Below are 52,780 nucleotides of genomic sequence, written 5' to 3'. Positions count from 1 at the left end.
GCGCGGCGACGCCTCGTCGGGGCTCCAGCCATAGACCACCGTCACTGGCGCGGTGATGTCCGGCAGTCGGTGGCGCAGGTCCACGGTCATGACTTCGTACAGCGCCTGGGCCAGCACCCGCCGGTCGCCGCCCTGCCAACCCATCGAGCCGAACACCGCGTCGGCCGCGCCGCCCAGCTCCAGCCCGAGGGCCTGGCCGCGTGCGCGCAAGCCCTCGTCGCCGAGAATCTGGATGGCCTGATAGGCGACCTGGGCGATCGGCTCGACGTCGCCGACGGTCGCGCCGGGGCTGATCAGGGCGGGAAAGAAGGGCGAGGCGTCGACCGTCATCAGCCGGCCGATCCGGTCCGGTGCGTCGGCCGCTACGCGGAGGGCGATCTGACCGCCCATGGAATGACCGATGACCGCCGGCGCCGCCAGCCCGGCCTCGTCGATGTAGCGGCGCACCTCGTTGGCGACCGCGCCCATGATCGCCCCGTCGCCGTTCGCTCCGGGCGGCAGGTCGCCGAACCCCCGCACCGACACCAGATGCAGGCGACGACCGGGAAGGCGAGACGTGGTGCGGCTCCACACCGCCGACGTCGAGGCGAGACCGGGGATCAGGATCAGCTCGGGCCCGGCGCCCCGGGTCTCGACCACAATCCGCCTTGACTGGAACGGGGCCCGCGCCCGGGCCGGCGTCCCCAGGCCGGACCAGGCGGCGGCGGCCAGCAGGCCCTTGAGGATGTTTCGTCTTTGTTCCATGTCGCCGTCGGTCTAGTCTGGCCCCCTAAACACGAGGGAGGCCCAGATGATCCAGCCGTCCAATGACGAAATCGTCTTCTACACCAACCCCATGTCGCGCGGCCGGATCGCGCGCTGGATGCTGGAGGAGGTCGGCCGCCCCTATCGCACCGTGGTGCTGGATTTTGGCACGACTATGAAGGCGCCCGAGTATCTGGCCATCAATCCCATGGGCAAGGTGCCGGCGATCACCTGGCGCGGCGTCACCGTCACCGAATGCGCGGCGATCTGCGCCTGGCTCGCCGACGCCTGTCCCGAGGCGGGGCTGGCGCCGGCATTGGACGATCCGGCCCGCGGAACCTGGCTGCGCTGGCTGTTCTTCACCGCCGGCCCGCTCGAGGCGGTCGTGACCGCCAAGGCGCTGGACCTGCTGGCGCCCGCAGAGAAGGCCGGCATGGCCGGCTACGGCAGTTTCGAGCAGGTCGTGGATGCGCTGGAGAGCGCGGTGTCCGGCGGATCGTGGATCCTCGGCGACCGGTTCTCGGCGGCGGACGTCTACGTCGGCAGCCAAATCATGTGGGGTCTGCAGTTCAAGAGCCTGCCCGACCGCGACGCCTTCACGGCGTATGCGGAACGGCTGTCACGTCGCGAGGCGGCCGGACGGGCGCGCGACCTCGACGACGCCCTGATCGCGGCGTCGGCCAACAACTGAGGTCGGGACTCAGGACTGGGCGGGACGCAGGCCGTCGGCGCTGGCGCGCTGGACCTGCGGGCGACGCTCGCCCCCCGCGGCGATGATGCGGTCGATGCGGGCCTTCTCGGCGCGGAAGGCGACCAGATCGGCGCCCGACAGGACGACACCCTCCGTGGTGCGTACGCCGGCCGGATTGATCCGCCGTCCGCCGCGCCAGATTTCGTAATGCAGGTGCGGGCCGGTCGAGGCGCCGGTCGAGCCGACATAGGCCACGATCTGGCCCTGGCGGACCCGTTGCCCGGCGCGCATGCCCGAGGCGTAGCGCGACAGGTGGCCATAGCCGGTCTCAAGACCGTTCGAATGGCGGATGCGCAGCCAGTTGCCGTAGCCGCCCCAGCGCCGCGCCTCGACGACGACGCCGTCGGCGGGGGCCACGACCGGGGTGCCGGTGCCGGCCGCGAAGTCGATGCCCTGGTGCATCCGGCGATAGCCGGCGATCGGGTGCCGACGGAAGCCGAACGACGACGAGACGCGGAAGCCGCGCTCGAGCGGCGTGCGCATGAAGGCCGAGCGGGTGTTCTTGCCGGTGGCGTCGAAATACTGCGGCTCCTTCGCCCCGGCGGGCTGGAACCGGTAGAAGGCCACGCCCTTCAGCTTGGCGTACAGCAGGCCGTCGTCGCCGATGGTGCGGCCGTTCTCGGTGACCGTCCGCCCGTAGACATAGGTGAAGTCGTCCGAGGCCCGGATGTCCCGATCCATGTCGAACTTGTGCGAAAACAGCTGGCCGGCCTTGCGGCGCACCGCGGAAGGCACGCCCTCACGCCGCGCCGAGGCGGACAGGGAGCCTTCGACCTTGCCGTTCAGGACGACGATCTCGTGGGTGACCTTCTCTTCGAGTTCGCGCAGGCGCAGGGCGCCGTCGAAGGTGCGCGACACGGTGACCTGGCTGGCCGGGCCGGTACGCATGGTCAGGCCGATCAGGCGGGGATCGCCTCGGCCGCCGCGGGGCTTGGCGATGGCGGTTTCGAAACGGAGACCGACACGGATCGCGCTCATGTCCATGGCGTTGGCCAGGGTGGCGGCGATGGCGGAGGCTTCCTCGGCGGCGATGCCGGTGCGGCGCACGGCGTCCTCGAAGGTTTCGCCGCGGCGAATCTGGACGGGAATGGCTTCGGGAGCGGTCAGGCCGGCCGGCGTGCCGGCGGCGGCGAACGCCCTGGCTTCGATGACCGCCATCTGGGCGGGAGTCAGGGCGGGAACTTCTTCAGCCTTGGCGGGCTGGTACACACGTCCGGCAAGGAGGGCCACCGAGAGCGCAGCAACCGCCGTGAGGGCGTGAGGCGCGAGACGCATCGGTTGGCGACGTGGATCGAACTGAGCCATCGGTCCCCGAAAATTGGCGACGCCGACCGGCGCCCAAGCTACTGACAAAGCAAGGATCGCGCCTGAAGAGGCCCCCGACGCGAGACAGGCCCTATAGCCCGTCCGTCCCATCATGGGAAGGCAGTTCGTTACAGACCGTTAACCGGGGCCGTTGCCAGCGGTAAAGCCTTTGTGAGCATCCAGCATATCGTGGGGAGCGAACAGTGTATTGGCGACGTTCTGGCGAGGTATTCGGAATCAACCCGCCACGCCGCCTTGATATCGTCACCACTGCATTCAAGGTGGCTGATGCGCCACTGTACTGTGTTTCGATAGTCACGCCCGCTGTGCTGTTCCAGGAGTCCCGTTTGTTGATCGCAGAGCCCCGGGCATGACCGACGCCGTCGCCCCCGCGCCGCGGCCGACCCGGCGAAGGAGCGCCGGCCGGAGCCTGCTGCTCGCCGCCGGCGTACTGGCCTGCGTCCTTCTGGTGCTGGTCGCGCTGCTCTACCTCAACCGTCGCGCCGCCACGCGACAGGTGCTGGTCGGCTGGCTGGAGCGGCAAGGCGTCCCGGCCGACATGGACATCGAGCGGGTCGAACTCGACGGCCTCGTGGCCAGCATCCGCATCGGCGACCCACGCAATCCCGACGCGGTGGTCGAACGGGTCGAGGTCGACTACGCCATCGGCGCGCCGTGGTCGAAGGCGGGCCTCGGGCTCACGCCCAGCCGCATCCGTCTCGTCCGCCCGGTGCTGCGGGCGTCGTTCCGGGACGGGGAGCTCTCGGTCGGTTCGCTCGATCCGCTGGTCGAGCGGTTCACCGGCCGGCCGCCGCGGCCGGATATGCGAGGACCGCTGGTCCTGATCGAACAGGGTCGTGTCCGGCTGGACACCGAATACGGTCCGGTCGGCATCCTCGGCGACGCCCGCGTCGATGACGGCAAGCTGATCCAGCTGAGCGCACGCATGCCCGCCGCCAACCTCAAGAGCGGCGGGATCGAGGCGCGCGCCCTGGCCGCCACGGTGAGCGTCAACACCAGTGGAGACCGGATGGCCGTGCGCGCCACGGCCTCGGCCGATCAGGCGGCGTTGCCCGGTTTCTCGAGCGTCGCGCCCCGGCTGACGCTGACCGGAAACCTGCCCTACCCCGACCTGGAGCAGCGGCGCGGCGACGGCCGCGCCCGTCTCGACGCCGGCCTTGTCGCCCAGCGCCTCTCGGCTGGAGACATGGTCGCCCGCGACGCCGTCGCCCGCCTGATCTTCGACGGCCAGACGACCGGATGGCTGGAGACCTTCCGCATCGAGGGCGCGGCCGACGCCGACCTCCGCGCCGCGCGGCTGGCCGGGCCGGACCTCGCCGCCACCGCCGCCACGGTTCGCTGGAACGACGGCCGCGCGCTTCTGACCCGCGATGACAAAGGCTTCGGCTGGCGCATCGACGGCCCGGCCCGGATCTCGGCCGGGCGAGCCTCCGGCGCCGGGCTGGACGGGTCCGGCGTGTCGCTGGCCTCCAGCGAGCTGACCGCCGGCGGGCGCGGCGCCGCGTGGGAGGTGAGCGGGCCGCTCGCCCTGACCGCCGACCGCCTCGCCTGGGGCGACCTGTCCCTGGCCGGCGCCCGCGGCTCGGCCGACCTCGAGCTCGTCGCCGACGCCGGCCTGCGGCTGAACCTGGCCGGCGGCTTGCGTGCGGCGCGTGGCGCCTGGCCTCTGTTCGGGCCCGCGGCGCGCGACGACAGCGCCGATCTGGCCGAGATGAAGGGGGCGTTGGCCAATTTCGCAGTCGACATCCCCCGCTTCACCCTGGCGACCGCGGGCGGCGGGACGCGCGTGGTGCTCGACCGGCCCGCGACGCTGCGTCCGGCCAACGGCGGCGTCCTGACGCTCGGTCCGGCCGCCGGCCCCATCTTCGCCGCCGCTCCCGGCCAGTCCGGCGGCGGAGCCCTCGTCCTGACCGCCACGCGGGGCCGGGGCCTGCCCGAGGCCGCCTTCTCCGTTCCGGCCTGGCGGCTGACGTCCGATGGCTTCACCGCCGACCTCGACGGCCGCGCCGCCCTCGATTTCGACCTCGCCCGCGGGATCGCGCTGGAGACCCGCGGCCGGCTGGCCTCTTCCGGCGGACGCGTCACCTATGTCGCGTCCGGGTGTACGCCGCTCACGGTCGAACGACTGGAGCTGGGCGAGAATGATGTCCTCGACCTGTCCGGCCGCGCCTGCCCGGTCGACCGGCCGCTGGTCAGCATCGCCGGCGGACGCTGGCGGGCCGACGCCGCCCTCGCCGGTGTTGACGCCTCCGTTCCTTTCCTCGCCCTGAATTTCAGCGACGCTGCGGGCCGTCTCGTGGCGACGGGCGGCCCGGAGGGCCTCGGCCTCGACGCCCGCGTCGAGCGCGCCACGGTCCGGGACGCCACCACGCCTCTGCGCTTCAATCCGCTCGGTGCGTCCGGATCAGCCCGGCTGGCGAACGAGGACTGGACCGGCGCCTTCGACCTGTCACGTGGCGGGACCGTTCTCGGCCACCTCGATCTGGCGCATGACGGCCCGTCCGGGTCCGGCGGCCTGACCATCGACGCCCCCTCCATCGTCTTCTCCGAAGAGGGCCTGCAACCGGCCGATCTCAGCCCGCTGGCCGGCGACTTCGCCGGATCGCCCGCCAGCGGCTCCGTCGCCTTCCAAGGCCGGGTCGACTGGCTGGCCGAGGCCGAGGGCTCCAGCTCGGGCCGGCTGACCATCCCCAATCTCGACTTCGTCAGCCCGGCGGGGCCGGTGAAGGGGCTAAGGGGAACCGTCGACTTCATCAGCCTCGCCCCCCTGGCCACCGCTCCGGGACAGCGACTGACCGCCGACCGGCTGGAGTCGGTCACGCCCCTGACCGACATCGACGTGGCGTTCAGCCTCGACAAGGCGGCGATCTCCATCGAGGGCGGCGAGCTGGCCGTCGGCAGCGGCGTGATCCGGGTGGAGCCCTTCACCCTGCCGCTCGATCGGAGCCAGCCGTTCAGCGGCGTCATCGTGCTGGAGAACGTCCAGTTGGGCGAGGTGATCGCCGGCTCCGGCTTCGCCGACACGGTGATGCTGGACGCTGTCGTGTCCGGCCGCCTGCCCTTCACCTCCGATCCGGTGTCCGGAATCCGCGTCACCGGCGGAACCCTGGCCGCCGTCCAGCCGGGCCGCCTGTCGATCCAGCGTGAGGCGCTGAGCGGCCTGGAGGCCGGCGGCGGCGGCGAGGGCGTTCCGCCCAACACGGTGCAGGACCTGGCCTACCAGGCGATGGAGAATCTGTCGTTCGACATCCTCTCGGCCGAGGTCAACAGCCTCGACGAGGGGCGTATCGGCGTGCTGTTCCACATCCGGGGCCGCCACGATCCGCCGGAGCATCAGGAACTGCGCATCAGCATCGCCGAGTTCGTCAGCCGCGAGTTCCTCAATCGCGAACTGCCCCTGCCGTCCGGCACCGGCATCGACCTGACTCTCGACACCACGCTCAACCTGAACCAGCTGATCGGCGACCTGCTGGAGTTGAACAGGGCCCGGGCCGGCCTGCCCCCGAACGGTGCGAACGGTTCGCCCGAACCCGCGCCGGTCCCCGTGCCTTGACCGCGCCGCCCTGGCCGTTCAGGACCCATTCACCCCGCGCGGCGTTAGGTCGTTGCAGATCAATACCGGAGACCCCCGCCATGAACCGGACGCGCGCCCGCCTCGTCCTGATCGGCCTCATCGCCGCCCTCGGCGCGGGCGCCTGCACGCCCACGGTCCGGCTGCAGGTCGATCCGATCCAGATCTACGCCAAGCTGGACGCCGACGTCCGCGTCCGTCTCGACAAGGAGCTTCAGGACCTCCTCGTCGAGAACCCGAACCTGTTCTGATGCGAAAGCTGTTTCCGATGTCCTTCCGCAAGCTCTTCGTCATCACCGCCGCCGTCGCCGCGCTGGGCATCGCCGCCGGCGCCGCCTTCGCGCAGACCTCGCAGCAGAAGGCGATGATCGACGCCGCCAAGGCGCAGGGGACCGTGGGCGAACAGTCCGACGGCTATCTCGGCTTCCGCCAGGCCTCGACCGATCCGGCCCTGACGCAGGCGGTCACGGTGACGAACAACGCCCGGCGCGAGGCCTACGCCCGCAGCGGCCAGGCCGCCGGCACCACGGTGGACGTCGCCGCCGCCCGCGCCTTCGTGACCATCGTCCTGCCCCGGATCAGTTCGGGCGAATGGTACCGCAACGCCCAGGGCCAGTGGGTCCAACGTTAGGTCGCGGGCTTTGGCGGACCTTTGCGGGTCCCCGGGGTTTCCGTCCGATGCGAACCGCCTCGGGATGCCGCACCATCGCGACCCCGATGGGGCGCTCGCCGATGGTGACGCTCCGCCCTGCATCCGGTCGGAATGGCGCCCATGGCGGCGGCATGGCGCCAGGTCGCCCGCGAAGCTGAGTGGCAGGGCCGCTACGCTTTCGCCATAGCTTCGGCCTGAATCCCCGTCGTCCGCATGGGCGGGCGGTTTTTCACCTTCCCCGCCTTAAACAGGGTAGAGCCGGCCCCACAAGCCGCCGCGCTCATGCGTCCGCGTTCGACCCCAGCTCGCCATGAACCAGCCGATTCCCGGGATCGAGGATGCACAGACGCTCGCCCAGGCGATCGTCAACACCATCCATGAGCCGCTGCTGGTCCTGGACGCGGGGTTGCGCGTGCTGGCCGCCAGCCGGGCCTTTTATGAAATCTTCCGGGTCGATCCGGAGCACACCATGGGCTGCCTGCTCTATGATCTGGGCGACGGCCAGTGGAACATCGCAGCCCTGCGCCTGCTGCTCGAGACCATCATTCCCGAGAAGACGGCCATGGACCGGTTCGAGGTCGACCACGACTTCCCGGGGGTCGGCCGCCGCACCATGCTGCTCAACGCGCGCAAGGTGATCTACGAGACCAGCCCGAACACCACCATCCTGCTGGCCTTCACCGACATCACCGCCCGGCGCGCCATCGAACGGGAGAAGGCCGACCTTCTCGAGAACACCGAGGAGCTGTTGCGCCAGAAGCAGATGCTGCTGGAGGAAATGCAGCACCGCGTCGCCAACAGCCTGCAGATCATCGCCAGCATCCTGCTGATCAAGGCGCGGACGGTCACATCGGAGGAGACCCGTCGTCATCTCAAGGACGCCCACCAACGGGTGCTGTCCGTGGCCGAGGTTCAGTCCCAGCTCCACGCCTCAGGCGGCGTCGACCGGATCGAGGTGGGGCCCTACTTGTCCAAGCTCTGCGCCAGCCTCGCCGCCTCGATGATCGGCGACAGCCATCCGATCGCTCTCGAGGTGGCCGCGGATCAGGGCCGCATCGGCTCGGACAAGGCCGTCAGCATGGGTCTGATCGTCACCGAACTGGTGATCAACGCCATCAAATACGCCTTTCCCGAACCACAGGCGGACGCTCGGGTGCTGGTCCGGTTCGACAGCGCCGGGACCGGTTGGGTTCTGACGGTCAGCGACAACGGCGTCGGCGCCTCCAGAATCCCCGCGGCCCCCGCCCAAGGCGGCCTCGGCACGGCTATCGTCGAGGCGCTGGTCAAACAGTTGAACGCCGGGATGACGGTTCAATCCGCGCCAGGCATGGCCGTATCCATCCGCCACGCCGGAGTCTGACCCCATGCGGGGTTGATTGGCCGGCCTTGATGACGCAAAAGCCGCGTCCTCAAGGACTCGGCTGGACCGGGTGGCTACCCCTGGGCGCCGATCCCCCGGGAAACCCGAGCGGAAGCGGCATTGCGCCGACCGCATGAGCGTCAGTCTGTTTCCATGTCCCTACTTGCCTCAGCGCGCCAGCAGTGGCTCGCCAATCCCCGCCGCGATCTGCTGGCGGGTACGGTGGTGGCTCTCGCCCTGATCCCGGAGGCCATCGCCTTTTCGATCATCGCCGGGGTCGATCCCGCCGTCGGCCTCTACGCCAGCTTCGTCATCGCCGTAACCATCGCCTTCACCGGCGGCCGCCCGGCCATGATCAGCGCCGCGACCGGGGCCATGGCGCTGGTGATGGTCACCCTCGTGCGCGACCACGGCCTGGAATACCTGTTCGCCGCCTCCCTGCTGTGCGGGGTGATCCAGATCGGCGTCGGCCTGCTGAAGCTGGGCCGCTACATCAAATTCGTCTCGCGCAGCGTCATGACCGGTTTCGTCAACTCGCTCGCCATCCTGATCTTCCTCGCCCAGATGCCCGAGCTGATCGGGGCGAACTGGCAGACCTTCGCCCTCGTCGGCGCGGCGCTCGTCATCATCTACGGCTTCCGGCGCATCACCCGGGCTGTGCCTTCGCCGCTGGTCGCCATCGTCCTGATCAGCGCCTTCGTGATCTGGAGCGGCGTCGACGTGCGCACCGTCGGCGACATGGGCGAGATGCCGTCCACCCTGCCGTTCTTCCAGATCCCCAAGGTGCCCCTGACCTGGGAGACCCTGACCATAATCGGCCCGGTGGCCGCGACCCTGGCCTTCGTGGGCCTGCTTGAGAGCCTGCTCACCGCCAACCTGCTCGACGACATCACCGACACCCCTTCGGACAAGGACCGGGAGACGCGCGGCCAGGGCATCGCCAACATCCTGTCCCCTCTGTTCGGCGGCATGGCCGGCTGCGCCATGATCGGCCAGTCGATCATCAATGTGACCTCGGGCGCGCGGGGGCGGCTGTCGACCCTGTGGGCCGGTCTGTTCCTGCTGTTCCTGATCCTCGTGCTGCAGGACTGGGTCGCGCGCATCCCGATGGCGGCGCTGGTGGCGGTGATGATCATGGTCTCGATCGGGACGTTCGACTGGAAGTCGGTGATCCACCTGCGTTCGACCCCGCTGCAGTCGTCGATCGTCATGGTCGTCACCACCGTGACCGTGGTCGCCACCCACGACCTGTCGAAAGGTGTCGTGCTGGGCGTCGTGCTCTCCGCCATCTTCTTCATGCGCAAGGTCGGCAAGACCATCGTCGTCGAGGCCGTCGAGACGCCAGAGGACGGCGTCCTCCGCTACCGGGTCACCGGCAACCTGTTCTTCGCCTCGGCCGATGTCTTCGCCGCCGCCTTCGAGCACCACGGCCATCCGGACCGGGTCGAGATCGACATGACCGGCGCCCACCTGTGGGACCTGACCGGCGTCGCCGCCGTCGACAAGGTGGTGTTCCGCTACCGCCGGCAGGGCGCCGAGGTCGACCTCGTCGGCATGAACGAGGCGGCGCGGACCCTCGTCGACCTCGTCGGCAAGCACGACAAGAGCCACCTGCCCGGCGCCGCGGCGGCCCACTGACCGGGCGGCGGCGGCCCTCGCCTGCGGCCGTCCATGGGGGTATCGTGGCTCCATGGCCAACCCACCGTTCCGCCTCGTCGGCAGCCTCCTCGTCGCGGGCGGGATCGCCGCCGGCGCCACCGTCGCCATCAGCGTCGCCTGGGCCGCGATCGGCGGCGGCGACCTTCCGCTGCACGGCTGGATCGCGCTGTTGCTGGGCATCTTCGGGACGGTGGGTCTCGCCTGGGGCCTGATGGCGCTGGCCTTCAAGTCGGACCGCGAGGGCTGGGACGATCGCGTCGACAACCGTCTCGATCCGGGCGGCGACCGCGACGGGGATCACGACGACAAGCCTTGAGCGCCGCCGCCCGCCGCGCGATAGGTCGCCGATGACCGAACCATCCGAACCGCGCCCCTCCGGAATCACCTACGCCGGCTACCTCGCCCTCGACGACCTGCTGGCGGCCCAGCATCCGCTGTCGGACGAACACGACGAGATGCTGTTCGTCATCATCCACCAGACCAAGGAGCTGTGGCTCAAGCAGATCCTGCACGAGGTCGCCCAGGCCCAGGGCCAGGTCCGCGCCGGCGATCTGGTCCCGGCCTACAAGGGCCTGGCGCGGGTCAGCCGCATCCAGGCGGTGATGACCATGAGCTGGGACATCCTGGCCACCATGACGCCGGCCGAGTACCTGCGTTTCCGCGGCGTGCTGGGCTCGTCCTCGGGCTTTCAGAGTGATCAGTTCCGCCGCTTCGAATACATGCTGGGCCTCAAGGACGAGCGCTTCCTGCGCTTCCACGAGGAGCGGCCCGCCGCCCACGCGGCATTGAAGGCGGCCCTCGGCGCGCCCAGCCTCTACGACGACGCCCTGGCCCAGCTGGCCGCCGCCGGCCTGCCGGTGCCGGCCGAGGTCCTGAACCGCGACGTCAGCCAGGCCTATACGCCGTCCGAGGGGGTCGAGGCCGCCTGGCTCGAGGTCTACCGCGACACCGCCCGCTGGTGGCCTCTCTACCAACTGGCCGAAAAGCTGGTCGATCTCGACGACGCCCTGCTGACCTGGCGGCACAAGCACGTGGTCACGGTCGAGCGCATCATCGGCCGTCGCCGCGGCACCGGCGGCACCGAGGGCGTGGCCTACCTGACAGAGACCCTCCAGCGGCGCTGCTTCCCCGAGCTGTGGTCGCTGCGCACCAAACTCTGAGAGGAGCCGGAGACGCGAACTTGCAAGCGGCGCAACCCGAGGGGCTGACGACGTTCGCCGAACGCCGCTGCGGCCTCCGGGGCGGCTGAAAAGGCAACCAAGACGGCCACGGTGGGGTTTAACCGGTACAGAACAAGCGGGAATCCCGTCATGTCCAACGCCAATCGCCACGACATCCATGTCCTCAACAACCTGATCCAGACCTCGATCGACAGCGCCGACGGCTATCGCGAGGCCTCCACCGAGGCCGACAACCCCCGGCGTCGCGACCTGTTCGGGCGGCGCAGCTTCGAACGCCGACAGGTCGCCGAGGAACTGCAGTCGACCGTCCGCGCACTGGGCGGAGACCCCACGGCCGACGGCTCCATCCTCGCCAAGGCCCAGCGCGCCTTCGCCGACGTCAAACATGCCCTGATGCGCGACGACGCCGGCATGATCGGGGCCGTCGAAACCGCCGAGGAGACGCTGCGGGCCCGCTTCGAGAAGGCGCTGGAGGACAGCCAGATCTCCGCCACTACGCGCGAGACCATCCGCCGCGCCTGGACCCGGGTCGAGTCGGGCGGCGACGAGCTGCACGGGCTCCGCCACAGCCCCGAGGGCCGGCGCGACGCCGACAGCCGGCTGTATCCGCACTGACGCGGCCATGAAAAAGGCCCCGGCGTTTCCGCCGGGGCCCCGTCATTTCAGCGCCGTGAGGCGGCTTATGCTTCGGTGTCGGCCGGGCCTTCGGCCTTGCCGGTTTCCGGCACCACCACGCCCTTGGGCGCGCGGACGGTCTGCTTCTCGGCGATCCGGGCCGACTTGCCGCGACGATCACGCAGGTAATAGAGCTTGGCGCGCCGCACGACGCCGCGGCGCTTGACCTCGATGGCGTCGATGTTCGGCGACATCAGCGGGAAGACGCGCTCGACGCCCTCGCCGAAGCTGATCTTGCGCACGGTGAAGTTCTCGTTGATCCCGCCGCCGGCGCGGGCGATGCACACGCCCTCGAAGGCCTGGATGCGTTCGCGCTCGCCTTCCTTGATCTTGACCATGACCCGCAGCGTGTCGCCGGGCTGGAAGTCGGGGATGGCGCGTTTCTCGATCAGGCGGGCTTTTTCTTCGGCCGCCAGGGTCTGCAGGATATTCATTCTATTCTCCTCGAGCTTTGCCGCTCTTTACCTGTGATTTGGCGGAGTCAGGCTCCGCATGGGTCTTCGCCAGATGCGCCGCCCAGAGGTCTGGCCGTCGTTCCCGGGTCGTCAGTTCCCGCTGCTCTTCGCGCCATTGTGCGACCTTCTTGTGGTCGCCCGACAGAAGCACCTCGGGTATCTCCAGCCCCTCGAACGTCCGCGGTCGCGTGTACTGCGGATGCTCCAGAAGGCCGTCCTCGAAACTCTCGCTACTGAGGCTGTCCGCCTGGCCGAGGACGCCGGGCAGCAACCTTACGCACGCCTCGATCACCACCATCGCCGCCGCCTCGCCGCCGGCGAGCACCGCGTCTCCGACGGAGACCTCCTCGAACCCGCGCGCGTCGAGCACGCGCTGGTCCACCCCCTCGAACCGGCCGCACAGGACGGTGATCCCGTCCGCCTTGGCCCATTCCTTGACGCGCGCCTGGGTCAGGGGCCGACCCCGGGCGCTCATGTACAAAAGCGGCCGTCGCGGCCCGGATACGCTGTCCAGCGCCCTCGCCACCACGTCCGCTTTAAGCACGGCTCCCGGGCCGCCACCCGCGGGGGTGTCGTCCAGGAAGCCGCGCCTATCGTCGGAGAAGGCCCGAATGTCAAGCGTTTCAAGGCTCCAGAGCCCGCGCTCGCGCCACGCCGAGCCGATCAGCGACACGCCGAGCGGCCCCGGAAAGGCCTCGGGAAACATGGTCAGGACGGTGGCGGTGAAGGACATGGCGGGGCGCTCATACAGCAAACCCACGCCAAATGCGCCTCAGAGCGAAATCGGTTCTGATGGATGTAGTCCATCAGGGCTCAGATTTCGCTCCGCTTTGAAACTGGACCATTTTTTGGATTCAGGTCGATTCGACCTGAAGCAAAAATGGTCTAGGGGATCACCATCTGCATCCCCACCCCGCCCGGCGCCGTCAGCGTGAAGCCGTACTGGGCGTACAGCCGGTGCGCCTCGCCGTCGGCGATCAGGGCGACATGGGCCCGCGACGGCGCCGCCTCGCGCAGGCGTTCGACCAGGGCGGCCATGATGGCCTTGCCCAGGCCTCGGCCCTGATGCGCCGGCTCGACGGCGATATCGACGACCATGAAGAACAAACCGCCGTCGCCGATCACCCGACCCATGCCGACCGCCTGGCCGTCGCGGCGTACGACCACCGCATGCCAAGTGTTCGCCAGCCCGATCGCGGCGCCCTCCGGACTCTTGCGGCTGAGGCCGGCCGCCACCCGCAGGCGCAGATACTCTTCGTCCGAGGGCGTCTCGGCTTTCAGCAGATAACCGTCCGGGATCATGCCGCCGGGGCTCCGCCGCCCGCCGCGATCCACGCGTCCACCTGGTCCTCCAGCACGTCCAGTGGTACGGAGCCCGAGCCCAGCACCACCGCGTGGAAGTCCCTGAGGTCGAACCGCTCGCCCAGCGCCGCCTCGGCCCGCCGGCGCAGCTCCACGATCTTCAGTTCGCCGATCTTGTAGCTGGTCGCCTGCCCCGGGCTGGTGATGTAGCGCTCCACTTCCTTGACGATGTCGCGCTCGCTCAGCAGCGAGTTCTGGCGGAAATATTCGATCGCCTGTTCGCGGCTCCAACGCTTCGAATGCAGGCCCGTGTCCGTGACCAGCCGCACCGCCCGCCACAGCTCGGTCGAGAGCCGGCCGAAGTCGGAATACGGGTCCTGGTAGAAGCCCATCTCCTTGCCCAGCCGCTCGGCGTACAGCCCCCAGCCCTCGGCGTAGGCGCCGTAGCCGCCGAAGCGCCGGAACGACGGCAGCCCCTGCATCTCCTGGGCGTATGCGATCTGGAAATGGTGGCCCGGCGCGCCCTCGTGATAGCTGATGCCCTCGATCTGGGGCTTCAGCACCTGGGTCATGTCCGACAGGTTGACGTAGTAGATGCCCGGCCGCGATCCGTCCGGGGCGGGGGCGTTGTAGAAGGCGATCGAGGCCGTCGCCTCGCGCCACGCCTCCACCGCCCGCACCTCCAGCGCCGCCTCCGGCAGGTCGCTGAACCATTGCGGCGCCGCCGCCATGACCTGGGCGATGAAGGCCCGGCTGTCGGTCAGATACCGCTCCTTGCCCTCCGGCGTGTTCGGATACTGGAAGCGGGGATCGGTCTTCAGGTGTGCGAACATCTCCTGCAGCGAGCCCTCGAACCCGACCTGGTCCATGATCGCCTGCATCTCGCCGTGCAGCCGTTCGACCTCGTTCAGGCCGATCTGGTGAATCTCGTCGGCGGTCAGGTCGGTGGTGGTCGAGAGCCGCAGGCGGGCGTTGTAATAGGCCTCGCCGTCGGGCAGCCGCCACACGCCGGCGTCGCGGTCGGGCATGGCCGCCGCCTGCTGCTGAACCTCGGCCAGCGCCGCCAGCACATGCTCATAGCCGCGCTTCCATTCGCCGGTCAGGGCCGCCCGGCCCTCGATCAGCAGGCGGTCCCTGGTGGCCTGATCCGTATCCAGCGCCGCCACCTTCTTCTGCAGGTCGGCCCAGACCGGGTTGTCGGCTCCGTCGTCGAACGGCGCGCCGGTGATGATGTTGCGGGTGTTGGCGATCGACGGCTCGAATACGAAATTCGGCGAGATCACCCCCTTCGACGCCCGGTCGCGCAACTCGGCGGCGATCTCGCCCATGACCCGCTCCGAGTCCTTGAGGCGCGAGACATAGGCCTCGGCGTCGCCCACGCTGTCGACGCGGTGGTTGTTGATCATGAACACCGGCAGGCCGGTGGTCGGATTGCCGTTGGCCGCGAATTGGTAGCCCCAGTCGCGCCAGCGGTTCGACAGCCGCGCCTGCTCGACGCCGTATTCGAACAGTCGCCACGACATCCGGCTGTCGTCGCTGAGCGTCTGCGGATTGAACTGGTCGTTCAGCTGCGCCAGCTGCCGCTCCATCAACGCCAGCCCGCGCTCGGCCGCGGCGTCGGTGACCTCGTCCAGCCTGTCGTAGTCGCGCTTGATGCCCAGCGCCGTCATCGTCTGCGGCGACAGGGCGATCCGCTCCTGGAAGGCCTGTTCGAAGAAGGCCGCCAGCCGCGCGTCCTCGCTCTGGGCCGGGGCCGCGGCGGCCGGTGCGTCCTGGGCGAGGACCGCGGCCGGCGCGCCGGCCAGCACGGCGACGGCGGCGACGGTGGAGACGAGCAGACGACGCATGGAGACCCTCCCGAGAACTGAGGGCGGGACCTTCACCGCTCGGGAGGCGAGGCGCAAGTTACGGCGCCGTCAGGATTTCCGTTTGGCCGCGATCTTCGCGCTTTCGGCCTTCAGCGGCTTCGACACCGGACAGACCTCCTGAGCATAGGCGTTCAGCGTATTGGCCAGATGGTCGGGCACCAGGCTGTAGTGCACGTACTGGCCCTTCTTCTCGCTGGTCACGAGGCCCGCGTTCTCCAGCACGGTCAGATGCTGAGACACCGCCGGCTTGGAGATTTCGAACCGCGCCGCGATCTCGCCCGCCGTCATGTCGGCATGGGCGAGGTAGGCGAGGATCCTGCGCCGGACGGTGGAGGACAGGGCTTCGAAGACGCGTTGCATGCCGCGACATTTAAGCGATTTGCGAACCACTTGCCAGCCCATCATTTCAGTGATTAAGTTATGGCTTAAATACTGAAGAGGTTTGCGATGTGCGAAGTTGCCGGCCCGAACCCGCCGCAGAATCGAGAGATAGGCCGGCGGGGCCCGCGGCCCCTCGATAATGCCCCGATGGTTCTTCTCGCGGCGGCGGCCACCGGCGCGACGGGCTGCTCACTCCAGTTCATGCTGACGACGGGCGGTCTGACCGGGGCCGGCGCCTCACTTGGAACAGTGCTCTGGTTCGGAGCCGTGGTGTTCGTGATCACCTGGCTGGTCGCGGCTATCGGCTTCTTCATCGGCCTGCTCTTCATCGGGCTTCCGGCCTGGGCGGGGCTCGACAAACTTGGCTGGATGTCGCCGGGTGTGGCCGTCGCGTCGGGGGCGGCTCTGGCGGCGTTCGTCGCCGGCCTGTTCGGCGGTCTGCCGTCGGCGGCCTTCCTGCTGCTTCCGGGCGCGGCCGCCGGATGGACGCTCCACCGGGTTGCTTACGGCCGCAAAGCCGCCGCCTAGAACTCCCGCCAGCTGTCGCCCGGGTCGCGCTGGCCGGGTTCGATGCTCTGCTGGCCCCAGGCCACGATCATCAGCAGCTTGTGGCTGCGGAGGCGGTACTCGCCGGTCATCGGCATGACGGCGCCCAGCGGTGCCCCGGTCTTCGGCTCGTAGAGGAAGCCCGAGAACTCGGCCACGCCGATCCGGTCGCGGCGGCTGTAGACCGACAGCTCGGGCATGGAGACGACGTTGAAGCTGTCGTTGATCGGGATGCGCATCTCGGGAATGCCGAACACCCGGCGCATCTGCTCCAGCGACAGGGCCCCGGCGCGCAGTTCCAGCACGGCGTCGGCCTCCTGTTTCGACGAGGCCAGGGCGTAGCCCGCCTCGGACAGGGCTCCGCGGATGGCGCTGACGGCGTAGGGGGCGTTCTCGGCGCGGAAATAGGCGTCGTCGACATAGACCCGCGTTCCCCTCGGAACCGGCAGGATCAGGCCCTCGACGGCGCGGTCGGCGGCGCGCGCCACCAGCAGCTGTTCGGTGGCGGTGCGCGAGGGATGGGTTTCGGTGGTCGAGGCGCAGGCGCCCAGAACCAGAAGGCTCAGGAGCGCCGGCGTCGCGAGGGTCAGGGTTCTCAGCTTACCAGCTCCCGGTGTTGGGCATGGACGCCCAGGGTTCGGCGGGCGGCAGCGGCGCGCCCTCCTGCAACAGTTCGATCGAAATGCCGTCCGGCGACCGGACGAAGGCCATGTTGCCGTCCCGCGGTGGCCGGTTGATGACCACGCCGCCGTCCATCAACCGGCGGCAGGCGGCGTAGATGTCATCGACCCTGTAGGCCAGATGGCCGAAATTCCGGCCGCCGTCGTAGGCCTCCGGATCCCAGTTGAAAGTCAGTTCGACCTCGGGCGAGCGCTCTCGCTCCGAGCGGGCCCGGTCGGCCGGGGCGGCCAGGAAGACCAGGGTGTAGCGCCCGGTCTCGTTGTCCATGCGCCGCATCTCCTCGAGACCCAGCAGGCCGCAATAGAAACGCAGCGAGGCGTCGAGGTCCGTCACGCGGACCATGGTGTGCAGATAGCGCATGGTCGATCAGTTTGGAGGCGGGAGGCCGCCTCTATAGCGGCCGATGGCCGCGACGGCGACTCACGGCCTGTTTCGGCAGGTGCGCGGCGGTTCGCCGCCTGCTAGAGCGCAGCATCGCGCCGCCGCCGGGGATCGCATGTTTCGCAAGCTTTACGACTGGGTCTTCTCGCTGGCCCGCAGCCGGCACGCCACGCCGGCGCTCGCCGTCATCTCCTTCGCCGAGAGCTCCTTCTTCCCGATCCCGCCGGACGTGATGCTGGCGCCGATGATCCTGGCGCGGCCCGAGAAGGCCTATTTCTACGCCGGCGTCTGCACCGCCGCCTCCGTGCTGGGCGGCATCCTCGGTTACGCCATCGGCTACTATCTGACCGACCTCGGGCTGTGGCTGATGAACCTGCTCGGCCATTCCGACGGACTGGCCGAATTCCAGCACTGGTTCGACCAGTGGGGCCTGGCGGTGATCCTGATCAAGGGCCTGACCCCCGTGCCGTACAAGCTGGTGACCATCGCTTCCGGCCTGGCGGCCTTCAGCTTCCCGGTCTTCGTCGCCGCCTCGGTGGTCACGCGCGGGGCGCGCTTCTTCGCCGAGGCCTGGGTGCTGCGGCGCTGGGGACCGGCCATGCTGGCGCAGGTTGAGAAACGGCTGGCGATGTGGAGCATCATCGGCATCGTGGTGCTGGTCGGCGCGATCGTGGCGGTTAAGCTTCTCTGACGGGGCGAGCCGCATCGACGGCGCGCTCGCGTCCGGCTATGAACGGCGTCCGATGAGAGGCCTGTACCGACTCCTGACGCGGTGGTGGACCGCCTTCGCCCTGGCCGCCTCGCTGGCGTTGCTCGGAGCGGCGCATGCATTCGAGCGTTTCGGCGGCCTCGCGCCCTGCAACCTCTGCCTCAAGCAGCGCGAGGTCTACTGGGGCGCCGTGGTCATCGCCCTGACCGCCACCCTCTGGCATCTGGTCAGCCGCGGCAGTCGCGGCACGCCGCGCATCGCCGCCTTCCTGCTGGCCGTGGTGTTCACCACGGGCGCGGTCACGGCCCTGTTCCACATGGGTGGGGAGAACGGCTGGTGGGAGCTTCCGGCCGCCTGTGCCGGTGGCGGAGACGTCAGTCTGGAGAGCCTCGCGGCCCTGGCTTTGGGCACCGCTCCGGTCCAGGCCCCGGTCTTCTGCGACGCGGTGACGTGGCGCTTCCTCGGCCTGTCCATGGCAGGATGGAACGTGCTGATCTCGGCCGCGCTTGCGGTGTTCAGCCTGTTCGCCGCCAAGAGGCCCAAGGATGCCCGTGCCCCCCGCCCCTGAGTCCGCCGCCCGGCCCACGCCCCTGCCGCGTCCGGGCCGGGGCGCGAGCCGCCGCCGCCGGGCCGAGATCCTGCGTGTCGATCACGCCGGGGAGTATGCGGCGGTCCACATCTACCGGGCCCAGAAGGCCGTCTTCGAGGGCCGCGCCGGCAAGGAGGCCATCGCCTCGGACATGGGTGAAATGCGGGAGCAGGAGGCGGTGCACCTCGCCCGCTTCGACGCCCTTCTGAATGCTGAGCGCGTGCGGCCCACGGTCATGACCCCGGTGTGGCGACTGGCCGCCCTCGGCCTCGGGGCCGGCACCGCCCTGCTCGGCGAGAAGGCCGCCCACGCCTGCACCGAGGCGGTTGAGAGCGTGATCGAGGAACACTACGCCGACCAGATCGCCGAACTGCAGGACCGCGACCCGGCCCTTGCCGCCGAACTGACCAAATTCCGCGACGAGGAGCTGGCCCATCACGACCACGCCGTCGAGCGTGGCAGCCGCGACGCCCCCGGCTACGGCCTGCTGAGCGCGGTGATCAAGGCCGGCTGCCGCGCCGCCATCAAGATCAGCGAGCGGGTGTGACGTCGAACGCCAGCAGCAGGGTGCGCTGGTGTGGATTGTTGTTGTCGTCCGACAGGATGTAGAGCCGCACCCCGTCGCCACGTCCCACGGCCGCGATCCCCTCGAAATTATCGACCGTCGAGGGCAGGCTCAGTTCGACCAGCACCGGGCCCAGCGACCCGTCCGCCGCCATCCGCCGGATACGCCCCCGCACGTCGACCGGCGGGCGGAAGCGCCGCTCGACCACCCAGAAGCCGTCGCCGCCCGGATCGCGGTCCATGCCGGTGATGCGGTAGTCGCTGTCGGGGGTCGGCTCGGTCGGCGGCGCCGTCACGACCCGGCAGCCGCGCGCCGCGCAGTCCCAGACTCCGCCGGACTCGCCCGCGACCCGCCAGCCGCCGGGCGCGGCGGAGACGCCCTCCATCCCGTCGTTCAGCGGGAAGGCGATGTCCGGCGACGCCAGCGGCGTCGGACGGGTTGGCGCCTCCAGCGGTCCGTAGGCCCACAGGCGATGGCGGCGCTCGAAGGCCACCGCGAGACCGTCCGGCCCCAGAAACAGACCCTCGGCGTCGCCGTCCGCCTTGTCGGCGATGGGCGATCCGTCCGGCAGGGTCAGCCGCCGCCAGCGTAGCGAGTCCACGCCCGCGAGCCGGCCGGCGGCGTCGAGGCGCAATCTTCCGCGCACCAGATCGCCGGCGTCGCTCACAGAGACGAAGTCGCCGTCGTCGACCAGTTTCAGGTCAGACAGGCTGTGCAGCGGCGAACCCGGATCCAGCACCAGTTCGACCCCGCCCGCGAACCGCACCCCATTGGCCAGGGCCGCGCCGCCCGGAATGCCCAGGCCGATCGGCCGCACCTCGGCTTCGGCGGCCGTCCATCCTGCATGGCCGCCGGTCCAGACGGGCGCCGGAACGGATGTGGCGCAGGCGGACAGCGCCAACGCCGCCGCGACCGCCGCCAGAGCCGAAAATCTCACGCCGCTCTCCGCCGCCGCTTCGGCGCCGCCTTGGGCTCGCTGTCGAACAGTTCCGCCAGCTTTTCGATCATCACCCCGCCCAGCTGCTCGACGTCGACGATGGTCACCGCCCGGCGGTACCAGCGGGTCACGTCGTGGCCGATGCCGATGGCGATCAGCTCGACCGGCGAGCGGGTCTCGATTTCGGCGATGACCTGCCGCAGGTGCTTGTCCAGATACAGGGCGGCGTTGGCCGACTGGGTCGAGTCGTCGACCGGCGAGCCGTCCGAGATGACCATCAGGATCTGCCGCGCCTCGGGCCGGGCCAGCAGGCGCTCGTGGGCCCAGGTCAGGGCCTCGCCGTCGATGTTCTCCTTCAGCAGCCCCTCGCGCATCATCAGGCCGAGGTTCTTCTTGGCCCGCCGCCACGGCGCGTCGGCCGACTTGTAGATGATGTGCCTGAGGTCGTTCAGCCGCCCGGGGTTGCCCGGCTTGCCGGCGCTGATCCACGCCTCACGCGCCTGTCCGCCCTTCCACGCCCGGGTGGTGAAGCCGAGGATCTCGACCTTGACCCCGCATCGCTCCAGCGTCCGCGCCAGGATGTCGGCGCACACCGCCGCGACCATGATCGGCCGGCCGCGCATCGAGCCGGAATTGTCCAGCAGCAGGGTCACCACGGTGTCGCGGAACGGGCTGTCGCTTTCAGCCTTGAAGCTCAGCGGCGAGGTCGGGTCGGTGATGATCCGGGTCAGCCGGGCGGTGTCCAGCACCCCCTCCTCGAGGTCGAAGGCCCAGCTGCGGTTCTGCTGCGCCATCAGCCGCCGCTGCAGCTTGTTGGCCAGCCGCGCCACCACCGACGACAGCGCCGTCAGCTGCTGGTCCAGCAACGACCTCAGCCGCTCCAGCTCGTTCGGGTCACACAGGTCGACGGCGTCGATGATCTCGTCGTGGGCCGTGGTAAAGACGCGGTAGGCGTCGATGGCCCGGCCGTCGTCGCCGATCTCCTGCCGATTGGGCAGGGCGCCTTCGTTGATCTCCGGACCCTCGTCCGAGGCGTCGCCGTCCGCGTCGGCGGGCGCGCCATCGGGACGGGCGTCGCGCTCGTCGCCCGACGTCTGGTCGTCGGTCGAGCCGTCCATCGACTGGCCCTCGCCGCCGGCGGCGTCCTCCTCCTCGTCCTGATCGTCGGCGGCCTCGGACTCCTGTGGCTCCGGCTGGTCATCCCCCTGGTCGTCGGAGGCGTCGTCGCCGCGGCCATCGCCCGGGTCGAGGTCCAGCGCCCGCAGCACCTCCTTGAGCCGCACCGCGAAAGCGTTCTGGTCATCGGCCACTTCGATGAGAGCGTCGATTTTCGCTCCGGCCTTAGACTCCAGGTCGTTCCGGACCAGATCGAGCAGGGTCCCGGCGCCGTCCGGCGCGCGCTGCCCTGTCAGCCGCTCGCGCACCAGCAGGGCGACCGCCTCGGCCGCCGGGACCCGGTCCGCCTCGGTGACCCGAAGCGCGCCGGTCTTCTCCAGCCGGGTCAGCAGGGCCGCGTTCATATTGGCCCGCACCCCGGCCAGCGACTGCGATCCGACCGCCTCGACCCGCGCCTGCTCGACGGCCTCGAACACATCGGCGGCTTGCGTATCCACCGGCCGCAGCCGGGCGTGAAGGGTCTCGTCGTGATTGGCCAGCCGCAGGGCCAGCCGGTCGGCCTGCCCGCGCAGGGTGGCGCTCTCGGGCCCGGCCGGATCGCGCGGCGGATGCGGCAGGGTCAGGACGCCGTCGGTCAGCCGGGGTCCGTCCGAGCCGAACAGCACCTCCAGCTCCGATTGTTCCGCCAAAGCGCGCGCGGCGTGGGCCAGCGCGCGCTTGAAGATTTCGGCGGGGGTCTCTGCGGAGGCCATGGCGTCCGGTTAGCCTTTCCGCCGCCCGCTGGAAAGCGGGGCGGCGCCCGGTTCAGTGCGCTTCGGGCGGCCGCGCGGCGGGGCTGAAATATTCGCTCTCGGGCCTGGGATGGGCCGACAGGGCGAAGCGGCGATCGCAGTAGGCGCATTCGACGAAGTCGTCCTCGCCCATATCCATATAGACGAGGGGATGGCCGAGGGCTCCGCCGCCGCCGTCGCAGGCCACGCGCTTGGTCGAAACCACGATTTCTTCCGGCGGCGGGATGATCGCATCGGGATGGCGGGGCGGCATGATCGACCTTTGGAACGGGGAGGGCGCGTCGGCGACTCCCTAGGCGGAGAGGCGCCGGGCGTCAAACCTCGCGCGACTTGCGCCCGAAGATCCGGTCGAACAGGGCCTTGCGCCGCTTGAACAGGGTCCAGCCGAGGCAGCCGGCGGCGACCCACAGGCCGATCTCGCCGATCACCGCCGCCGTTCCGCCGTAGATCAGCAGATCTCGCGTATCGACCTGGCCCATCCGGTTCAGGACGAAGATCGCCGTGAAGGCGCCATAGCCGAGAAGGCAGAAGCCGAAGGCGGTCCAGCCGATCAGTCGGGCGCGGGGCATCAGGGCTCTCTGTCAAGCAAACTGTTCATAATGACAAGGAAACTGGACGTTACCTGTCATCATGTCAAGGAACATTGACACAGCGCCGCCCGGCGGGCGGGGCTTGGCCGGACGGGATCGCGCGCCTACCTAGGCGGACCGTTCCGCCTGAAAGCCTCCGATGACCGCTCACGACCCGCTCCCCGCCAACGCCATCGAGGTTCGCGGGCTCGAGAAGACCTACGCCGGGTCGAAGAAGGCCCCGCCCAAGACGGCGCTGCGCGGCGTCGACCTGGTCATTCCGCGCGGTTCGATGTTCGGCCTGCTGGGTCCCAACGGCGCCGGCAAGTCGACCCTGATCAACATCCTCGCCGGGGTGGTCAACAAGACCGGGGGCACCGCCGCGATCTGGGGCCGCGACATCGACAGACAGCCCCGCGACGCCCGCGCCGCCCTCGGCGTGGTGCCGCAGGAGATCGTCGCCGACGTCTTCTTCACCCCGCGCGAGGCGCTCGAGGTCCAGGCCGGCTTCTACGGCGTGCCGGCCCACGAGCGCCGTTCCGACGAACTGCTCGCCGCCCTCGGCCTGTCGGACAAGGCCCACGCCTACGTCCGCGCCCTGTCCGGCGGCATGAAACGCCGGCTGATGGTGGCCAAGGCGCTGGTGCACAATCCCCCGATCCTGATCCTCGACGAGCCCACCGCCGGCGTCGACGTCGAGCTGCGTCGTCAGCTCTGGGAGTACGTCCGCCGCATCAACGCCGAGGGCGTCACCATCCTGCTGACCACCCACTACCTCGAGGAGGCGCAGGAGCTCTGCGACACCATCGCCATCATGAACCGGGGCCAGGTGGTGGCCTGCGAGCCGACGCCCCAGCTGCTGCGCCGCCTCGACACCCGGAATGTGATCGTGACCCCCGAGGGTGAACTGAACGGCCTGCCGGTCCTCAAGGGCTTCGAGGCCGTCGCCCGCCCGGGCGGCGCCTTCGCCGTCACCTACCGCAAGGGCCAGTCGTCGGTGGAGCAGGTGCTGGCCGCCGTGCGCGCGGCGGGCGTCACCATCGCCGACATCTCGACCGAGGACCCGGATCTGGAAGACGTCTTCCTGGCCCTGACCTACGGCGACGCGGGGCAGGCCGATCCGACGAAGGATTGAAGGTTACGCCGCCAGCGGCAGCTCCGCCGCCTCCGCCACCCGCGAGACAACGCCGACCGCCCGCTCGCCCGCGTAGACGCTGATCCGCTCCCAGCCGGCGACCTGTTCGGCCACGGCCCGTGCCCGGGCCAGCGCCGTCCCGTCGTCCCGCGCGTCCAGAACGCACAGATCGGCGACGGGCTCTTCATTCGTGCTGACGATGCCGTAGTAGCAGTCCATCGGTCCCTCGCTCGGGGGCAATGAACTACCGGGCCGGGGACTCGTTCCTGTGACGGCTTCCCGACAGTTTATAGAAGTCAGGAAGTTCCCTAGACCACCATCACCGTCCCGATCAGCAACCGCGCACCCGCGCGGCCCACCGTCCGGTCGGTCGCCGCCTGAAGCTGCGCCACCAGCCGCTCCACGTCAGGCGGCGCCCCCGGCAGCAGGGCGTTGGCCGCCTGCTGGACCACGGCGGCGTAGGCGGCCCGCAGGCGCGGCTGCGACTGGGCGACGCGGGCGCGCAAGGCGGCGTCCGGGGTGTCGAGACCGGTCTCGACCGTCATCGTCCCGCGCCCGCCGCCATGGCGCCGGACGTTGGCGGTGACGGTCGGCAGGCGAAGGTAGCTGGGCTGCGGCGCGGCCTTGTCGCTGGACGCCCGTGCGGGCGCGGCGGCTGAGGCGGCGACGGCGGCGAGGCCGAGAAGGGCGCGACGATCCATGCCGCGACCTTGGCACGCGGCGCTTAAGGGCCGGTTACGCCGCCGCCCCGACCGCCCCGTCGCTCGCTCTTGCCTCCATCGGCTTGAGGTCGAGCAGATCGAACAGCGCCGCGTCCTCGTCCTGTTCCGGGTTGGGCGTGGTCAGCAGCTTGCCGCCGACGAAGATGGAGTTGGCGCCGGCCAGGAAGCACAGGGCCTGCATCTCCGCGCTCATCGTCTCGCGCCCGGCCGACAGGCGCACCATGGCCTTCGGGCAGACCAGCCGCGCCACGGCGACGGTGCGCACGAATTCGATCGGATCGATCTCGCCCTCCCGCCTGACCCGGTCGCCCAGCGGCGTGCCCGTCACCGGGACCAGCGCATTGACCGGCAGGCTGTCGGGATGCGCCGGCAGGGTGGCCAGCGCATGCAACAGGCCGGCCCGGTCGCGCCGCGCCTCGCCCATGCCGACGATGCCGCCGCAGCAGGTGCTCATCCCGGCCTCCCGCACATGGGCCAGCGTATCCAGCCGGTCCTGATATGTCCGCGTCGTCACCACCTCGGCGTAGTAGTCCGGTCCCGTATCGAGATTGTGGTTGTAGTAGTCCAGCCCCGCCGCCTTCAGCTGTCGCGCCTGATCGGCGGTCAGCATGCCCAGGGTGGCGCAAGTCTCCAGCCCGAGCGCCTTCACCCCCGCGATCATTGTCGCCAGCTTCGGCGTGTCGCGGTCCTTCAGCTCGCGCCACGCGGCGCCCATGCAGAAGCGGCTGGCCCCGCCGGCCTTCGCGGCCATGGCCTCGGCCAGAACCGCCTGGGCGTCCATCAGCTTCTCGGCCTTCAGCCCCGTCTGGAAACTGGCCGACTGTGAGCAGTAGCCGCAGTTCTCGGCGCAGCCGCCGGTCTTGATCGACAGCAACTGGCTCTTCTGCACCTCGGACGGGTCGAACCAGCGCCGGTGCACTGTCGCCGCCTCGAACACCAGCTCCATGAACGGTCGGGCGAACAGCGCCTCGACCTCGTCGAGGGTCCAGTTGTGGCGAGGGATCGAGAGGTCAGCTGTCATGTCCGCTTCCTGACGCAGGCCGCCCGGACCGGCAACCCCTCAGACCTCCATGATGATCTCGCCGCGCTTCAGGTCGATGACCACCCGTTCGAAGACGCCCAGCACGTCGACGCCCATCAGCATGGCCGGCGTGTCCCGCAATCCGAGCAGGCGGAAGATGTGGAAATCGCCCATAAGCACCGCCAGCTGATCCAGCACCAGTTCGTCGAAATGGACGGCCGAGACCACCATCGCCTGCGCCAGCGCGGCCCGCCCTGTCGGCGACTGGACCAGCATGTTCCCGGTTGAGGCCGCCCGGCTCTGGAACGGACGGGCGCCGGCGGCCTGCGCCAGGGCCGGATTGATCAGGGTGACCTGGGCGCCCGTGTCGACGATCGCCTGGACCGCCTGGCCCCGAACGAGGGCGTCCAGGACCATCAGGTCGACGCCGCCGCCCTCGGGAGGATGGAAGCGCACCCGCGGCCGCACCACTCCGAGGAACTGGTCGTGATCGGGTCGGGAGCGATGGATGGATGATCGACCCTGGCCGCGGAACCGCATGACCAGGCGCTGCTCGGCGAGCAGGTCGAGCCCGAGCAGGCCGTCCAGTCCGATCAGGCCGGCGCGCGAACCGACCGCCATCCGGGCCCCTCCGACCGACAGGGCTCCGCTCGACAGCGTGCGCGCACGTACGGCGGGGACGCGCTCGAGGCCGATCACTGTGTGCATGTCCAGTTCGCCGGCCGGCGTGATGTTCAGGCGATCGGCCAGATCGCTGGCGACCACCGAGGCGCTGGCCGCCGTGTCGACCGCAAAGCGGAACGGCCCCTGATCGTTGATGAAGACTGGCACTGTCGAGCGCCGTACCCGGTCGGTCGTCTGGTCGGCGCGGAATTCGTCGACCTGGGCTTCCTGGGTCAAGGCCGCGCCCGGCGCCGCGAGCGCCGCCAGCAATGCGCCGCCCATGACGCGGCGGCTGAGTCCGTCTGCCGTCATCACGCTCCTCCCGGCGCGCATGCTTGCACGGAATTTGGCTTCCCGCGACCCGGGCCCAGGATTCTGTCGGAAGCTTCATATAAGGATATCCTTATATGTTCATTGCCCCTCGGCGGGGGGCGGGCTATAGGCGGCGCAAAACCAGCGACGCTCCAGAGGCTTTCATGACCGACTACATCGTCCGCGACATCTCGCTTGCCGCCTATGGCAACAAGGAAATCGCCATCGCCGAAACCGAGATGCCGGGGCTGATGGCGCTGCGGTCGGAGTTCGGCAAGGACAAGCCGCTGAAGGGCGCCCGCATCGCCGGCAGCCTGCACATGACCATCCAGACCGCGGTGCTGATCCAGACGCTGGAAACGCTGGGCGCCGAGGTGCGCTGGGCGTCCTGCAACATCTTCTCGACCCAGGACCACGCCGCCGCCGCCATCGCCGCCAGCGGCACGCCGGTGTTCGCCACCAAGGGCGAGACCCTGGTCGAGTACTGGGAGTACGCCCACAAGATCTTCGAATGGGCCGACGGCGGCTATCCGAACCTGATCCTCGACGACGGCGGCGACGCCACCCTGCTCTGCGTGCTGGGTCCCAAGGCCGAGAAGGACATCTCGGTCCTGTCGAACCCGCAGAACGAGGAGGAAGAAGCCCTCTATGCGGTGATGAAGCGCTACATCAAGGAGAAGCCGGGCTTCTATTCGGCCATCCGCGACGCCATCGGCGGCGTGTCGGAAGAGACCACCACCGGCGTCCACCGCCTGTACCAGATGGCCGAGCGCGGCGAGCTGCCGTTCCCCGCCATCAACGTCAACGACAGCGTCACCAAGTCGAAGTTCGACAACCTGTACGGCTGCCGGGAATCGCTGGTCGACGCCATCCGCCGCGGCACCGACGTCATGCTGTCGGGCAAGGTGGCAGTGGTCTGCGGCTACGGCGACGTGGGCAAGGGCTCGGCCGCCTCGCTGCGCCAGGGCGGCGCCCGGGTGAAGGTCACCGAAGTCGATCCGATCTGCGCCCTGCAGGCGGCGATGGAAGGCTATGAAGTCGTCACCCTCGAGGACGCGGCCGGCGAGGCCGACATCTTCGTCACCGCCACCGGCAACAAGGACGTCATCACCGTCGAGCACATGCGGGCGATGAAGAACAACGCCATCGTCTGCAACATCGGCCACTTCGACAGCGAGATTCAGGTCGCCGGCCTGAAGAACTTCAAGTGGGACGAGATCAAGCCGCAGGTCCACCACATCGAATTCCCGGACGGCAAGAAGATCATCCTGCTGTCCGAGGGCCGACTGGTGAACCTGGGCAACGCCACCGGCCACCCGTCGTTCGTGATGAGCGCCAGCTTCACCAACCAGACGCTGGCCCAGATCGAACTGTGGACCAACAAGGCGTCCTACCAGAACCAGGTCTACGTCCTGCCCAAGCACCTCGACGAGAAGGTCGCCATGCTGCACCTCGGCAAGCTGGGCGCGAAGCTGACGACGCTGAAGCCGGAGCAGGCGGACTACATCTCCGTGCCGGTCCAGGGCCCGTTCAAGCCGGATCACTACCGCTACTGACCATCCCGGCCTATAGGGTGGCGGCATGACCGTACTGGACGTCCTTATCCTGCTGGCCATCCTCGCCGTGGCCGTCACCCTCGCCCTGGGCATCCGCTCGCTCTACCAGACCGGGCCGGAGGCGCGCTCGCGCTCCAACAAGCTGATGCGGCTGCGGGTCGCGCTGCAGGCGCTGGCCGTCGTTCTGCTGGTGGTCGGCATGTGGTGGAAGTCTACTCACGGGGCCTGACATGGTTGTCCTCAACCGCATCTATACGAAGGCCGGCGACGGCGGCGAGACGCGCCTGGCCTCCGGCGCCCCGGTCTCCAAGACCGACCCTCGCGTCGAGGCCTATGGCACGGTCGACGAGCTGAACGCCGTTATCGGCGTGGCGCGTCTGCACGCCGGCCAGAACGACCGCATCGACGCCATGCTGGCCCGAATCCAGAACGAGCTATTCGACCTCGGGGCCGATCTGGCCACGCCGCGGGAGCCCGAGCCCAAATGGGAGGCCCTGCGCATCCTCGACAGCCAGGTCGAGCGGCTGGAACAGGAAATCGACTGGATGAACGACTGCCAGAAGGCTCTCGACAGCTTCATCCTTCCGGGCGGATCGCCGCTTTCGACCCATCTTCATCTGGCCCGCACCGTCTGCCGCCGGGCCGAGCGCGACGCCATCCGGGCCGTCGAGGCGGGGCGCGAGCTTTCGCCCGTGGCGATCCGCTATCTGAACCGCCTGTCGGACCACCTGTTCGTCGCCGCCCGCCGGGCCAACGCCAATGGCTCCGATGACGTGAAATGGGTCCCGGGCGCGACCCGCTGACCTACTGGCCCAGCAGCGCCTCGCGCTGACGCTCCACCTCGGCCTTGCGCGCGGCCTTCGCGGCGGCCAGACGGTCTTCGATTTGCAGCAGTTCGCGGTTCTTGGCGTCCGAGGCTTCGGCCCGGCTCTGCCCGATCGGCCGCTTGGTGATCTCGGCGATCGAGATCGGCTGGGCGCAGATGCCGCTCCCGGGGTCCCACCACCGCCCGCCGGCCTCACAACGCTCGCCCGGTGCGACCACCAGGGCCTGGTAGGCGAACACGCCGCCGACCAGGACCGCGAAGGTCGCCAGGAACAGCAGGCTCAGTCGCTTCATGGTCAGCAGGCGATGCATCGTCGATTTCCGCTCTTGATCCGGACACCGGGCCGCGGGCCCGTTGACGCGGCGTTACGTTGACAGGCCGTGGCAGGCGTTCCATTCCCTGCCCGCACATTCCGGCGATCTCATGGACAGCGCAATGAAGGTACTCGTCCCCGTCAAACGGGTGATCGACTCGAACGTCAAGGCCCGCGTCAAGGCGGACCAGAGCGGCGTCGATCTGGCCAACGTCAAGATGAGCATGAATCCGTTCGACGAAATCGCCGTCGAGGAAGCCGTGCGCATGAAGGAAGGCAAGGAGCACCACGCCGCCGGCACGGCCGACGAGATCGTGGTCGTCTCCATCGGCGTGACGCAAGCCCAAGAGACCATCCGCACCGCCCTGGCCATGGGCGCCGACCGCGGCCTGCTGATCCAGTCCGACACCGACCTCGAGCCCCTCGCCGTCGCCAAACTGCTCAAGGCCGTGGTCGACGAGGAGAAGCCCGACCTCGTCCTGATGGGCAAGCAGTCGATCGACGGCGACAACAACGCCGTCGGCCAGATGCTGGCCGCCCTGCTCGACTGGCCCCAGGCCACCTTCGCCTCGAAGGTCGTCATCGGCGGCGGCAAGGCCACCGTGACCCGCGAGGTCGACGGCGGCCTGCAGACCGTCGCCGCCACCCTGCCGGCGGTGGTCACCGCCGACCTGCGCCTCAACACGCCGCGCTACGCCTCCCTGCCCAACATTATGAAGGCCAAGAAGAAGGAGATCGCCGTCAAGGCGGTCGCCGACTACGGCGTCGATGTCGCCCCGCGTCTCAAGGTGCTCAAGGTCGCCGAGCCGGCCAAGCGCGGCGCGGGCGTCAAGGTCACCGACGCGGCCGATCTGGTCGCCAAACTCAAGACCGCGGGGGTGCTGTAATGGCCGTTCTCGTCATCGCCGATCACGACGGCTCCATGGTCCGTGAGACCACCCACAAGACGGTGACCGCCGCCGCGGCCATCGGCGGCGACGTCGACATCCTCGTCGTCGGGCAAGGCGCGAAAGCAGCCGCCGACAGCGCCGCGAAGATCGCCGGCGTGCGCAAGGTGCTGCTCGCCGAATCCGCCGCCCTCGGCCATCAGCTGGCCGAAGCCGTCGAGGCCACGGTCGTCGGTCTGGCCGGCGGCTATGACGCCATCCTCTCGCCGGCCAGCATGGACGGCAAGAATTTCATGCCGCGCATCGCCGCGAAGCTCGACGTCGCCCCGATCTCCGACATCGTCGAGGTCGTCTCGGCCGATACCTTCGTCCGCCCGATCTACGCCGGCAACGCGCTGGAGACGATCCAGTCCTCGGACGCGAAGAAGGTCATCACCGTCCGCCCGACCGGCTTCGCCGCCGCCGCCGAAGGCGGCTCGGCCAAGGTCGAGAGCGTCGCGGGCGCCGACGCCGGCAAGTCCGCCTTCGTCAGCGAGGAGATGGTCAAGTCCGACCGCCCCGAGCTCGGCGCGGCGAAGATCGTCGTCTCCGGCGGCCGGGCCATGGGTTCGGCGGAAGAGTTCCACGCCGTCATGGACCCGCTGGCCGACCGGCTCGGCGCCGCCGTCGGCGCCAGCCGCGCCGCGGTCGACGCCGGCTACGCCCCCAACGACTACCAGGTCGGCCAGACCGGCAAGGTCGTCGCCCCGGCCCTCTACATCGCCATCGGCATCTCGGGCGCCATCCAGCACCTCGCCGGCATGAAGGACTCCAAGATCATCGTCGCCATCAACAAGGACGCCGACGCCCCGATATTCCAGGTCGCCGACTTCGGCTGGGTCGCCGACTACAAGACGGCGGTGCCGGAGCTGATGAAGGCGCTGGGGTAGGGGCTCCTCGGATGACGTCCGAGGACGAGGTAACGCTGCAGCGGCTGATCGGGGACGCTCAGGAGGTCGCCGACCGGTCACCGGTTACTTTCCTGCCCTTTGAGCGGCTGGATGAGGGGTTCCGGATCATCGCTTTTCATGGAGATCGCGACGGGAAGGATGAGAGGCGGGATCAGGAGTTCGTCTATTTGTCCGATGTCATCGAACGGGCCAGCGGCGGAAACCTGCTGATCGAATCCGTCTACCGAATTGAGGCTGGGGTGATTCAGGAGCGGACACCCCAAAGCCATCTATGGGTGAGAAAGCCGTCGCTCGACGGATAGGGTCCATGGCCAGCCTCCCCGTTCGCCTCACCCCCGGCGCGTCCGCCGATCGCATCGACGGCTGGGACGTGGACGCCGACGGCCGGCCCGTCCTCAAGGTCCGCGTCCGCGCCCGGCCGGTCGAGGGCGAAGCCAACGCCGCCCTGCTCAAGCTGCTCGCCAAGACCCTGGGCGTGCCGAAATCCGCCGTCGCTCTCGCTCGCGGCGGCCAGTCGCGCACCAAGATGATCAGCGTGGCCGGCCTCGCCGACGACGCGCTGCGCGCCCGCCTTACCGGTTTGTAATGTTTCCGGCCTTGTCGCGACGCGGCCAAGCCTCTTGTAATCCCCCCTCGTTCTGCGCCGCCGGCGCATCAGGGGAGCGTCCGATGACCGTCAACCGCCTGCGGGGCCCCAGCCTCGCCGCCCTTGCCTGCGTGCTCGCCGGCGCCATGGCCCTGTCCGCCTGCGCCACCACCGGCGGCGACAGCCCTTCTGACGACAGTGCGTCGGACGACAGCGAAGCGTCCGAGCCGCTGGCCCGCGGCCTCGACTACGCCGCCAACCCCGACCCTTTCCCCTCGACCTATCGCGGCCTGCCGCGCGAGAACATGGCCATCGTCGGCGGCACCGTCTTCACCGGCGCCGGCCAGCGCATCGACAACGGCGTGGTCATCGTCACCGACGGCCGCCTCGCCGCCGTCGGCGACGCTTCGACCCCCATCCCGGCTGGGCATCGCCGCGTCGACGCCCAGGGCCGCTTCGTCACCCCGGGCGTCATCGACACCCACAGCCACCTCGGCGTCTATCCCTCGCCCGGCGTGCAGGGCATGAGCGACGGCAACGAGGCGACCCAGCCCAACACCGCCGAGGTCTGGGCCGAACATTCCCTGTGGCCGCAGGACCCCGGCTTCAACGCCGCCCGCGCCGGCGGCGTCACCACCCTCCAGATCCTGCCCGGCTCGGCCAATCTGTTCGGCGGCCGCGGCGTCACCGTCCGCAACGTCCCCTCGGTGACCATGCAGGGCATGAAGATGCCCAACGCTCCCTATGGCCTGAAGATGGCCTGCGGCGAGAACCCGTCGAGGGTCTATGGCAGCCGCAACAGCTCGCCCGCCACCGGCATGGGCAATGTCGCAGGCTATCGCGCCGCCTTCATCGCCGCCCGCGAGTACAAGGCCAAATGGGATAAGTGGCGCGAGGACGGCGAGGGTTCGCCCCCGACCCGCAATCTCGAGCTGGAGACCCTCGCCGGCGTCCTCGACGGCTCGGTGCTGATCCAGAACCACTGCTACCGCGCCGACGAGATGGCCGTGATGATCGATGTGGCGAAGGAGTTCGGTTATAAGATCACCGCCTTCCACCACGCCATCGAGGCCTACAAGGTCGCGCCCCTGCTGGCCCGCGAAGGCATCTGCGCCGACATGTGGACCGGCTGGTGGGGCTTCAAGATGGAGGCGCTCGACGCGGTCGAAGCCAACGCCGCCCTCGTCGACGCCCAGCCCGGCAGCTGCGCCGTCATCCACTCCGACGACGCCGAACTGACCCAGCGCCTCAACCAGGAAGCCGCCGCCGCGCTCGCCGCCGGCCGCCGCATCGGCATGGACATCCCGGAAGAGCGGGCGATCAGCTGGATCACCCTCAACCCGGCCCGATCGCTCGGCATCGCCGACCAGACCGGCTCGCTCGAGGCCGGCAAGCGCGCCGACGTGGTGATCTGGAGCGCCAATCCGTTCAGCGTCTACGCCCGCGCCGACCAGGTCTTCATCGACGGCGGCCTCGCCTTTGACCGCTTCAACCCGGCCTATCAGCCGGTGTCCGACTTCGAGCTGGGCCAGCCCGGCTACGGCGTTTCCGCCGCCAACGTGACGCAGGGAGCCCGCTGATGCGCCTCAGGACCCTCATCCTCGCGGCGGCCTCGGTCGCCGTCCTCGCGTCCCCCGCCTTCGCCCAGGAGCTGACCGCCATCACCGGCGGCCGGGTGCTGACCGGAACCTCGGTGATCGAGAACGGCACCGTCGTCATCCAGAACGGCCGCGTCGTCTCGGTCGGGGTCATGGCGCCGCCGGCGACCGCCCGCATCATCGACGCCACCGGCAAGGTCGTCGCTCCAGGCTTCGTCGCGGTCGACTCGGGCCTCGGCGCCTCCGAGGTTTCCTCCGTCGGCGGCTCGGACGACCTGCGTAACGGCGCCAACACCATCAGCGCCTCGTTCGATGTCTCCTACGGCCTCGATCCGTGGTCCTTCACCCTGCCGGTGGCCCGCCTCGGCGGCATCACCCGGGCCATCGTCGTCCCCAATCATCCGGGCGGCGGCGGCGGCGGCCACGCCCATGACGACAGCGACTTCGCCGGCGTCGGCGACGGCGGCTATCAGTCGCCCAGCCTGTTCGCCGGCCAGGCCGCCATCATCCACCTCGCCGAGGGGAGCGACATTCTCGTCAAGCCGCGTGTGGCCATGGTCGCGCCGTTCGGCGAGGCCGGGGCCGGCGTCGCCGGCGGCGCGCGCGGGGCCGAGTTCGTCCAGTTCAAGGAGACCCTGGCCGAGGTCCGCCTCTACGCCCGCAACAAGGCCGCCTATGACCGCGCCGGCCTGCGCGACCTCTCGCTGTCGCGCGCCGACCTCGAGGCCCTGATCCCGGTCGCCAATGGCGACATGCCGCTGATCGTCACGGTGCGCCGCGCCGCCGACATCCAGCAGGTGCTGCGCCTGGCTCGCGAGGAGGGGGTGAAGATCATCCTCGACGGGGCCGAGGAGGGCTGGCTGGTCGCCGACCAGATCGCCGCCGCCGGCGTGCCGGTGCTGCTCAATCCGATCTCCAACCTGCCGGGCAATTTCGAGACCCGCGCGGTGCGCATGCAGAACGCGGCGGCGCTGGACGCCGCCGGGGTGCTGATCGCCATCAAGGGCAACGAGGGTTCGATCCACCGCGCCCGGGAGACCCGCTACAACGCCGGCAACGCCGTCTCGCACGGCCTGTCGTATGAGTCGGCGATCGAGGCGATCACGGTCAATCCGGCTCGCATCTTCGGCATGGCCGGCCAGTTCGGCGAACTGCGCCCCGGCGCCGCGGCCGACGTGGTGATCTGGTCCGGCGACCCTCTGGAGCCGCTCAGCCTCGCCGAGACCATCTTCATCGGCGGCGCCGAACAGGCCCCGACCAGCCGACAGTTCCTGCTCCGCGACCGCTACGCCGACGGCGGCGAAGGCGCGATGCCGCCCGCCTACACCCGGTGATCGCAACGCCTCCGCGTCGGACAAGGGCGGGCCGCTAGAGCCCGATCTTCCCGAGCACCGGCCTCAGGTTCACCGCGCCGTCGCGGAAGTCCTTCCATGGGTCGGGCTTCTTCAGCAGGGCGGCGGCGTCGTGCAGGGTGTAGGCCTTCGGGTCCAGGCCGGACTTCACCTGACCCCACGACAGGGGGAAGGCGAGCCCGGCGCCGGGGCGGGCGCGGGGCGACCACGGGGCGACGGCGGTGGCCATGCGGCCGTTGCGCAGATAGTCGAGGAAGATCTTCCCGCCGCGCGCCTTCTTGGCGATGGTGGTGGTGAAGCGGTCGGGGTGTTCGCGGCGGACGATCTCGGACACCTCCTTGGCGAAAGCCTTGCACTGGTCCCAGTCGATTCGGCTGCGCCCGTCGGCGAGGATGGGCACGACGACGTGCAGCCCCTTGCCGCCGGTGGTCTTGACGAAGGGGTTGAGGCCGAGGCCCTCGAGCTCCGACTTCATCCGTTTGGCGGCGGCGATGACGTCGGCGAAGTCGAGACCCTCGTCGGGGTCGAGGTCGAAGGTGATCTGCTCGGGCGTCTCAGGATCGTCGGGCTTGCAGCCCCACGGGTGCAGCTCGAGCCCACCGGCCTGGCCGATGGCGACCAGGCCCCCGGCGTCGGTGACGCCGACGTAGGGCTTGCGCTCCCTGACGTCGATCAGCTTCAGGCGGGGGTTGGAGCCGGGCATGGCGTGGCGCTGGAAGAAGCGCTCGCCGCCGATGCCTTCGGGCGCGCGGATGATCGAGACGGGGCGGTCGGCGACGTGGGGCAGGAGGCGTTCGGCGGCCATCTCATAATAGCGCACCAGTTCGGCCTTGGTGATCGCCGGCTTTCCGTCGGCGGCGGGCCACAACACCTTGTCCGGGTTGGAAATGGACACGCCGGCGACGACCATTTTGCCCTTGCCGGCGGCGCGGGACTGGCCCGGCATGGCCAGTGGCGCGGCGGCGGTGTGCCGGCCCGGCTCCTTCGCGGGATCGGCGGGGGCGTGGGGCCGTTCGGTCACCTCGCACGGCGGCTTGTCCTCGCGCAGGCCCTTGAAGGCCGCCTGGCGCAGGGAGCCGGTGTCGGTGTAGCCGCCGTGCTCGACCTCGGCGACCAGCACCGGCCTCGTCCAGTGGATCGTCAGGCCGCCGGCGCGCGATTTCTTCGGGGCATCCTTGCCGACGAAGGGGTTCTTGTCCGTCTCAGCGGCCTTCAGGGCGGGCAGCAGGGTCTTGAGCAGGATCTGGTTGTAGCCGGTGCCGACGCGGCCGAGGTGGCGCAGGCCCGCCTTGTCGTGGACGCCGACGATCAGGGAGCGGAAGCGGTCGCCCTCCGAGGTCCAGCCGCCGATGATCACCTCGTCGCCGCCGCGGCATTTGGATTTCAGCCAGGTGGTGGAGCGGCCGGCCTGATACGCGGCGTTGAGGTTCTTGGAGATGACGCCTTCGAGGTCCATGCGGCAGGCGCTCTCGAGGATGGCCTGCCCCGTGGTGGCGAAGTGGTCGACGTAGCGGATGCGCTTGCGGGCGCCCTTGGGGATGCGGTCGACGTAAGCCTGCAGCCGCGCCTTGCGGTGCGACAGGGGCAGTTTGCGCAGGTCCTCGGGGCCCTCGAACAGCAGGTCGAAGGCGAAATAGACCAGGCCGCCGGTTTTGCCTTCGGCGATGGCCGCCTGCAGGGCCGAGAAGTCGGGCATGTCGTTTTCCGCGAGGGCGCAGAGCTCGCCATCGACGACGGCGTCCGGCCATTGCGCGGCATCGGCGGCCAGCTCGGGGAATTTGTCGGACCAGTCGAGGCCCTTGCGGGTGCGCACCGTGGCCCGGCCGCCGCCCGCCGCGACCTGCAGGCGGTAGCCGTCGAACTTGATCTCGTGCACCCAGCCGGTCCCCTGCGGCGGATAGTCGGTGAGCTTGCACAGCTGGATGGGGACGAAGGCGTGGGGCTTGGCGGCGTGGCTGGTCACGGCGGGGCGGGCCTCAGGCTTCGGCGGCGCGGCCTTGTTCGTCTTCGCGGGAGACAGCCAGCGCTTCTTGCCTTCGGCGATTTCGGCGAGGCTGCGGCCGGTGGCCACGGAGGCGTCGATCTCCATGTTGGCCTCGCCCTCGCCGGGGACGGCGAACGGGTCCTTCTCCTTGATCAGCAGCCAGTTGTTGCGCTTCGAGGGCTTGCCGCGATCGGAGCGCAGCCGGATCAGGGCCCATTTGCCCTGGAGGCGTTCGCCGTGCAGGACCATCTTGACGTTGCCCCTGGCGAAGGCGGCGTCGAGGTCGTCCTCCTGCGGCTCCCAGGTCCCGCGATCCCACATCTGCACCGTGCCGGCGCCGTAGTTGCCGGCCGGGATGATCCCCTCGAAGGCCCCGTAGTCGAGCGGATGGTCCTCGACCTCGACCGCCAGCCGCTTGACCGAGGGGTCGCGCGACGGGGCCTTGGTGACGGCCCAGGACTTGAGCACGCCGTCCAGTTCGATGCGGAAGTCGTAGTGCAGCCGGGTCGCGGCGTGACGCTGGATCAGATACTTCAGTCCGGCCTTGCGGGCCTTGCCCTTCCTGCCCTTCGGCTCCGGCGTGTCGCCGAAGTTGCGCTTCTTCTTGTAGGTCTCCAGCTCGCCGCGCACCCGGGCCTCCGTCGCTTATCGTGGAGGTGAACGCGCGCGCGTCCGGTTGGCTCAATCGACGGCCTCGCGCATGCGGGCGACGGCGGCGGCGGGGTCGCCTGTCGAGAAACTGGAGGCGCCTTCCAGCCAGTCTTCGAGCCGGGCGTTGATGGTGCGGCAGGGCGGAATGTCGAGGGCCCGGGCGACGCACAGGGTCTGGAAGGTGAGGATTTCCCTGCCGTCGCAGATTGCGCCTTCGCGCCAGCCGTACTCGCTCAGGCAGTTCTGGCCGTTGCGCCAGTGGTAGCGGCTGCCCGGCCCGACGCCGTTGCGCCAGAAGTAGGACGAGCCGGCCTCCGTCCCGTTGTTCCAGAAATAGGCCGAGCCGAGCCGGGTCCCGAAAATCAGGTGGTAGAAGGAGCCGGCGCGTGTGCCGTTGACGAGTTCATAGCCCGACGGAAAGCCCGCGCCGTTCCGGAAATAATGTTCCGACAGCATGCCGACGCCATTGCGCCACTCATAGTCGCCCCACGCCGCGGTCTGTTGAGGCGGCGTCACGAACAGGGCGAGGGCGAGGACGGCTGCCAGCATGACAGGCTCCGGCGATCGGCGCGATGCAGGCCGCGACGCTCGCCGCCCGGACCCGGTTCGTCAACTGACGCCGCCTGATCGGCCCAAGCCCCTATTCCGGCTGAGGTTCGTCTTCCGACTTCTCGCCCCGCGCGGCGGCGCGCTTCTCGGCCTTGGCGGCGGCTTTTTCGGCGGCCTTCTTGGCGTCGGCGCGCTCGCGCTCCATGCGTTCGAAACTGTAGTTGGGCTTACGGGCCATCGGCGTAGCTTCCTTTCCGGCGCGGCTGCGCCTGACGCGGGGGCGTCGGGAGAACGCCGTTGAGCGGCGCGGGATGCGTACAAGGTGGGGCGCCCCGGCCCCGGCTACAACCGCTCAATCGACAGCGACGATCTCGACGGTCTGTCCGGCCACGGTCGCTTCGTCGCCGACCCGTTTGCCGATCAGGGCCACCGCGAGCGGCGAGACGTGGCTGACCGAGCCGGCGGCGGGGTCGGCCTCGTCCTCGCCGGTGATGCGCCAGGTCTGGGTGCGGCCGTCCTCACGCTCGATGGTCACCGAGCCGCCGAAGCGGACGCGGCCGTCGGGCGGGCTCTCGACCAGCTGGGCGGTGGCGCGGCGGGCGGACCAGTAGCGCAGGTCGCGGGTGGCCCGGGCCATGGCGGTGCGGTCGGCCTCGATCGAGCCGTGCGCCTGGGCGGCCCCGTAGGCGGCGCGGGCGGCGGCCAGGGCGGCCTCGATCGCCGCCAGCCCCTCGGGGGTGACGAGGTTCGGATGCGGCGAGATCGGGCGGTCGGGAAGGTCGGCGGCCGTGGCCTCCAGATCTTCCTCGCGGGTGAAGGCGACGCTCATGGGGCGGAAGCGTATGCCGGTCGCGGGCGTTCCGGTCTAGGAAGGGCGGATGAGTTCTCCAGACAAGATTGTGCATGTGATCGGGGCCGGGCCGGCCGGGCTGATGGCCGCCGAGCGGCTGGCGCAGGCGGGCGCGGCCGTCGTCGTGCACGAGGCGATGCCGTCGGCGGCGCGCAAATTCCTGATGGCGGGGCGGGGCGGGCTGAACCTGACCCATTCGGAGCCGCTGGAGGCCTTCACCGGCCGCTACGGCGCGGCGGCCGGCATGGTGGCGGGGTGGCTGGAGCGGTTCTCGCCGACGCACCTGATCGGCTGGGCCGAGGGGTTGGGGCAGCCGGTGTTCACCGGCTCGTCGGGGCGGGTGTTCCCGCGGGCGATGAAGGCCTCGCCGCTGCTGCGGGCGTGGCTGGGGCGGCTGGCGGCGCTGGGCGTCGAGGTGCGGACACGGTCGCGCTGGACCGGACGCCGTGACGGCGGCTGGGTGTTCGGGACGCCCGACGGCGAGCGGGTCGAGCGGCCCGACGCGGTGGTGCTGGCGCTCGGCGGGGCGAGCTGGCCGCGGCTGGGCTCGGACGGCGGCTGGCGCGCATGGCTGGAGGCGGAGGGCGTGGCCGTCGAACCCTTCCGGCCGTCGAACGTCGGCTTCGACGTAGCGTGGTCGACGGTCTTCGCGGAGCGGTTCGCGGGGCAGCCGTTGAAGCCGGTGGCGCTGACGTTCGGCGACACGACGGTGCGCGGCGAGGCGATGGTGACAGCCTACGGGCTGGAGGGCGGGGCGGTTTACGCCCTGTCCGCGGCGCTGCGGGAGGCGATCGAGCGGGAGGGGTCGGCGACCCTGACGGTCGACCTGCGGCCCGACCTGTCGATCGAGGCCTTGGCCGGGCGGCTGACGAAGTCGCGCGGCAAGGACAGCGTGTCGAACTGGCTGAGGAAGGCGGCGGGGCTGTCGCCGGTCGGCGTCGGCCTGCTGCGCGAGATTCCGGGGGCTCTGCCCGAGGGAGCGGACAAGCTGGCGCGGCGGATCAAGGCGGTGCGGCTGACCCTGACCGGGGTGCAGGGGCTGGCGCGGGCCATCTCCTCCGCCGGGGGCGTGCGGCTCGACGCAGTGGACGACCGGCTGATGCTGAAGGCCCTGCCGGGGGTGTTCGTGGCCGGCGAGATGCTGGACTGGGAGGCGCCGACGGGCGGCTATCTGCTTCAGGCCTCGATGGCCTCGGGCGTGGTCGCGGCGGAGGGAGTGCTGGACTGGCTGGCGCAGCGCGCTACGACGACGTCATGAGCGATCTCCCCGACATCCAGGGCGTCTGTCCGCCGCGCTTCTCCGCTGTGAAGGACGCCTTCGCCGCCAATTTCACCGACGCCCCGGAAGGGCTGAACGAGCGGGCGGCGCGGTTCAGCGTCTGCATCGACGGCGAGCCGGCGATCGACCTGTGGGCCGGCTGGGCCGATGCGGCGAAGACCGTGCCCTATGGCGAGACCACGCTGACGCCAGTGTTCTCGACCGGCAAGGCGGTGATGGCCCTGCTGATCGCCGGTTGCGTCGAGCGTGGCCGGCTGGACTATGAGCGACCGGTCGCCAGCTACTGGCCGGACTTCGGGCAGGCCGGCAAGGACCGCATCACGGTCGGCGAACTGATGAGCCATCAGGCCGGCCTGCCGGGCTTCTCGGAACCCGTCGAGCCGAGCATTTGGTTCGACCGCGAGGCGGCGCTGGCGCGGCTGTGCGCCCAGGCCCCGATGTGGCCGCCGGGGACGGGGTCGGGCTATCACCCGATCACCATCGGCCTGCTCGCGGGCGAGCTGTTCCGGCTGGTCGACGGGCGCAGCATGGGGACGGCGCTGCGGGAGGACTTCCCCGGACTGGATCTGTGGATTGGTCTGCCCGAGGCCGAGCACGCCCGGGTGGCGCAGATGAAGAAGCCGACGGCGGCCCCGGACCTGGGCGTCATCGACGCCATCAAGCGCGCCGCTTTCCTCGACACGGGCTCGGCTCCCGCCGGCCGCGGCTCGGCGGAATGGCGGACCATGGAGCTGCCCTCGGCCAATCTGCACGGCACGGCGCGGGACCTGGCGCGGATCATGGGGGTGTTCGCGGCCGGGGGCGAGCTGGAGGGGCGGACGGTGCTGTCGGCGGAGACCCTGGCGGCGGCGACGCGGGAAAGGGTGCGGGGCCTGGACAAGGTCGTGCCGTTCCGGATCAGCTGGGCGGCGGGGCTGATGCGCAACGAGGGGCTGGGGATGTTCGGGCCGAACGCCGGGACGGTCGGCCACTACGGTTGGGGCGGCTCGTGCGCCTTCGCGGATCCGGCGGCGAAGGTTTCCGGCGCCTATGTGATGACCCGGCAGTCGCCGCATCTGATCGGCGATCCGCGGGCGGTGCGGCTGCTGGACGCCCTCTACTCGGCCTTCTGACGGCCGGGGGCGGTCAGGCCGCCGATGATCCCGCCCACAACGGCTAAGCCCGCACAGGTCAGGATCACGGCCCGGAAGGCGGCGTGGAAGGCGTCGCGGGCGGCGGCCTCCAGATCGGCGCCGGCCATGACCTGGCCGAGCAGGGCGCGGGCGTCGGGGCTGTCGGCCCGGGCCGTGAACACCGCCGACAGGATCACGCCGAGCAGGGCGATGGCGAGCAGGCCGGCGACGCGGGCGACGGCGTTGTTGACCCCCGAGGCGACACCGGTGCGGCCGGGCGGGACGGCGCCCATGACGGCGGCGGTCAGGGGGCCGACGGCGAGGGTCATGCCGACGGCCGTCACCGTCATCCCGGCCAGCGGCCCGTCGACGTAGCCGGCCCCCGGCGCGGGGATGGCCAGCAGGGCGAGGCCGACGCCGGCGAGGACCGGGCCGAGGCTGAGCGACAGCTTCGCCCCGAAGCGGTCGGCCAGCTTGCCGGCGTATCCCGAGAACAGGCCCATGATGACGGCGAAGGGCAGCAGGGCGGCGCCGGCCATGGTGGCGCTCCAGCCGTGCACCCGGATCAGGTCGAAGGGCAGGAAGAACATCGCCCCGCCGAGGGCGAAATAAAGGAGTAATGTCAGAAGGTTGATTCCGCTGAACACGGACGATTTGAACAGGCCGAGCGGCATCATCGGGTGGCGCTGGCGCGCCTCGGCCCAGAGGAAGCCGGCCAGCAGGAGGGCGCCGCCGATCAGGCCGGCGAGGATCAGCGGGTCGGTCCAGCCGAGGTCGGGGGCGGCGGTCAGGGCCCAGGTCAGGCCGCCGAGGCCGCCGATGGCGAGAAGCGCGCCGAGGCCGTCGAGGCCGCGGGCCTTTTCATCGCGGCTCTCGGGCACGGCCTTGAGGGTGATCAGGACGGTGAGCAGGGCCAGCGGCGGATTGATCCAGAAGATGAAGCGCCAGTCGGCGGCGTCGGCCAGCCAGCCGCCGACCAGCGGCCCGACCATGCCGAAGATGGCCCCGGCCCCGGCCCAGGTCCCGAAGGCCTTGCCGCGCTCGTCGGGCGGAAAGGCCGAGCCGATCACGGCGAGGGCGCCGGGGGTCAGCAGGGCCGCGCCGATCCCCTGTACGGCGCGTCCGGCGATCAGCAGCTCGACCGTGGGGGCGAGGCCGCAGGCGATCGAGGCGAGGGCGAAGACGGCGACGCCGATCAGGAACACCTTGCGCCGCCCGAAGCGGTCGCCGGCCGCGCCACCGATCAGCACCAGCGCCCCGAGGGTCAGCAGATAGGCGTTGGAGACCCACTGGGTCGCGGCCGGGCCGGCCCCAAGGTCGTTCTGGATGGCCGGCAGGGCCACGCCGAGGGCCGAGCTGTCGATGAAGGTCAGGCTGGAGCCGAGCACGGTGGCGGCGAGAATCCAGCGCTTGCGGGCGGTCGACAGGGGCTGCGCCGGGGCCGCGGCGGCCTGGACCTGACCGGCGTCGCACGGGCCGTGGCGGGAGTCGGACATGGGGGGAGGATAGACCGGATTTCGCGACGGAGGCGAGATGGAGCGGGTGGATGGAAAACACCGTTCACAGCGTTCACTCCGGTCGGCGATGCGGCCGACGGTTTCGCGCTCCCGCGCGCCGCCCTGTCCCGGGGTCTGCGCGGCTCCGCCGCTTGCCCGGGATGACGAAAGAGGGGATCAGTCCTCGGCGGGCGGAGCCCAGTTCGGGTCGTTCTCCGGAAACCAGTCGGCGGCCAGGTCGAGCCATTCGGGGTTGGCGTCCTCGATCAGCTTGAGCTTCCAGTCGCGCAGCCATTTCTTGATCCGCTTCTCGCGCCGGATCGCTGCGGTCACCCAGGCGTGGCGCTCGAACCACAGGAGGCGCGTGCAGGTGTGATGGTCGGTGAAGCCGGGGAAGACGTGGGTCTCGTGCCGCCACACGCGGGCAACGAGGTTCGAGGTCATGCCGGTGTAGAGCGTTCCGTTCCGCCCGCTGCCCATGATGTAGGTGGCGATGAACGTCCGGTGCGTCCCCATGCGGGGAAGCTATGCCCGGCGAGGGCGGGCGTCGACGATCTGCATCCGGTGCGGGGGTTCAGGTGGCGGGTTCGCGCTGTGGTGAGCAGTTCCCCCTTCCTTTCGTCATCCTCCGGGCCGCGCGAAGCGCGGAACCGGGGGACCCAGCGGCGCCGGAGGCGACTTGTTCACGCAGGCTGTCGTAACCCAGCGGCGCTCCCGACAGCTTCGCGCTCCCGCGCGCCGCTGGGTCCCCCGGTCTGCGCCGCGAAGGCGCGGCTTGCCGGAGGATGACGAAAGGGGGCGGGAACGACGGAGGTCAATCGCGGGTGGACGAACCTCGCTCTTCGGGTCAAGGATGCGCGTCTTACGCGAACCTGGGGAGGGGACGTATGGAACTGGCGGCGCGGCTGAAGGAACTTCAGCAGAAAGCTCTTGAACACCGGGAAGTGCTTCTGACCGAGGAGGCGGCGAAAACCGCTCTCGTCATGCCCTTCATTCAGACGCTCGGATACGACGTGTTCAATCCGGGAGAAGTCATCCCCGAGTTCTGCGCCGACGTCGGCACCAAGAAGGGCGAGAAGGTCGACTACGCCATCTGTAAGGACGGCAAGGTCACCATTCTGGTTGAGTGCAAACCGGCTTCCGTGGAGCTCGGCATCAATCACGCCGGGCAGTTGTTCCGCTACTTCAGCGTGACGGAGGCGCGGCTGGCGATCCTGACCAATGGCGTGATCTACCAATTCTATTCGGACGTCGAACGACCGAACAGGATGGACGACAAGCCATTCTTCACCTTCTCGATGGCGGCGCTCAAGGGGGGCGACGTCAAGACGATAGAAGCTTTCTCCAAGGGCACGTTCGACATCGACCGGATCGTCAAGGAGGCCGGCAATCTGAAGCTCCAGTCGCTCATCCGGAAGGAGCTGGAGCATGAGTTCGCGGAGCCCTCGCCCGAGTTCGTGGGGATGCTGGCCAAGCGGGTCCACGATGGCCGGGTGACCTCGGCCGTGAAGGACAATTTCGGCAAGCTGGTGGTCGGATCGATCGCGGCGCTGATCCGCGATCTGGTCAACGACCGCCTGTCGTCGGCGCTGAACGCTTCATCACCCAAGGAGGACGGCCAAGCGGAGGGCGGCGCCGAGGTGGATGACATCGGCGTCTTCACGACCGCCGAGGAGATTTCCGGCTTCCACATCGTGCAGGCCATCGCCTCACGCCATGTCGATCCGAAGCGGATCATCATGCGGGACGCCAAATCCTATTGCGCCATCCTGCTGGACGACAACAACCGGCGGACGCTGGCGCGGCTGCACTTCAACGGCATCACGACCAAATATCTCGGCACCTTCAAGGCCAAGGACGAGGAACGGCATCTGCTCGGCGACCTGACGGACATCTACAAGTTCGAGAAGCAGATCAGCGCGCGGATCGCGGAGTTGGAGAGCGGGAAGGCCGAAGTTTAGCGCCCTTCCTTTCGTCATCCTCCGGCGAGGCGAAGCCGAGACCGGGGGACCCAGCGGCGCCGGAGGCGACCTGTTCTCGCAGGCTGGTTCAACAGCGGCGCTCCCGACAGGGTCGCGCTCGCGCGCGCCGCTGGGTCCCCTGGTCTGCGCCGCAGAGGCGCGGCTTGCCGGAGGATGACGAAAGGGGGGAGGTCGCGCCCTAATGCACCCGCGCCTTCCCGATCTCCAGTCCGCCTTCCCCCGCTGACACCGCGATCACGCTCCCGTCCTCTATCTCCCCCGCCAGCAGCTTGCGCGCGATCGGGTCGACCAGTTCCTTCTGGATGACGCGTTTCAAAGGCCGGGCGCCGTAGACCGGGTCGTAGCCCTTGTCGGCGAGCCAGGCGGCGGCGCTGCCGTCCAGCGCCAGCGTCAGTCTCCGGTCGGCCAGAAGCTTTTCGAACCGCCCCAGCTGTATACGGACGATCCCCGCCATCTGGTCCCTCCCCAACCGGCGGAACAGGATGATCTCGTCGATGCGGTTGAGGAACTCCGGGCGGAAGTGGGCGCGGACCTGCTCCATGACGTAGGGGCGGACGGTCTCGACGTCGTCGCCTTCGCCCTGGCCGGCGAGGGCCTCGGAGCCGAGGTTGCTGGTCATGATGATCAGGGTGTTCCTGAAGTCGACGACGCGGCCTTGGCCGTCGGTGAGGCGGCCGTCGTCGAGGACCTGGAGCAGGACGTTGAAGACGTCGGGGTGGGCCTTTTCGACCTCGTCGAACAGCACGACCTGATAGGGGCGGCGGCGGACGGCCTCGGTCAGGGCGCCGCCCTCGTCATAGCCGACGTAGCCGGGCGGGGCGCCGATCAGGCGGGAGACGCTGTGCTTCTCCATGTATTCCGACATGTCCATGCGGGTGATGGCGGCCTCGTCGTCGAACAGGAACTCGGCCAGGGCCTTGGTCAGCTCGGTCTTGCCGACGCCGGTGGGGCCGAGGAACAGGAAGGAGCCGAGCGGGCGGTTGGGGTCGTTGAGGCCGGCGCGGGCGCGGCGCACGGCGTCGGAGACGGCCTCGAGCGCCGCGTCCTGGCCGACCACGCGGCGGGACAGGGCGGCCTCCATCTGGAGCAGCTTCTCGCGCTCGCCCTCCAGCATCTTGTCGACCGGGACGCCGGTCCAGCGGCTGACGACCTGGGCGATCTGTTCGGCGTCGACGACCTCGGGGGTCAGGGGGCCGGACTTGTCGGCCTCATTGGCCTCGGCCTCGGCGAGCTGTTTCTCGATGCCGGGGATCTGGCCGTAGGCGATCTCGGAGGCGCGGCCGAGGTCGCCGGCGCGCTGGGCGGCGGCCAGTTCGGCGCGCAGGCGGTCGAGGGTTTCGCGCAGCTGGGCGCCGGCGCCGACCTTCTCCTTCTCGGCCTTCCAGCGGGCGGTGAGGTCGTCGGACTGGGCGTCGAGGTCGGCGATCTCGTCCTCGAGCTTTTCGAGGCGGGCGACCGAGGCCTTGTCGGTCTCCTTCTTCAGGGCCTCGCGCTCGATCTTGAGCTGGACGGCGCGGCGGTCGATCTCGTCCAGTGCCTCGGGCTTGGAGTCGACGGCCATGCGCACCCGGCTGGCGGCCTCGTCGATCAGGTCGATGGCCTTGTCGGGCAGGAAGCGGTCGGTGATGTAGCGGTTCGACAGGGTCGCGGCGGCGACGATGGCGCCGTCGGCGATGCGCACGCCGTGGTGGACCTCGTACTTCTCCTTCAGTCCACGGAGGATCGAAACGGTGTCCTCAACCGACGGCTCCTCGACGAAGACCGGCTGGAAGCGGCGGGCGAGGGCAGCGTCCTTTTCGACGTGCTTGCGGTATTCGTCGAGGGTGGTGGCGCCGACGCAGTGCAGCTCGCCGCGGGCGAGAGCGGGCTTGAGCAGGTTGGAGGCGTCCATGGCGCCGTCGCCCTTGCCGGCGCCGACGAGGGTGTGCATCTCGTCGATGAACAGGATGATGCCGCCCTCGGCGGCGGTGACCTCGGCCAGCACGGCCTTGAGCCGCTCCTCGAACTCGCCGCGGTATTTGGCGCCGGCGATCAGGGCGCCGAGATCGAGGGCCATGACCTTCTTGTCGCGCAGGCTCTCGGGCACGTCGCCGTTGACGATACGCAGGGCCAGGCCCTCGACGATGGCGGTCTTGCCGACGCCGGGCTCGCCGATCAGGACGGGGTTGTTCTTGGTGCGGCGGGCGAGGACCTGGATGGTGCGGCGGATCTCCTCGTCGCGGCCGATGACCGGGTCGATCTTGCCGTCGCGGGCGGCCAGGGTCAGGTCGCGGGCGTAGCGTTTGAGGGCGTCGTAGGCGTCTTCCGCCCCGGCGCTGTCGGCGGTCTTGCCCTTGCGGATTTCGTTGATGGCGGCGTCGAGCGCGTCGGGGGTGGCGCCGACCGAGGCCAGCACGGTGGCGGCGACCCCGCCCTCGCGGGCGATGGCCGAGAGCAGGCGTTCGGTGGTGACGAAGGCGTCGCCGGCCTTCTTCGAAGCAGCCTCGGCGGTCGCGAAGACGCGGGCGGTGTCGCCGTCGAGATAGAGCTGGCCCGAGCCGCCGGAGACCTGGGCCCGCTTGCTGAGGGCGGTTTCGACAGCGGACTCGGCTTTCGCGGGATCGCCGCCGGCGGCGGTGATCAGGGTGCGGGCCAGGCCGTCGCGCTCCTCGAGCAGCACCTTGAGCAGGTGTTCGGGGGCGAACTGCTGGTGCCGGCGGGCGAGGGCCAGAGACTGGGCCGACTGGACGGCCTGTTTGGCGCGGTCGGAATAGAGGTCGAGATTCATGCTTTCCCCTGATGAGGCGGAATGCGGAAGGCGCGTCCTTGAGAAGCAAGCAACGGGCCGTCCGGTTGCGGCTGAGGTGGGTGTGGCGATGGGGTCACACAAGAGGCGGGTGGCGGCGGCGGCGGACCTTCGCTAGCGTTCCGGCGAAGTCTGTCGGGAGCGTCCTCATGTCCATCCGCCTCACGCGCCGCGCGGCGCTGGTTTCGTCTGTCGCGGCAGGCGCCGCCCTGCCCTCGCTGTCGCACGCCCAGACCGGCCCCTCGCCGGCCGGCGAGGCGCTGGCCGAGGCGGTGGACGCCTATGTGAAACAGGCGCTGGCGGCGTTCCCGGATCAGCCGGCGGTGTCGATCGCCGTGGTCAAGGACGGCGCGCCGGTGCTGACCCGCGGCTATGGCGTGCGGGTGCAGGGCGAGGCGGCGCGGGCCGACGAGCACACCCTGTTCGCCATCGCCTCCAACACCAAGAACGTCACCGCCGCCGCCCTGGCCATGATGGTCGACGAGGGGAAGGTGAAGTGGGACGAGCCGGTCAGGACCTACCTGCCCGGCTTCACCCTGTCCGACCCGGTGATCGGCGAGCGGATCACGGTGCGCGACACCCTCAGCCACCGGGCCGGGTTCGGACTGGGGGCCGGCGACCTGCTGTTCTGGCCCAACAGCGACCGCAGCCGCGAAGAGGTGATGGCGGCCGTTCCGTTCGTGCCGATCGAGGACGGGCTCCGCGCCCGCTACCACTATTGCAACCTTATGTTCGTGGTCGCCGGCGAGGTGCTGGCGGCGGTCTCGGGGATGCGCTGGGAGGACTTCGTCCAGAGCCGCATCCTCGACCGTCTCGGCATGAGCGAGACCGTGCCGATGGCGACCCTCGCCGACCCGGCGAAGTCGGCCCTGCCCCACGCCCGGATCGGCCCGCCGCTGCGCTACCAGGGCGAGATGGTGCAGATCGCCGACTCCATCGCCGGGGTGTGGAACTGGGATTCGGCGGCGGCGGCGGGCGGGCTGTGCACGACGGCGACCGACTGGGCCAAATGGATCGGCCTGCGGCTGGCCATGGGCGAGCTGCCGGACGGGACGCGGCTGTTCTCGGAGGACGCCGCGAAGGAGATGTGGCGGCCGAACATCATCATCGGTTCGTCCGAGGGGCCGACGGCGGAGCTGCCGGGGCGGGCCATCGCCTCGACCTACGCCATGGGCTTCCAGGTCCAGGACTATCGCGGCGAGCGGATGGTCACCCATGGCGGGGGCTCGCCGGGCGGGATTTCCGCGACCGTGCTGATCCCCGGTCGGGACGCCGGCTTCTCGATCTTCTCCAACGCCGAGGAGAGCTATCTGCTGCGCGCCCTGCGCTCGGGCATCGCCGACATCGTCATGGGCAAGGCCGGGTTCGACTGGATCGCCGACAGCGTCCGGCTGCGCGACCAGAGCGACGCCAAATCGATCGCGGCCGCGGCCGAGATCGATGCGAAACAGGCGGCCGGGGCGGCCCCGTCGCTGCCGCTCGAGGCCTACGCCGGGACGTGGCGGGACCCGTGGTATGGCGACATCGTGGTCTCGCAACGCGACGGCGGCCTGTGGCTGGACTTCACCCATACGCCGGCGCTGAAGGGGCCGCTGGAGCCCTATGACGGCGAGACGATGCGGACCCGCTTCCCCGACAAGCGCGAGGAGGATGCCTTCGTCGTCTTCAAGCTTGAGAACGGCGCGCCCGTGACGGCGACGATGAAGGCGGTCTCGCCCGACGCGGACTTCAGCTACGATTTCCACGATCTGCGCCTGACGAAGGCTTGACCCGATGATCGCGCTCGCCTTCGCCCTGGCCCTGACCGTCGCGCCCCAGGAAATCCCCGCCGTCTGCGATCCGGCGCCGGGGGTGGCGCCCGACTGGGCCGCCTGCGCCGCGGCGCTGCCGGAGGGCTCTCCGGAGCAGCGGCTGGCGCGACAGAACCAAGCCACACAAGCCTATCTGAACCGCGACTATGGCGCGGCCGAGCGGCTGTACGACCTGGCCGCCGGCGGCGACGAGGTCTATTCCGATGTCCTCCTGCACGCCTTCCGGGCCGACACCTTCCGGCACGTCGGACGCGACAAGGAGGCCACGGCCGACGCTCGCATGGCCTGGCTGATCCTGTCCGGCGACCCGGCCCACGAGGCGCAGCGCCAGCTGGCGCCGGTGGACGAGGAGGGGCGGCGGTTCCTGCTCAGCCTGGTGCTGCCGATCCTCAAGACGGGCCGCGATCCGGCCTTCGAGGAGGCCTTCGCCGACTTCCGCGCCCTGCCGGTCAAGGATGCGGACGGTTACGGCAGCCTGGCGCTGGTGCTGGAGCAGCTCGGCGATTTCGACGGCGCGCTGGAGGCCAGCCTCGTGGCGGTGAAGGCGGCGCCGACGAACGCCGGCTACCTGAACAATCACTGCTACATCCTGGTTCGCGCCGGCCGCCCGGCCGAGGGCCTGCCCTTCTGCGAGAAGGCGGTGCAGGCGGCGCCGGAGATCGGCGCGGTTCGCCACAGCCTCGCCGCCGCCCTGGCCGGGGCCGGCCGCTGCGATGAGGCCGATGCGGCGCTGGCCGAAGCCCGCCGGCTGGAGCCGGCGACGGCGCTTTACCAGCAGGCGATCGCCTGCGTGGCGGGGCAGGGCGGCGATCCGGCACCCGCTCCGTCAGTGTGAAGGCGGCTGCTCGGGCGCTACGGCGTTGGAGAGGTCGACGACGTTCTTCCAGTCGCCGCCGGCGTCCTTTTTCCAGATCGTGACGCCCCTGAACTGCTGCGTCACCAGTTGACCGGAGGGGCCCGGCATCGTGACCTCGGAGCGTTCCAGCAGGTAGGCCATGTCGCCGGATGAGGAGACATGGGCCTCCAGCGGCTCCCAGCTTATCCGGAAGCCGGGGACCTTCAGGCTCTCCTCGACATAGCTCCGGATCGCGGGCTTTCCGGTGAAGGTCGGCAGGCCCGGCATCATCACCACCGCGTCGTCCGCCCAGTAGTTGACGATGGCGTCCACGTCGCCGGTCGACGCCGCCTGCGACCATTCGCGACTGGTCTGCATCAGGCTGCGTTCCTCGGCGGCGGAATCCACGCGTTGGGCGCCGCAGGCCGACAGGGCGGCGATCAACAGCAGGGCCGGGATCGCCCGGAGCGCTCCCTCGACCCGAACGATACGCCTTGCCCGCATGTCCCCCTCCCAAGGTTTGGGCGGGAATGCTGGGCCGAACGCCGGGAAGAGTCCAGCCGCCGGCCCTACTGCGCCGGGCGCGAGCGGCTGGCCTCGAGGATCGGCATGGAGGCTTCCGTCGGGATGTAGATGACCTCGCGGCCCGGCTTGCCGGCGGTCTCCTCCAGCATGTGGATGTAGGACCAGCGCAGGTAGTTGTCGGGGCCGCCGAGGCTCTCGGCCATGATGCGGTTGGCCTCGTTTGTGCCGCGGGCGCGGGCGACCTCGGCCTGGGCGGTCAGCTGGGCGGAGTCGAGGGCGGCCTGGGCCTCGAGCACCCGGATGCGGCGGTCCTGAACCGCCTGCTCGTAGGCGGCCTTGCCCTGCATCTGTTTGGAATAGACGTTGTAGGTCGGCAGGCCGATCAGCACGAGAACGCCGATGACGACGATGGCGATGACCGAACCGATGGTGACGCTGAATCCGCGCATGAAAGCCCCCTGACATCTGGACGCGGAACGGCTCCGCTTTGGGGCAGACTCGCCGCCCGGGCGAGCGGGGTCAAGGCGACGTCAGCGAACCAGTTCGAGGATCTCCAGCTTGGAATCGACCCGGGGCCACGGAATCACCAGCCGCCAGCGGTTGGAGCCGATGCGCTCGAAGACGCCGACCTGGTCGCGGACGCGCTGTTCGCCGTAGCGGGGGAAGGTCGTCTCATCCATGCCCCAGGCCTGGGCGCCGATGAAGACGAGGCGGCGATCGGTGTCGGGATAGAGCAGGCCGCGCGTGCGCTGCGACCCGGTGGTCTTGGTCAGGATCAGATCGCCGCCGGGGGTCAGTTCGATGGTGCAGCGGAAGAAGGGGTATTCGAGATAGCCGAGTCCGCCGGGCCCGTTGGACCCCAGCTTGATGGCGCGGCAACGGTAGGCGCCGGGCGGCGGCTGGAGGCGGTCGGCCTGGCCCGCGTTCGGGTCGACCAACGGGCCGAGGGCCTCGACCTCGTCGGCGAATCCCTTGTCCTCGGCCTCGGCGCGGGCGAGGCGCCAGGCCTGGTCGAGACGGCCCAGGGCGGCGGCGTCCTCGACCGAAACCACCTCGCGCCAGTCGGCGGTCGCGTCCTGTTCGCCGCGAGCGGGCGGGGCGGGCGTGGAGGCCGGCGGATCGGCGGGGGCCGACGCGGCCGGCGCGGCCGGCGCGGCGTCCCGATCAGCGGGCCGGTCGCCGCAAGCGGCCAGCAGGATGGCGAGCGCGGCGACGGCGGCGGGGGTTCGCATCCGGGGAGACTCCGTTCGGCTGAGCCCTCCCAACGGCTCAGGCGCGTGGCGGTTCAGCGTCGATCAGGGATCAGGCGGGGACCAGCTCGATCAGGTCGAGATTGGATTCGTTCAGGGGCCACGGCAGCACCAGCCGCCAGCGGCGCTCGCCGATCCGCTCCAGCACGGCGACCAGGTCGCGGTCGGGACGCTGGCCGTATGAATTGGCCGGCGGCTCGTCGGCCAGGGCCATCGAACCGAGCAGGATCATGCTCCGGTCGTTCTCCGGGAAGAGCAGGCCGGAGGGGCGCTGGCTGCCGGTCAGCTTGCTGAATTTGAGCCCGTTCGGCGTCTGTTCGATGCGGCAGGCGAACCAGCTGTAGACGACATAGCCGAGGCCGTCCTCGCCCCCCTGGGAGCCCAGCTTGACGGTGCGGCAGCGGTAGTCGCCGGCCGGCGGGATCACCGACGGCCGTGCGGCGTCGGGGTCGATCAGCTCGCCGGTCGAGGCGAGGTCGCCGGACCCGCGCTGGCGGCGGGCCTGCTGCAGCGCCAGCGACCAGGCGGCGTCGAGCCGGTCGTAGCGGTCACGGTCGCCGGAGGTGATGATGGTGCGCCAGTCGCGCAGCACCGGACCGGCGCCGGGTTCGTCGAGCGGCGGGGGCGGAGGCGGGGAAGGCGTGGTCGCGCAGGCGGACACGACGGCGGCGGCGATGGCGATGGCGCCAAGGACTGAGGGCCGGAACAGGCGAAGCATACGGCGCTCCCGTGGGATTGCGGACGCCGCCCTGCCGCAGCGAGGCGGAGTCCGTAAACGTACAGACGCCCTTGGACCGGTCCGGGCCCGCGACGTCAAGCGCCCTCACGCCCGAAGCGGCTATCCCTCGTCGGCCGGAGCCTCGACCTTGCGGCGCGGCGCGCGGCGCCGGGGGGCGGGCGCTTCGGCCTCGCCGCCTTCGGGCGGACCCTCGCCGGCGGGC

57 protein-coding genes and 1 other annotated feature (1 of these 58 cut by a window edge) are annotated in these 52,780 nt (G+C 70.0%); of the genes, 28 read left to right on the top strand and 29 right to left on the bottom strand.

Annotated features, from left to right (window positions below; genetic code table 11):
* Positions 1 to 744: the 5' portion of an alpha/beta fold hydrolase gene (locus ACSQ1L_RS08125; RefSeq protein ID WP_435993787.1), read on the bottom strand. The gene continues 144 nt to the left of window position 1, outside the view; only the first 744 of its 888 coding nucleotides appear in the window; its start codon is at positions 742 to 744; the stop codon falls past the left edge of the window.
* Between the two features lie 46 nt (positions 745 to 790).
* On the opposite strand from ACSQ1L_RS08125, the gene ACSQ1L_RS08120 reads away from it, so the two are divergent.
* Positions 791 to 1,435 (top strand): glutathione S-transferase family protein, encoded by a 645-nt coding sequence (locus tag ACSQ1L_RS08120; protein WP_435993785.1) that lies wholly within the window; start codon positions 791 to 793, stop codon positions 1,433 to 1,435.
* Between the two features lie 9 nt (positions 1,436 to 1,444).
* Here the strand turns inward: ACSQ1L_RS08120 and ACSQ1L_RS08115 are convergent, their stop codons facing one another.
* Positions 1,445 to 2,770, bottom strand: coding sequence for a peptidoglycan DD-metalloendopeptidase family protein (locus ACSQ1L_RS08115; RefSeq protein ID WP_435993783.1), 1,326 nt, complete (start codon positions 2,768 to 2,770; stop codon positions 1,445 to 1,447).
* A 400-nt stretch (positions 2,771 to 3,170) separates the two neighbouring features.
* Here ACSQ1L_RS08115 and ACSQ1L_RS08110 point away from each other — a divergent pair, with 400 nt between their 5' ends.
* The 8 genes from ACSQ1L_RS08110 (at position 3,171) to ACSQ1L_RS08075 (ending at position 11,859) form a co-directional block, all read left to right on the top strand.
* On the top strand, positions 3,171 to 6,374 hold the full coding sequence (locus ACSQ1L_RS08110) for an intermembrane phospholipid transport protein YdbH family protein (protein WP_435993781.1): 3,204 nt from the start codon (positions 3,171 to 3,173) through the stop codon (positions 6,372 to 6,374).
* An 80-nt stretch (positions 6,375 to 6,454) separates the two neighbouring features.
* Complete coding sequence (locus tag ACSQ1L_RS08105) at positions 6,455 to 6,643, top strand: YnbE family lipoprotein (protein WP_435993779.1); 189 nt, start codon at positions 6,455 to 6,457, stop codon at positions 6,641 to 6,643.
* A complete protein-coding gene (locus tag ACSQ1L_RS08100; protein ID WP_435993777.1) occupies positions 6,643 to 7,023 on the top strand; it encodes a YdbL family protein in 381 nt (126 codons plus the stop codon). Before ACSQ1L_RS08105 ends, ACSQ1L_RS08100 begins: the two co-directional genes overlap by 1 nt.
* 331 nt (positions 7,024 to 7,354) lie before the next feature.
* Complete coding sequence (locus tag ACSQ1L_RS08095) at positions 7,355 to 8,404, top strand: sensor histidine kinase (RefSeq protein WP_435993775.1); 1,050 nt, start codon at positions 7,355 to 7,357, stop codon at positions 8,402 to 8,404.
* 50 nt (positions 8,405 to 8,454) lie between these two features.
* Positions 8,455 to 8,509, top strand: a sequence feature (sul1 is cis-regulatory element that is thought to sense ions involved in sulfur or methionine metabolism; They are found in Alphaproteobacteria).
* A 48-nt stretch (positions 8,510 to 8,557) separates the two neighbouring features.
* The gene (locus ACSQ1L_RS08090; protein WP_435993773.1) at positions 8,558 to 10,042 is read left to right on the top strand and encodes a SulP family inorganic anion transporter; all 1,485 of its coding nucleotides are present in this window, start codon (positions 8,558 to 8,560) and stop codon (positions 10,040 to 10,042) included.
* 52 nt (positions 10,043 to 10,094) lie between these two features.
* Positions 10,095 to 10,379, top strand: coding sequence for a hypothetical protein (locus ACSQ1L_RS08085; RefSeq protein ID WP_435993771.1), 285 nt, complete (start codon positions 10,095 to 10,097; stop codon positions 10,377 to 10,379).
* A gap of 31 nt (positions 10,380 to 10,410) precedes the next feature.
* Positions 10,411 to 11,223: a tryptophan 2,3-dioxygenase gene (locus ACSQ1L_RS08080; protein WP_435993769.1), complete on the top strand. Its 813-nt coding sequence runs from the start codon at positions 10,411 to 10,413 to the stop codon at positions 11,221 to 11,223.
* Positions 11,224 to 11,373: 150 nt separating this feature from the next.
* The gene (locus tag ACSQ1L_RS08075; protein ID WP_435993767.1) at positions 11,374 to 11,859 is read left to right on the top strand and encodes a PA2169 family four-helix-bundle protein; all 486 of its coding nucleotides are present in this window, start codon (positions 11,374 to 11,376) and stop codon (positions 11,857 to 11,859) included.
* Positions 11,860 to 11,924: 65 nt separating this feature from the next.
* Here the strand turns inward: ACSQ1L_RS08075 and rplS are convergent, their stop codons facing one another.
* The 5 genes from rplS to ACSQ1L_RS08050 form a co-directional block, all read right to left on the bottom strand.
* On the bottom strand, positions 11,925 to 12,353 hold the full coding sequence (gene rplS / locus ACSQ1L_RS08070; RefSeq protein WP_435993765.1) for a 50S ribosomal protein L19: 429 nt from the start codon (positions 12,351 to 12,353) through the stop codon (positions 11,925 to 11,927).
* A gap of 1 nt (position 12,354) precedes the next feature.
* Entirely contained in the window at positions 12,355 to 13,107 is a 753-nt protein-coding gene (gene trmD, locus ACSQ1L_RS08065; RefSeq protein ID WP_435993763.1) for a tRNA (guanosine(37)-N1)-methyltransferase TrmD, read from the bottom strand.
* Positions 13,108 to 13,259: 152 nt separating this feature from the next.
* Entirely contained in the window at positions 13,260 to 13,676 is a 417-nt protein-coding gene (locus tag ACSQ1L_RS08060) for a GNAT family N-acetyltransferase (RefSeq protein WP_435993761.1), read from the bottom strand.
* The gene (locus ACSQ1L_RS08055; RefSeq protein WP_435993760.1) at positions 13,673 to 15,523 is read right to left on the bottom strand and encodes a DUF885 domain-containing protein; all 1,851 of its coding nucleotides are present in this window, start codon (positions 15,521 to 15,523) and stop codon (positions 13,673 to 13,675) included. The genes ACSQ1L_RS08060 and ACSQ1L_RS08055 overlap by 4 nt, the downstream gene beginning before the upstream one ends.
* A 69-nt stretch (positions 15,524 to 15,592) precedes the next feature.
* The gene (locus ACSQ1L_RS08050; protein WP_435993758.1) at positions 15,593 to 15,904 is read right to left on the bottom strand and encodes a metalloregulator ArsR/SmtB family transcription factor; all 312 of its coding nucleotides are present in this window, start codon (positions 15,902 to 15,904) and stop codon (positions 15,593 to 15,595) included.
* 168 nt (positions 15,905 to 16,072) lie between these two features.
* Between ACSQ1L_RS08050 and ACSQ1L_RS08045 the strand changes: the two genes are divergently transcribed.
* A complete protein-coding gene (locus ACSQ1L_RS08045; RefSeq protein WP_435993756.1) occupies positions 16,073 to 16,453 on the top strand; it encodes a hypothetical protein in 381 nt (126 codons plus the stop codon).
* On the opposite strand, the gene ACSQ1L_RS08040 is transcribed toward ACSQ1L_RS08045, so the two are convergent.
* Together ACSQ1L_RS08040 and ACSQ1L_RS08035 are read right to left on the bottom strand one after the other, a co-directional pair.
* Positions 16,450 to 17,022: a DUF6655 family protein gene (locus tag ACSQ1L_RS08040; protein ID WP_435994242.1), complete on the bottom strand. Its 573-nt coding sequence runs from the start codon at positions 17,020 to 17,022 to the stop codon at positions 16,450 to 16,452. The two genes, ACSQ1L_RS08045 and ACSQ1L_RS08040, sit on opposite strands and share 4 nt — an antisense overlap.
* 49 nt (positions 17,023 to 17,071) lie before the next feature.
* Complete coding sequence (locus ACSQ1L_RS08035) at positions 17,072 to 17,512, bottom strand: VOC family protein (RefSeq protein ID WP_435993754.1); 441 nt, start codon at positions 17,510 to 17,512, stop codon at positions 17,072 to 17,074.
* Between the two features lie 136 nt (positions 17,513 to 17,648).
* On the opposite strand from ACSQ1L_RS08035, the gene ACSQ1L_RS08030 reads away from it, so the two are divergent.
* From ACSQ1L_RS08030 to ACSQ1L_RS08020, 3 genes are read left to right on the top strand one after another with little or no spacing between them, the layout of a single operon-like run.
* Complete coding sequence (locus ACSQ1L_RS08030; RefSeq protein ID WP_435993752.1) at positions 17,649 to 18,224, top strand: YqaA family protein; 576 nt, start codon at positions 17,649 to 17,651, stop codon at positions 18,222 to 18,224.
* Between the two features lie 52 nt (positions 18,225 to 18,276).
* Positions 18,277 to 18,810: a disulfide bond formation protein B gene (locus tag ACSQ1L_RS08025; RefSeq protein WP_435993750.1), complete on the top strand. Its 534-nt coding sequence runs from the start codon at positions 18,277 to 18,279 to the stop codon at positions 18,808 to 18,810.
* Entirely contained in the window at positions 18,788 to 19,378 is a 591-nt protein-coding gene (locus ACSQ1L_RS08020; RefSeq protein WP_435993748.1) for a demethoxyubiquinone hydroxylase family protein, read from the top strand. The genes ACSQ1L_RS08025 and ACSQ1L_RS08020 overlap by 23 nt, the downstream gene beginning before the upstream one ends.
* Here the strand turns inward: ACSQ1L_RS08020 and ACSQ1L_RS08015 are convergent.
* From ACSQ1L_RS08015 to ACSQ1L_RS08000, 4 genes are all read right to left on the bottom strand, one after another.
* Positions 19,362 to 20,333: an esterase-like activity of phytase family protein gene (locus ACSQ1L_RS08015; protein WP_435993746.1), complete on the bottom strand. Its 972-nt coding sequence runs from the start codon at positions 20,331 to 20,333 to the stop codon at positions 19,362 to 19,364. The two genes, ACSQ1L_RS08020 and ACSQ1L_RS08015, sit on opposite strands and share 17 nt — an antisense overlap.
* Positions 20,330 to 22,201 carry a cobaltochelatase subunit CobT gene (cobT, locus tag ACSQ1L_RS08010; RefSeq protein ID WP_435993744.1) on the bottom strand — a complete coding sequence of 624 codons (1,872 nt, stop codon included), beginning with the start codon at positions 22,199 to 22,201 and terminating at the stop codon, positions 20,330 to 20,332. Before cobT ends, ACSQ1L_RS08015 begins: the two co-directional genes overlap by 4 nt.
* Before the next feature lie 52 nt (positions 22,202 to 22,253).
* Positions 22,254 to 22,493 carry a zinc-finger domain-containing protein gene (locus ACSQ1L_RS08005; protein ID WP_435993742.1) on the bottom strand — a complete coding sequence of 80 codons (240 nt, stop codon included), beginning with the start codon at positions 22,491 to 22,493 and terminating at the stop codon, positions 22,254 to 22,256.
* A 61-nt stretch (positions 22,494 to 22,554) separates the two neighbouring features.
* Entirely contained in the window at positions 22,555 to 22,809 is a 255-nt protein-coding gene (locus ACSQ1L_RS08000) for a hypothetical protein (RefSeq protein WP_435993741.1), read from the bottom strand.
* A gap of 160 nt (positions 22,810 to 22,969) precedes the next feature.
* On the opposite strand from ACSQ1L_RS08000, the gene ACSQ1L_RS07995 reads away from it, so the two are divergent.
* Positions 22,970 to 23,944, top strand: a complete 975-nt coding sequence (locus ACSQ1L_RS07995) for an ABC transporter ATP-binding protein (RefSeq protein WP_435993739.1) — start codon at positions 22,970 to 22,972, stop codon at positions 23,942 to 23,944.
* 3 nt (positions 23,945 to 23,947) lie between these two features.
* Here ACSQ1L_RS07995 and ACSQ1L_RS07990 read toward each other — a convergent pair whose 3' ends face one another.
* From ACSQ1L_RS07990 to ACSQ1L_RS07975, 4 genes are all read right to left on the bottom strand, one after another.
* The gene (locus tag ACSQ1L_RS07990) at positions 23,948 to 24,163 is read right to left on the bottom strand and encodes a hypothetical protein (RefSeq protein WP_435993737.1); all 216 of its coding nucleotides are present in this window, start codon (positions 24,161 to 24,163) and stop codon (positions 23,948 to 23,950) included.
* Positions 24,164 to 24,252: 89 nt separating this feature from the next.
* Entirely contained in the window at positions 24,253 to 24,645 is a 393-nt protein-coding gene (locus tag ACSQ1L_RS07985; RefSeq protein ID WP_435993735.1) for a Tat pathway signal protein, read from the bottom strand.
* Between the two features lie 34 nt (positions 24,646 to 24,679).
* The gene (gene bioB, locus ACSQ1L_RS07980; RefSeq protein WP_435993733.1) at positions 24,680 to 25,687 is read right to left on the bottom strand and encodes a biotin synthase BioB; all 1,008 of its coding nucleotides are present in this window, start codon (positions 25,685 to 25,687) and stop codon (positions 24,680 to 24,682) included.
* A gap of 39 nt (positions 25,688 to 25,726) precedes the next feature.
* Entirely contained in the window at positions 25,727 to 26,662 is a 936-nt protein-coding gene (locus ACSQ1L_RS07975) for an aspartyl protease family protein (protein ID WP_435993731.1), read from the bottom strand.
* Positions 26,663 to 26,826: 164 nt separating this feature from the next.
* On the opposite strand from ACSQ1L_RS07975, the gene ahcY reads away from it, so the two are divergent.
* Genes ahcY through ACSQ1L_RS07960 form a run of 3 tightly spaced genes read left to right on the top strand, consistent with a single transcriptional unit; the run spans position 26,827 to position 29,021 of the window.
* The gene (gene ahcY / locus ACSQ1L_RS07970; RefSeq protein ID WP_435993729.1) at positions 26,827 to 28,218 is read left to right on the top strand and encodes an adenosylhomocysteinase; all 1,392 of its coding nucleotides are present in this window, start codon (positions 26,827 to 26,829) and stop codon (positions 28,216 to 28,218) included.
* Positions 28,219 to 28,243: 25 nt separating this feature from the next.
* Complete coding sequence (locus tag ACSQ1L_RS07965) at positions 28,244 to 28,447, top strand: twin transmembrane helix small protein (protein ID WP_435993727.1); 204 nt, start codon at positions 28,244 to 28,246, stop codon at positions 28,445 to 28,447.
* A gap of 1 nt (position 28,448) precedes the next feature.
* A complete protein-coding gene (locus ACSQ1L_RS07960) occupies positions 28,449 to 29,021 on the top strand; it encodes a cob(I)yrinic acid a,c-diamide adenosyltransferase (RefSeq protein ID WP_435993725.1) in 573 nt (190 codons plus the stop codon).
* A 1-nt stretch (position 29,022) separates the two neighbouring features.
* Here the strand turns inward: ACSQ1L_RS07960 and ACSQ1L_RS07955 are convergent, their stop codons facing one another.
* Positions 29,023 to 29,355, bottom strand: a complete 333-nt coding sequence (locus tag ACSQ1L_RS07955; RefSeq protein ID WP_435993723.1) for a hypothetical protein — start codon at positions 29,353 to 29,355, stop codon at positions 29,023 to 29,025.
* 124 nt (positions 29,356 to 29,479) lie between these two features.
* On the opposite strand from ACSQ1L_RS07955, the gene ACSQ1L_RS07950 reads away from it, so the two are divergent.
* The 6 genes from ACSQ1L_RS07950 to ACSQ1L_RS07925 all read left to right on the top strand — a co-directional run bounded on the left by ACSQ1L_RS07950 (position 29,480) and on the right by ACSQ1L_RS07925 (position 34,712).
* On the top strand, positions 29,480 to 30,244 hold the full coding sequence (locus ACSQ1L_RS07950) for an electron transfer flavoprotein subunit beta/FixA family protein (RefSeq protein ID WP_435993721.1): 765 nt from the start codon (positions 29,480 to 29,482) through the stop codon (positions 30,242 to 30,244).
* Positions 30,244 to 31,173, top strand: a complete 930-nt coding sequence (locus tag ACSQ1L_RS07945) for an electron transfer flavoprotein subunit alpha/FixB family protein (protein ID WP_435993719.1) — start codon at positions 30,244 to 30,246, stop codon at positions 31,171 to 31,173. Before ACSQ1L_RS07950 ends, ACSQ1L_RS07945 begins: the two co-directional genes overlap by 1 nt.
* 11 nt (positions 31,174 to 31,184) lie before the next feature.
* Positions 31,185 to 31,496, top strand: coding sequence for a hypothetical protein (locus ACSQ1L_RS07940; protein WP_435993717.1), 312 nt, complete (start codon positions 31,185 to 31,187; stop codon positions 31,494 to 31,496).
* Between the two features lie 5 nt (positions 31,497 to 31,501).
* Complete coding sequence (locus tag ACSQ1L_RS07935) at positions 31,502 to 31,780, top strand: DUF167 family protein (protein ID WP_435993715.1); 279 nt, start codon at positions 31,502 to 31,504, stop codon at positions 31,778 to 31,780.
* An 83-nt stretch (positions 31,781 to 31,863) separates the two neighbouring features.
* Positions 31,864 to 33,360: an amidohydrolase gene (locus tag ACSQ1L_RS07930; protein WP_435993713.1), complete on the top strand. Its 1,497-nt coding sequence runs from the start codon at positions 31,864 to 31,866 to the stop codon at positions 33,358 to 33,360.
* Complete coding sequence (locus ACSQ1L_RS07925) at positions 33,360 to 34,712, top strand: amidohydrolase family protein (RefSeq protein WP_435993711.1); 1,353 nt, start codon at positions 33,360 to 33,362, stop codon at positions 34,710 to 34,712. The genes ACSQ1L_RS07930 and ACSQ1L_RS07925 overlap by 1 nt, the downstream gene beginning before the upstream one ends.
* A 34-nt stretch (positions 34,713 to 34,746) precedes the next feature.
* Here the strand turns inward: ACSQ1L_RS07925 and ligD are convergent, their stop codons facing one another.
* The 4 genes from ligD to greA all read right to left on the bottom strand — a co-directional run bounded on the left by ligD (position 34,747) and on the right by greA (position 38,743).
* Complete coding sequence (gene ligD, locus ACSQ1L_RS07920; RefSeq protein WP_435993709.1) at positions 34,747 to 37,344, bottom strand: DNA ligase D; 2,598 nt, start codon at positions 37,342 to 37,344, stop codon at positions 34,747 to 34,749.
* A 51-nt stretch (positions 37,345 to 37,395) separates the two neighbouring features.
* Complete coding sequence (locus ACSQ1L_RS07915; protein WP_435993707.1) at positions 37,396 to 37,914, bottom strand: hypothetical protein; 519 nt, start codon at positions 37,912 to 37,914, stop codon at positions 37,396 to 37,398.
* Positions 37,915 to 38,005: 91 nt separating this feature from the next.
* Positions 38,006 to 38,152 (bottom strand): hypothetical protein, encoded by a 147-nt coding sequence (locus ACSQ1L_RS07910; protein ID WP_435993705.1) that lies wholly within the window; start codon positions 38,150 to 38,152, stop codon positions 38,006 to 38,008.
* A gap of 114 nt (positions 38,153 to 38,266) precedes the next feature.
* On the bottom strand, positions 38,267 to 38,743 hold the full coding sequence (gene greA / locus ACSQ1L_RS07905; RefSeq protein ID WP_435993703.1) for a transcription elongation factor GreA: 477 nt from the start codon (positions 38,741 to 38,743) through the stop codon (positions 38,267 to 38,269).
* Positions 38,744 to 38,792: 49 nt separating this feature from the next.
* Here greA and ACSQ1L_RS07900 point away from each other — a divergent pair, with 49 nt between their 5' ends.
* Entirely contained in the window at positions 38,793 to 40,022 is a 1,230-nt protein-coding gene (locus ACSQ1L_RS07900) for an NAD(P)/FAD-dependent oxidoreductase (RefSeq protein ID WP_435993701.1), read from the top strand.
* Positions 40,019 to 41,155, top strand: a complete 1,137-nt coding sequence (locus tag ACSQ1L_RS07895; RefSeq protein ID WP_435993699.1) for a serine hydrolase domain-containing protein — start codon at positions 40,019 to 40,021, stop codon at positions 41,153 to 41,155. Before ACSQ1L_RS07900 ends, ACSQ1L_RS07895 begins: the two co-directional genes overlap by 4 nt.
* Here ACSQ1L_RS07895 and ACSQ1L_RS07890 read toward each other — a convergent pair.
* Together ACSQ1L_RS07890 and ACSQ1L_RS07885 are read right to left on the bottom strand one after the other, a co-directional pair.
* Positions 41,140 to 42,651, bottom strand: a complete 1,512-nt coding sequence (locus ACSQ1L_RS07890) for an MFS transporter (RefSeq protein WP_435993697.1) — start codon at positions 42,649 to 42,651, stop codon at positions 41,140 to 41,142. The genes ACSQ1L_RS07895 and ACSQ1L_RS07890 overlap by 16 nt on opposite strands.
* A 177-nt stretch (positions 42,652 to 42,828) precedes the next feature.
* Positions 42,829 to 43,167 carry a GIY-YIG nuclease family protein gene (locus ACSQ1L_RS07885; RefSeq protein ID WP_435993695.1) on the bottom strand — a complete coding sequence of 113 codons (339 nt, stop codon included), beginning with the start codon at positions 43,165 to 43,167 and terminating at the stop codon, positions 42,829 to 42,831.
* 371 nt (positions 43,168 to 43,538) lie between these two features.
* On the opposite strand from ACSQ1L_RS07885, the gene ACSQ1L_RS07880 reads away from it, so the two are divergent.
* Positions 43,539 to 44,612 (top strand): type I restriction endonuclease, encoded by a 1,074-nt coding sequence (locus tag ACSQ1L_RS07880; RefSeq protein ID WP_435993693.1) that lies wholly within the window; start codon positions 43,539 to 43,541, stop codon positions 44,610 to 44,612.
* 199 nt (positions 44,613 to 44,811) lie between these two features.
* Here ACSQ1L_RS07880 and clpB read toward each other — a convergent pair whose 3' ends face one another.
* Positions 44,812 to 47,400: an ATP-dependent chaperone ClpB gene (gene clpB / locus ACSQ1L_RS07875; RefSeq protein WP_435993691.1), complete on the bottom strand. Its 2,589-nt coding sequence runs from the start codon at positions 47,398 to 47,400 to the stop codon at positions 44,812 to 44,814.
* Positions 47,401 to 47,567: 167 nt separating this feature from the next.
* Here clpB and ACSQ1L_RS07870 point away from each other — a divergent pair, with 167 nt between their 5' ends.
* On the top strand, positions 47,568 to 49,187 hold the full coding sequence (locus tag ACSQ1L_RS07870; protein ID WP_435993689.1) for a serine hydrolase: 1,620 nt from the start codon (positions 47,568 to 47,570) through the stop codon (positions 49,185 to 49,187).
* Between the two features lie 4 nt (positions 49,188 to 49,191).
* Positions 49,192 to 50,064, top strand: a complete 873-nt coding sequence (locus ACSQ1L_RS07865) for a hypothetical protein (RefSeq protein WP_435993687.1) — start codon at positions 49,192 to 49,194, stop codon at positions 50,062 to 50,064.
* Here the strand turns inward: ACSQ1L_RS07865 and ACSQ1L_RS07860 are convergent.
* The 4 genes from ACSQ1L_RS07860 to ACSQ1L_RS07845 all read right to left on the bottom strand — a co-directional run bounded on the left by ACSQ1L_RS07860 (position 50,056) and on the right by ACSQ1L_RS07845 (position 52,557).
* A complete protein-coding gene (locus tag ACSQ1L_RS07860) occupies positions 50,056 to 50,568 on the bottom strand; it encodes a YybH family protein (protein ID WP_435993685.1) in 513 nt (170 codons plus the stop codon). The two genes, ACSQ1L_RS07865 and ACSQ1L_RS07860, sit on opposite strands and share 9 nt — an antisense overlap.
* Before the next feature lie 65 nt (positions 50,569 to 50,633).
* A complete protein-coding gene (locus ACSQ1L_RS07855; RefSeq protein ID WP_435993683.1) occupies positions 50,634 to 51,038 on the bottom strand; it encodes a hypothetical protein in 405 nt (134 codons plus the stop codon).
* An 81-nt stretch (positions 51,039 to 51,119) separates the two neighbouring features.
* Positions 51,120 to 51,821, bottom strand: a complete 702-nt coding sequence (locus ACSQ1L_RS07850; RefSeq protein ID WP_435993681.1) for a DUF4893 domain-containing protein — start codon at positions 51,819 to 51,821, stop codon at positions 51,120 to 51,122.
* A 70-nt stretch (positions 51,822 to 51,891) separates the two neighbouring features.
* On the bottom strand, positions 51,892 to 52,557 hold the full coding sequence (locus ACSQ1L_RS07845; RefSeq protein ID WP_435993679.1) for a DUF4893 domain-containing protein: 666 nt from the start codon (positions 52,555 to 52,557) through the stop codon (positions 51,892 to 51,894).
* Positions 52,558 to 52,780: the final 223 nt, after the last annotated feature.

The organism is Brevundimonas sp. LjRoot202 (genome assembly GCF_964253355.1).
Lineage (GTDB): Bacteria > Pseudomonadota > Alphaproteobacteria > Caulobacterales > Caulobacteraceae > Brevundimonas.
The sequence above is the reverse complement of the archived record's forward strand: the minus strand, read 5'-3'. Positions and strand labels throughout refer to the sequence as shown.

Coding starts and splice junctions, on each gene's coding strand:
- ACSQ1L_RS08085 (WP_435993771.1), top strand. CDS start 10,095: ATGGCCAACCCACCGTTCCGCCTCGTCGGCAGCCTCCTCGTCGCGGGC.
- bioB (WP_435993733.1), bottom strand. CDS start 25,687: ATGACAGCTGACCTCTCGATCCCTCGCCACAACTGGACCCTCGACGAG.
- ACSQ1L_RS07900 (WP_435993701.1), top strand. CDS start 38,793: ATGAGTTCTCCAGACAAGATTGTGCATGTGATCGGGGCCGGGCCGGCC.
- ACSQ1L_RS07925 (WP_435993711.1), top strand. CDS start 33,360: ATGCGCCTCAGGACCCTCATCCTCGCGGCGGCCTCGGTCGCCGTCCTC.
- ACSQ1L_RS07955 (WP_435993723.1), bottom strand. CDS start 29,355: ATGCATCGCCTGCTGACCATGAAGCGACTGAGCCTGCTGTTCCTGGCG.
- ACSQ1L_RS08120 (WP_435993785.1), top strand. CDS start 791: ATGATCCAGCCGTCCAATGACGAAATCGTCTTCTACACCAACCCCATG.
- ACSQ1L_RS08105 (WP_435993779.1), top strand. CDS start 6,455: ATGAACCGGACGCGCGCCCGCCTCGTCCTGATCGGCCTCATCGCCGCC.
- ACSQ1L_RS07895 (WP_435993699.1), top strand. CDS start 40,019: ATGAGCGATCTCCCCGACATCCAGGGCGTCTGTCCGCCGCGCTTCTCC.
- ACSQ1L_RS07950 (WP_435993721.1), top strand. CDS start 29,480: ATGAAGGTACTCGTCCCCGTCAAACGGGTGATCGACTCGAACGTCAAG.
- ACSQ1L_RS07910 (WP_435993705.1), bottom strand. CDS start 38,152: ATGGCCCGTAAGCCCAACTACAGTTTCGAACGCATGGAGCGCGAGCGC.
- ACSQ1L_RS07860 (WP_435993685.1), bottom strand. CDS start 50,568: ATGCGGGCAAGGCGTATCGTTCGGGTCGAGGGAGCGCTCCGGGCGATC.
- cobT (WP_435993744.1), bottom strand. CDS start 22,201: ATGGCCTCCGCAGAGACCCCCGCCGAAATCTTCAAGCGCGCGCTGGCC.
- ACSQ1L_RS08115 (WP_435993783.1), bottom strand. CDS start 2,770: ATGCGTCTCGCGCCTCACGCCCTCACGGCGGTTGCTGCGCTCTCGGTG.
- ACSQ1L_RS08025 (WP_435993750.1), top strand. CDS start 18,277: ATGAGAGGCCTGTACCGACTCCTGACGCGGTGGTGGACCGCCTTCGCC.
- ahcY (WP_435993729.1), top strand. CDS start 26,827: ATGACCGACTACATCGTCCGCGACATCTCGCTTGCCGCCTATGGCAAC.
- ACSQ1L_RS07935 (WP_435993715.1), top strand. CDS start 31,502: ATGGCCAGCCTCCCCGTTCGCCTCACCCCCGGCGCGTCCGCCGATCGC.
- ACSQ1L_RS07870 (WP_435993689.1), top strand. CDS start 47,568: ATGTCCATCCGCCTCACGCGCCGCGCGGCGCTGGTTTCGTCTGTCGCG.
- ACSQ1L_RS08060 (WP_435993761.1), bottom strand. CDS start 13,676: ATGATCCCGGACGGTTATCTGCTGAAAGCCGAGACGCCCTCGGACGAA.
- ACSQ1L_RS07885 (WP_435993695.1), bottom strand. CDS start 43,167: ATGGGGACGCACCGGACGTTCATCGCCACCTACATCATGGGCAGCGGG.
- ACSQ1L_RS07845 (WP_435993679.1), bottom strand. CDS start 52,557: ATGCTTCGCCTGTTCCGGCCCTCAGTCCTTGGCGCCATCGCCATCGCC.
- ACSQ1L_RS08000 (WP_435993741.1), bottom strand. CDS start 22,809: ATGCCCCGCGCCCGACTGATCGGCTGGACCGCCTTCGGCTTCTGCCTT.
- ACSQ1L_RS08110 (WP_435993781.1), top strand. CDS start 3,171: ATGACCGACGCCGTCGCCCCCGCGCCGCGGCCGACCCGGCGAAGGAGC.
- ACSQ1L_RS07850 (WP_435993681.1), bottom strand. CDS start 51,821: ATGCGAACCCCCGCCGCCGTCGCCGCGCTCGCCATCCTGCTGGCCGCT.
- ACSQ1L_RS07995 (WP_435993739.1), top strand. CDS start 22,970: ATGACCGCTCACGACCCGCTCCCCGCCAACGCCATCGAGGTTCGCGGG.
- ACSQ1L_RS08095 (WP_435993775.1), top strand. CDS start 7,355: ATGAACCAGCCGATTCCCGGGATCGAGGATGCACAGACGCTCGCCCAG.
- ACSQ1L_RS07880 (WP_435993693.1), top strand. CDS start 43,539: ATGGAACTGGCGGCGCGGCTGAAGGAACTTCAGCAGAAAGCTCTTGAA.
- ACSQ1L_RS07890 (WP_435993697.1), bottom strand. CDS start 42,651: ATGTCCGACTCCCGCCACGGCCCGTGCGACGCCGGTCAGGTCCAGGCC.
- clpB (WP_435993691.1), bottom strand. CDS start 47,400: ATGAATCTCGACCTCTATTCCGACCGCGCCAAACAGGCCGTCCAGTCG.
- ACSQ1L_RS07985 (WP_435993735.1), bottom strand. CDS start 24,645: ATGGATCGTCGCGCCCTTCTCGGCCTCGCCGCCGTCGCCGCCTCAGCC.
- ACSQ1L_RS08055 (WP_435993760.1), bottom strand. CDS start 15,523: ATGCGTCGTCTGCTCGTCTCCACCGTCGCCGCCGTCGCCGTGCTGGCC.
- ACSQ1L_RS07960 (WP_435993725.1), top strand. CDS start 28,449: ATGGTTGTCCTCAACCGCATCTATACGAAGGCCGGCGACGGCGGCGAG.
- ACSQ1L_RS08030 (WP_435993752.1), top strand. CDS start 17,649: ATGTTTCGCAAGCTTTACGACTGGGTCTTCTCGCTGGCCCGCAGCCGG.
- ACSQ1L_RS08045 (WP_435993756.1), top strand. CDS start 16,073: ATGGTTCTTCTCGCGGCGGCGGCCACCGGCGCGACGGGCTGCTCACTC.
- ACSQ1L_RS08090 (WP_435993773.1), top strand. CDS start 8,558: ATGTCCCTACTTGCCTCAGCGCGCCAGCAGTGGCTCGCCAATCCCCGC.
- ACSQ1L_RS07965 (WP_435993727.1), top strand. CDS start 28,244: ATGACCGTACTGGACGTCCTTATCCTGCTGGCCATCCTCGCCGTGGCC.
- ACSQ1L_RS08100 (WP_435993777.1), top strand. CDS start 6,643: ATGCGAAAGCTGTTTCCGATGTCCTTCCGCAAGCTCTTCGTCATCACC.
- greA (WP_435993703.1), bottom strand. CDS start 38,743: ATGAGCGTCGCCTTCACCCGCGAGGAAGATCTGGAGGCCACGGCCGCC.
- ACSQ1L_RS07945 (WP_435993719.1), top strand. CDS start 30,244: ATGGCCGTTCTCGTCATCGCCGATCACGACGGCTCCATGGTCCGTGAG.
- ACSQ1L_RS07855 (WP_435993683.1), bottom strand. CDS start 51,038: ATGCGCGGATTCAGCGTCACCATCGGTTCGGTCATCGCCATCGTCGTC.
- trmD (WP_435993763.1), bottom strand. CDS start 13,107: ATGTCCTTCACCGCCACCGTCCTGACCATGTTTCCCGAGGCCTTTCCG.
- ACSQ1L_RS07940 (WP_435993717.1), top strand. CDS start 31,185: ATGACGTCCGAGGACGAGGTAACGCTGCAGCGGCTGATCGGGGACGCT.
- ACSQ1L_RS07990 (WP_435993737.1), bottom strand. CDS start 24,163: ATGGACTGCTACTACGGCATCGTCAGCACGAATGAAGAGCCCGTCGCC.
- ACSQ1L_RS08020 (WP_435993748.1), top strand. CDS start 18,788: ATGCCCGTGCCCCCCGCCCCTGAGTCCGCCGCCCGGCCCACGCCCCTG.
- ACSQ1L_RS08075 (WP_435993767.1), top strand. CDS start 11,374: ATGTCCAACGCCAATCGCCACGACATCCATGTCCTCAACAACCTGATC.
- ACSQ1L_RS07915 (WP_435993707.1), bottom strand. CDS start 37,914: ATGCTGGCAGCCGTCCTCGCCCTCGCCCTGTTCGTGACGCCGCCTCAA.
- ACSQ1L_RS08005 (WP_435993742.1), bottom strand. CDS start 22,493: ATGCCGCCCCGCCATCCCGATGCGATCATCCCGCCGCCGGAAGAAATC.
- ACSQ1L_RS08080 (WP_435993769.1), top strand. CDS start 10,411: ATGACCGAACCATCCGAACCGCGCCCCTCCGGAATCACCTACGCCGGC.
- ACSQ1L_RS08050 (WP_435993758.1), bottom strand. CDS start 15,904: ATGCAACGCGTCTTCGAAGCCCTGTCCTCCACCGTCCGGCGCAGGATC.
- ACSQ1L_RS07975 (WP_435993731.1), bottom strand. CDS start 26,662: ATGACGGCAGACGGACTCAGCCGCCGCGTCATGGGCGGCGCATTGCTG.
- ACSQ1L_RS07865 (WP_435993687.1), top strand. CDS start 49,192: ATGATCGCGCTCGCCTTCGCCCTGGCCCTGACCGTCGCGCCCCAGGAA.
- ACSQ1L_RS08035 (WP_435993754.1), bottom strand. CDS start 17,512: ATGCGCTATCTGCACACCATGGTCCGCGTGACGGACCTCGACGCCTCG.
- ACSQ1L_RS07930 (WP_435993713.1), top strand. CDS start 31,864: ATGACCGTCAACCGCCTGCGGGGCCCCAGCCTCGCCGCCCTTGCCTGC.
- rplS (WP_435993765.1), bottom strand. CDS start 12,353: ATGAATATCCTGCAGACCCTGGCGGCCGAAGAAAAAGCCCGCCTGATC.